Annotated in this window: 35 protein-coding genes; 9 read left to right on the top strand and 26 right to left on the bottom strand. The window is 73.3% G+C overall.

Translation table 11 applies throughout. The annotated features are described in order from the left end of the window. Nucleotides 1-122 precede the first annotated feature (122 nt). Together ACWD4P_RS26640 and ACWD4P_RS26635 are read right to left on the bottom strand one after the other, a co-directional pair. The gene (locus ACWD4P_RS26640; RefSeq protein WP_359828390.1) at nucleotides 123-608 is read right to left on the bottom strand and encodes a ribose-5-phosphate isomerase; all 486 of its coding nucleotides are present in this window, start codon (nucleotides 606-608) and stop codon (nucleotides 123-125) included. A gap of 73 nt (nucleotides 609-681) precedes the next feature. Then, entirely contained in the window at nucleotides 682-1,281 is a 600-nt protein-coding gene (locus ACWD4P_RS26635) for a biotin transporter BioY (protein ID WP_449781313.1), read from the bottom strand. 264 nt (nucleotides 1,282-1,545) lie between these two features. Between ACWD4P_RS26635 and ACWD4P_RS26630 the strand changes: the two genes are divergently transcribed. After that, nucleotides 1,546-2,973: an amino acid permease gene (locus ACWD4P_RS26630; protein ID WP_449781312.1), complete on the top strand. Its 1,428-nt coding sequence runs from the start codon at nucleotides 1,546-1,548 to the stop codon at nucleotides 2,971-2,973. A gap of 179 nt (nucleotides 2,974-3,152) precedes the next feature. Here the strand turns inward: ACWD4P_RS26630 and ACWD4P_RS26625 are convergent, their stop codons facing one another. After that, entirely contained in the window at nucleotides 3,153-3,785 is a 633-nt protein-coding gene (locus ACWD4P_RS26625; protein ID WP_359828393.1) for a mycothiol-dependent nitroreductase Rv2466c family protein, read from the bottom strand. Nucleotides 3,786-4,009: 224 nt separating this feature from the next. Here ACWD4P_RS26625 and pepN point away from each other — a divergent pair, with 224 nt between their 5' ends. Continuing rightward, entirely contained in the window at nucleotides 4,010-6,574 is a 2,565-nt protein-coding gene (pepN, locus tag ACWD4P_RS26620) for an aminopeptidase N (RefSeq protein ID WP_449781311.1), read from the top strand. A 193-nt stretch (nucleotides 6,575-6,767) separates the two neighbouring features. On the opposite strand, the gene ACWD4P_RS26615 is transcribed toward pepN, so the two are convergent. Both ACWD4P_RS26615 and acnA read right to left on the bottom strand, forming a co-directional pair. Then, a complete protein-coding gene (locus ACWD4P_RS26615) occupies nucleotides 6,768-8,075 on the bottom strand; it encodes a glycoside hydrolase family 18 protein (protein WP_449781310.1) in 1,308 nt (435 codons plus the stop codon). Between the two features lie 165 nt (nucleotides 8,076-8,240). Next, complete coding sequence (gene acnA, locus ACWD4P_RS26610; RefSeq protein ID WP_449781309.1) at nucleotides 8,241-10,886, bottom strand: aconitate hydratase AcnA; 2,646 nt, start codon at nucleotides 10,884-10,886, stop codon at nucleotides 8,241-8,243. A 555-nt stretch (nucleotides 10,887-11,441) separates the two neighbouring features. On the opposite strand from acnA, the gene ACWD4P_RS26605 reads away from it, so the two are divergent. Further along, nucleotides 11,442-11,975: a superoxide dismutase family protein gene (locus ACWD4P_RS26605; RefSeq protein WP_359824246.1), complete on the top strand. Its 534-nt coding sequence runs from the start codon at nucleotides 11,442-11,444 to the stop codon at nucleotides 11,973-11,975. 82 nt (nucleotides 11,976-12,057) lie between these two features. On the opposite strand, the gene argF is transcribed toward ACWD4P_RS26605, so the two are convergent. The 3 genes from argF to ACWD4P_RS26590 form a co-directional block, all read right to left on the bottom strand. After that, a complete protein-coding gene (argF, locus tag ACWD4P_RS26600) occupies nucleotides 12,058-13,059 on the bottom strand; it encodes an ornithine carbamoyltransferase (protein ID WP_449781308.1) in 1,002 nt (333 codons plus the stop codon). 233 nt (nucleotides 13,060-13,292) lie between these two features. Next, entirely contained in the window at nucleotides 13,293-16,031 is a 2,739-nt protein-coding gene (locus ACWD4P_RS26595) for a polynucleotide kinase-phosphatase (protein ID WP_449781307.1), read from the bottom strand. Continuing rightward, nucleotides 16,028-17,614 carry a 3' terminal RNA ribose 2'-O-methyltransferase Hen1 gene (locus tag ACWD4P_RS26590; protein WP_449781306.1) on the bottom strand — a complete coding sequence of 529 codons (1,587 nt, stop codon included), beginning with the start codon at nucleotides 17,612-17,614 and terminating at the stop codon, nucleotides 16,028-16,030. Before ACWD4P_RS26590 ends, ACWD4P_RS26595 begins: the two co-directional genes overlap by 4 nt. 141 nt (nucleotides 17,615-17,755) lie before the next feature. Between ACWD4P_RS26590 and dapD the strand changes: the two genes are divergently transcribed. Further along, the gene (dapD, locus tag ACWD4P_RS26585) at nucleotides 17,756-18,760 is read left to right on the top strand and encodes a 2,3,4,5-tetrahydropyridine-2,6-dicarboxylate N-succinyltransferase (RefSeq protein WP_359824255.1); all 1,005 of its coding nucleotides are present in this window, start codon (nucleotides 17,756-17,758) and stop codon (nucleotides 18,758-18,760) included. Nucleotides 18,761-18,952: 192 nt separating this feature from the next. On the opposite strand, the gene ACWD4P_RS26580 is transcribed toward dapD, so the two are convergent. Both ACWD4P_RS26580 and helR read right to left on the bottom strand, forming a co-directional pair. Then, nucleotides 18,953-19,252: a DUF6087 family protein gene (locus tag ACWD4P_RS26580; RefSeq protein ID WP_359824256.1), complete on the bottom strand. Its 300-nt coding sequence runs from the start codon at nucleotides 19,250-19,252 to the stop codon at nucleotides 18,953-18,955. Between the two features lie 116 nt (nucleotides 19,253-19,368). Next, nucleotides 19,369-21,525 carry an RNA polymerase recycling motor ATPase HelR gene (gene helR / locus ACWD4P_RS26575; protein WP_449781305.1) on the bottom strand — a complete coding sequence of 719 codons (2,157 nt, stop codon included), beginning with the start codon at nucleotides 21,523-21,525 and terminating at the stop codon, nucleotides 19,369-19,371. A 411-nt stretch (nucleotides 21,526-21,936) separates the two neighbouring features. Between helR and ACWD4P_RS26570 the strand changes: the two genes are divergently transcribed. Next, complete coding sequence (locus ACWD4P_RS26570) at nucleotides 21,937-22,173, top strand: hypothetical protein (RefSeq protein WP_359824261.1); 237 nt, start codon at nucleotides 21,937-21,939, stop codon at nucleotides 22,171-22,173. On the opposite strand, the gene ACWD4P_RS26565 is transcribed toward ACWD4P_RS26570, so the two are convergent. The 6 genes from ACWD4P_RS26565 to ACWD4P_RS26540 all read right to left on the bottom strand — a co-directional run bounded on the left by ACWD4P_RS26565 (nucleotide 22,119) and on the right by ACWD4P_RS26540 (nucleotide 27,955). After that, nucleotides 22,119-22,874: a DUF6099 family protein gene (locus tag ACWD4P_RS26565; protein ID WP_449781304.1), complete on the bottom strand. Its 756-nt coding sequence runs from the start codon at nucleotides 22,872-22,874 to the stop codon at nucleotides 22,119-22,121. The two genes, ACWD4P_RS26570 and ACWD4P_RS26565, sit on opposite strands and share 55 nt — an antisense overlap. Before the next feature lie 166 nt (nucleotides 22,875-23,040). Then, nucleotides 23,041-23,439 carry a nucleotide pyrophosphohydrolase gene (locus ACWD4P_RS26560; RefSeq protein WP_359824286.1) on the bottom strand — a complete coding sequence of 133 codons (399 nt, stop codon included), beginning with the start codon at nucleotides 23,437-23,439 and terminating at the stop codon, nucleotides 23,041-23,043. Nucleotides 23,440-23,447: 8 nt separating this feature from the next. Further along, entirely contained in the window at nucleotides 23,448-24,974 is a 1,527-nt protein-coding gene (locus tag ACWD4P_RS26555) for an AAA family ATPase (protein ID WP_449781303.1), read from the bottom strand. Nucleotides 24,975-25,178: 204 nt separating this feature from the next. After that, nucleotides 25,179-26,015, bottom strand: coding sequence for a putative RNA methyltransferase (locus ACWD4P_RS26550; RefSeq protein WP_449781302.1), 837 nt, complete (start codon nucleotides 26,013-26,015; stop codon nucleotides 25,179-25,181). 189 nt (nucleotides 26,016-26,204) lie between these two features. Beyond that, nucleotides 26,205-27,026: an ATP-grasp domain-containing protein gene (locus ACWD4P_RS26545; protein ID WP_449781301.1), complete on the bottom strand. Its 822-nt coding sequence runs from the start codon at nucleotides 27,024-27,026 to the stop codon at nucleotides 26,205-26,207. Beyond that, entirely contained in the window at nucleotides 27,023-27,955 is a 933-nt protein-coding gene (locus ACWD4P_RS26540) for an ATP-grasp domain-containing protein (RefSeq protein ID WP_449781300.1), read from the bottom strand. The genes ACWD4P_RS26545 and ACWD4P_RS26540 overlap by 4 nt, the downstream gene beginning before the upstream one ends. 202 nt (nucleotides 27,956-28,157) lie before the next feature. Between ACWD4P_RS26540 and ACWD4P_RS26535 the strand changes: the two genes are divergently transcribed. Next, on the top strand, nucleotides 28,158-29,024 hold the full coding sequence (locus tag ACWD4P_RS26535) for a GNAT family N-acetyltransferase (RefSeq protein ID WP_449781299.1): 867 nt from the start codon (nucleotides 28,158-28,160) through the stop codon (nucleotides 29,022-29,024). A gap of 119 nt (nucleotides 29,025-29,143) precedes the next feature. Here ACWD4P_RS26535 and ACWD4P_RS26530 read toward each other — a convergent pair whose 3' ends face one another. From ACWD4P_RS26530 to ACWD4P_RS26515, 4 genes are all read right to left on the bottom strand, one after another. Further along, nucleotides 29,144-29,539 carry a fic family toxin-antitoxin system, toxin component gene (locus ACWD4P_RS26530; RefSeq protein WP_449781315.1) on the bottom strand — a complete coding sequence of 132 codons (396 nt, stop codon included), beginning with the start codon at nucleotides 29,537-29,539 and terminating at the stop codon, nucleotides 29,144-29,146. Nucleotides 29,540-29,568: 29 nt separating this feature from the next. Beyond that, a complete protein-coding gene (locus ACWD4P_RS26525) occupies nucleotides 29,569-29,805 on the bottom strand; it encodes a toxin-antitoxin system HicB family antitoxin (protein WP_359824281.1) in 237 nt (78 codons plus the stop codon). 162 nt (nucleotides 29,806-29,967) lie between these two features. After that, the gene (locus ACWD4P_RS26520) at nucleotides 29,968-32,622 is read right to left on the bottom strand and encodes a collagenase (protein WP_449781298.1); all 2,655 of its coding nucleotides are present in this window, start codon (nucleotides 32,620-32,622) and stop codon (nucleotides 29,968-29,970) included. Between the two features lie 144 nt (nucleotides 32,623-32,766). After that, nucleotides 32,767-33,717: a LysR family transcriptional regulator gene (locus tag ACWD4P_RS26515; protein WP_359829053.1), complete on the bottom strand. Its 951-nt coding sequence runs from the start codon at nucleotides 33,715-33,717 to the stop codon at nucleotides 32,767-32,769. A 377-nt stretch (nucleotides 33,718-34,094) separates the two neighbouring features. Here ACWD4P_RS26515 and ACWD4P_RS26510 point away from each other — a divergent pair, with 377 nt between their 5' ends. Further along, nucleotides 34,095-34,289, top strand: coding sequence for a hypothetical protein (locus tag ACWD4P_RS26510; RefSeq protein WP_449781297.1), 195 nt, complete (start codon nucleotides 34,095-34,097; stop codon nucleotides 34,287-34,289). A gap of 90 nt (nucleotides 34,290-34,379) precedes the next feature. Here the strand turns inward: ACWD4P_RS26510 and ACWD4P_RS26505 are convergent, their stop codons facing one another. Next, a complete protein-coding gene (locus ACWD4P_RS26505) occupies nucleotides 34,380-35,729 on the bottom strand; it encodes a class I SAM-dependent RNA methyltransferase (protein WP_359829054.1) in 1,350 nt (449 codons plus the stop codon). 407 nt (nucleotides 35,730-36,136) lie between these two features. Beyond that, on the bottom strand, nucleotides 36,137-38,212 hold the full coding sequence (locus tag ACWD4P_RS26500) for an APC family permease (protein ID WP_449781314.1): 2,076 nt from the start codon (nucleotides 38,210-38,212) through the stop codon (nucleotides 36,137-36,139). 248 nt (nucleotides 38,213-38,460) lie between these two features. On the opposite strand from ACWD4P_RS26500, the gene ACWD4P_RS26495 reads away from it, so the two are divergent. Beyond that, on the top strand, nucleotides 38,461-39,129 hold the full coding sequence (locus ACWD4P_RS26495) for a potassium channel family protein (RefSeq protein ID WP_359829050.1): 669 nt from the start codon (nucleotides 38,461-38,463) through the stop codon (nucleotides 39,127-39,129). Next, nucleotides 39,129-39,800, top strand: a complete 672-nt coding sequence (locus ACWD4P_RS26490) for a potassium channel family protein (protein ID WP_359829049.1) — start codon at nucleotides 39,129-39,131, stop codon at nucleotides 39,798-39,800. The genes ACWD4P_RS26495 and ACWD4P_RS26490 overlap by 1 nt, the downstream gene beginning before the upstream one ends. Nucleotides 39,801-39,890: 90 nt before the next feature. On the opposite strand, the gene ACWD4P_RS26485 is transcribed toward ACWD4P_RS26490, so the two are convergent. The 4 genes from ACWD4P_RS26485 to ACWD4P_RS26470 form a co-directional block, all read right to left on the bottom strand. Continuing rightward, the gene (locus ACWD4P_RS26485) at nucleotides 39,891-40,616 is read right to left on the bottom strand and encodes a DUF3159 domain-containing protein (protein WP_449781296.1); all 726 of its coding nucleotides are present in this window, start codon (nucleotides 40,614-40,616) and stop codon (nucleotides 39,891-39,893) included. Between the two features lie 2 nt (nucleotides 40,617-40,618). Then, nucleotides 40,619-41,026: an OB-fold nucleic acid binding domain-containing protein gene (locus ACWD4P_RS26480; protein ID WP_359829047.1), complete on the bottom strand. Its 408-nt coding sequence runs from the start codon at nucleotides 41,024-41,026 to the stop codon at nucleotides 40,619-40,621. Between the two features lie 65 nt (nucleotides 41,027-41,091). Further along, the gene (locus tag ACWD4P_RS26475) at nucleotides 41,092-41,772 is read right to left on the bottom strand and encodes a response regulator (RefSeq protein ID WP_049657530.1); all 681 of its coding nucleotides are present in this window, start codon (nucleotides 41,770-41,772) and stop codon (nucleotides 41,092-41,094) included. 116 nt (nucleotides 41,773-41,888) lie between these two features. Further along, nucleotides 41,889-44,477, bottom strand: coding sequence for a sensor histidine kinase KdpD (locus ACWD4P_RS26470; protein ID WP_359829046.1), 2,589 nt, complete (start codon nucleotides 44,475-44,477; stop codon nucleotides 41,889-41,891). Nucleotides 44,478-44,784: the final 307 nt, after the last annotated feature.

Here is a 44,784-nt window from a genome sequence, read left to right as displayed (position 1 = left end):
CCAGGAAGTTGAACAGGGCCATGGTGATCTGGTGGGCGGCCACCTGGTCGTCGCCGAGCCGGGCGGCCACCGCGGTGGCGGTCATCAGCCCGGGCCGGCCGCCGGGGACGGTGGGTGGCGGATCAGCCCTGCGGGTGGTGGGCCGGGATCGGCGGGAGTTCGCCGGTGGTCTCGTACTCGCTCAGCATCTCGATCCGGCGGGTGTGCCGGGGCTCGCCGCTGTACGGGGTCTCCAGGAAGACCTTGACGAACTCGGTGGCCTCGTCCTGGGTGTGCATGCGGCCGCCGATGGAGATCACGTTGGCGTTGTTGTGCTGACGGCCGAGCTCGGCGGTCTGCACGCTCCAGGCCAGTGCGGCCCGGACGCCCTTGACCTTGTTGGCGGCGATCGCCTCGCCGTTGCCCGAGCCGCCGATCACGATGCCCAGGGCGTCCTCGTCGGCGGCGGTGCGCTCGGCGGCACGCAGGCAGAACGGCGGGTAGTCGTCCTCGGCGTCGTAGATGTGCGGCCCGCAGTCGACCGGCTCGTGGCCGGCCCCCTTGAGCCACTCCACGAGGTGGTTCTTCAGTTCGTATCCGGCATGGTCGGAGCCCAGGTACACGCGCATGCCCATGAGTGTGGCATGCGCGTGCGCCCGGGCCCGACAACGGGTGCGCCGACGGGGGGCGCCGACGGCGCGGTCAGCGCCGGCCGAGCAGCTTCCAGGCCAGCGGCAGGGCGCCGGCGGCGAGGGCGGCCTTGAGGGCGTCGCCGACCAGGTACGGGTAGAGGCCGAGTTCGGCGGCGCGGGCGAGCGACACGTGCAGCGACAGCGCCAGGTACGGGACGCCGACCGCGTAGATGGCGAGGCTGCCGAGGACCATGGTGACGGCGGTGTTGACCGGGGTGCGGTCGGCGCCGCGGCGGGCCAGCGCGCCGGTCAGGGCGGCGGCGACGACGAAGCCGAGCACGTAGCCGAAGGAGGCCGTCGCCCAGCCCGAGGTGCCCTCGGCGAACCAGGGCAGGCCCGCCATGCCGGCCAGCAGGTAGAGCACCAGCGAGGCGACGCCGCGGCGGGCGCCGAGCGCGGTGCCGACCAGCAGGGCGGCGAAGGTCTGGCCGGTGACCGGCACCGGCGAGCCGGGGATGTTGACCGACAGCTGGGCGGCCACGCCGGTCAGCGCGGCGCCGCCGGCCACCAGGGCCAGGTCGCGGGCCTGGGCGCCGAGGCGGGTGGAGGCGGCGGGCAGCAGGTCGGCGAGGACGGCGCGGCGCGGTATCGGGGTGGTGGCAGTGGCCATCGGGGCTCCTCGGTGAGGTCCAGGTGAGTGAACACCTGTGAACCTACGCGGTGATCCACGGTGCGAACGGCACGGTTTCGGACAAACCCCTGCCCTCGGGCGTTGTCGGAACCGCCTCGCGACAACTCCTGGTCATGGAATGATCACTTCCGGTTTCGGTGCGGTCCGCATGATGAGCCTGAGCCGGTCATCTTTGGCATGGACAGGGGTGTCGCGGATATTGGACAGCTCATGCCGCACACCGCACAGTCTGGAACCATCCCTATGGCCCCCACTTCCGCCCCTCCGGCGACCGGGACCCCCGAACGCACTCGGCGGGCCGCCGGCCCGGCGTCGGGTGGCCAGCAGCTCTCCCACGGGCTGAAGCAGCGCCACCTGTCGATGATCGCCCTCGGCGGCGTGATCGGCGCCGGCCTCTTCGTCGGCTCCGGCGCCGGCATCGCGGCCGCCGGCCCGGCGATCATCCTGGCGTTCGTGCTCTCCGGTCTCCTGGTCATGCTGATCATGCGGATGCTCGGCGAGATGTCCGCCGCCCGGCCCGCCTCCGGCTCGTTCTCGGTGCACGCCGAGAAGGAGATCGGCCCCTGGGCCGGGCTCACCGCCGGCTGGATGTACTGGGTGATGCTCTGCTGCGGCGTCGCCGCCGAGGCCACCGCCGCCGGGAAGATCGTCAACGGCTGGATCCCCGGCGTCTCCGTCTGGGTGTGGGTCGGCCTGTTCATGACCTTCTTCTGCGCCAGCAACCTCACCGCGGTGAAGAACTTCGGCGAGTTCGAGTTCTGGTTCGCCGCGATCAAGATCGCCGCGATCGTCACCTTCCTGGTCCTCGGCGGGCTCGGCATCGCCGGCGTGATCGGCCCCGGCGCCCCCGGCACCTCGAACCTCGCCGGCCAGGGCGGCTTCCTGCCCAACGGCATCGACGGAGTGATCGTCGGCCTGCTCGCCTCGGTCTTCGCGTACGGCGGTCTGGAGACCGTCACCATCGCCGCCGCCGAGTCCGACGACCCCAAGAAGAACGTCGCCAACGCCGTGCGCACCGCCGTGTGGCGGATCGGGATCTTCTACATCGGATCGATGGCCCTGGTCGTCACCCTGGTCTCCTGGAAGGACCCGAAGGTCGTCGCCGACGGCCCGTACGTCACCGTACTGAGCCACCTCGGGGTGCCCGCCGCGGGAACGATCATGCAGGTGGTGGTGCTGGTCGCGCTGCTGTCCGCGATGAACGCCAACATCTACGGCGCCTCCCGGATGGCGTACTCGCTGGTCGGCCGCGGCCAGGGCCCCCGGTCGCTGGCCAAGGTCAGCGGCGGCGTGCCGCGCAGGGCCGTACTGGCCTCCTGCCTGTTCGGCTTCGCCGCCGTGCTGGCCTCCAAGTTCTGGCCCGCCACGGTGTTCACCTGGCTGATGAACACCACCGGCGTGGCGATCCTGGTCGTCTGGCTGTTCATCTGCGTCGCCCAGCTGCGGATGCGCCGCCGGCTGGAGCGCGAGGCGCCCGAGCTGCTCACCGTGAAGATGTGGGGCTACCCGTACCTGACCTGGGTCGCGCTGGCCGGCGTGGCCGGCATCCTCGCCCTGATGACCACCACCGAGGGCAACCGCGACCAGCTGTACGCGGCGGGCGTGCTGGTCGCGCTGCTCAGCGGCGCCGGGCTGCTCAAGCAGCGCCGGGCCGCCGCAGCCCGGCACTGACCGGCGCGGACGCACCGCGGCGAGGGCCCGGTACCGGGATCGGTACCGGGCCCTCGCCGCAGGTCAGGGGCCTCGCCGCGGGTGCGTGCCCTCGCCGCACGTCAGGGCCCTCGCCGCAGGTCAGGGCCCTCGCCGCAGGTCAGGAGCCTCGCCGCGGGCCGGGGCAGGCTACGGGCGGCTCACTCGAAGGACGGGCCGGCCGTACGGGTGCGCTTGATCTCGTAGAAACCCGGGGTGGAGGCCACCAGCAGGGTGCCGTCCCACAGCCGGGCCGCGGCCTCGCCCTTCGGCGCGGGGGTGACCACCGGGCCGAAGAACGCCACCCGCTCGCCGTCCACGCCCTCGACCGCGATCACCGGGGTGCCGACGTCCTCGCCGACCAGGGTTATGCCCTCCTTGTGCGAGGCGCGCAGGGCCTCGTCGTGGGCGTCCGTGTCGGCCGCGGCGGCCAGCTCGGCGGGCAGGCCCGCGGCCACCAGGGCGGCCTCGACCGTCTCCCGGTCCTGCGGCAGGCCCTGGTTGTGGAAACGCAGGCCCAGCTCGGTGTAGAGCCGGCCCAGCACCTCCGGCCCGTGCTGCTCCGCGGCGGCGACGCAGACCCGCACCGCGCCCCAGGCCTTGTCCAGGAACTCCCGGTACTCCGCCGGGAGGTCGCGGTGCTCGTTGAGCACCGACAGGCTCATCACGTGCCAGCGCACGTCGACCGGGCGCAGCTGCTGGACCTCGATCAGCCAGCGGGAGGTCATCCACGCCCAGGGGCAGGCCGGGTCGAACCAGAAGTCGGCGGTCTTGCGCTCAGCGGCAGTCGTCACTGCGGGTGTCCTTCGTGAGGTGGTCCGGGGCCGGGAGGAGGTTCCGCCCACGGACGCCAACACCCGCCCGACACCGCTGATTCCGGTTCGGACGCCGCAGTCTGTGCAATGGTACCGGCGGCACGGGCCGTGAAAGGATGACCCCGCGCGCGGAGCACACCCCGCGCCGAGACCGCACCACCCACAGGCGCACCACCGTGCGAGCCGGACAAAGGAGTACCGCCGTGCCGGGCAAGAACCTCAGCCGCGACGAGGCGCAGCAGCGGGCCAGCATCCTGGCCGTGGACGGCTACCAGGTACGGCTGGACGTGACCTCGGCCCCCGACCGGGCGGCCGGCACCTTCCGCTCCACCACCACCGTCACCTTCCGCTGCTCCCAGCCCGGTGCGGACACCTTCCTCGACCTGCTCGCCCCCGCCGTCCGCTCGGTCACCCTCAACGGCCGCGCCCTCGACCCGGCCACCGCCTACGACGGCGCCCGGGTGCACGTCGACGGCCTGGCCGCCGAGAACGTGCTGACCGTCGAGGCCGACTGCGCCTACAGCCGCACCGGCGAGGGCCTGCACCGCTTCGTCGACCCGGTGGACGGCGAGACCTACCTCTACACCCACTACGAGCCGGCCGACGCCCGCCGGGTGTTCGCGAACTTCGAACAGCCCGACCTGAAGGCCCCGTTCACCTTCACCGTGACCGCCCCGGCCGCCTGGGACGTCTGGTCCAACGCCGCGCACGAGAGCGTCGGCGCCGAGGGCGAGGCGCGCACCTGGGAGTTCGCGCCGACCAAGCCGATCTCCACCTACCTCACCGCCGTCGTCGCCGGCCCGTACCACGTCGTCCGCGACCACTACCGCCGCGACCTGGCCGACGGCACCGCGCTGGAGATCCCGCTCTCCGCGATGTGCCGCAAGTCGCTGGCCCCGCACTTCGACGCGGAGGAGATCCTTGGCGTCACCAAGCTCGGGCTCGACTTCTTCCACGAGGAGTTCGACTACCCGTACCCCTTCGGCAAGTACGACCAGGCCTTCGTCCCCGAGTACAACATCGGCGCGATGGAGAACCCCGGCTGCGTCACCTTCCGCGAGGAGTTCGTCTTCCGCTCGAAGGTCACCGACGCCGCGTACGAGGGCCGGGCCAACGTCATCCTGCACGAGATGGCGCACATGTGGTTCGGCGACCTGGTCACCATGCGCTGGTGGGACGACCTGTGGCTGAAGGAGTCCTTCGCCGACTTCATGGGCTCCTACGGCCTGATCGGCGCCCGCACCCGCTACTCCTCGGCCTGGGTCACCTTCGCCAACCAGCGCAAGGCCTGGGCCTACCGGCAGGACCAGTTCCCCACCACCCACCCGATCACCGCGGACATCCGGGACCTCGAGGACGCCAAGCTCAACTTCGACGGCATCACCTACGCCAAGGGCGCGTCCGTCCTCAAGCAGCTGGTGGCGTACGTCGGTTCGGAGGCCTTCTTCGAGGGCGCCCGCCGCTACTTCAAGCGCCACGCCTTCGGCAACACCGAGCTGGGCGACCTGCTGGAGGTGCTGGAGGAGACCAGCGGCCGCGACCTCAAGTCCTGGGCCGCCGCCTGGCTCCAGACCTCCGGGGTCAACGCGCTCACCCCGCAGGTCACCACCGACGCCGAGGGCCGGATCACCGAGCTGGCCGTGCTCCAGGACGGCGAGGTGCTGCGCCCGCACCGGATCGCGGTCGGCCTGTACGACCGGGACGCCGACGGCGCCCTGGTGCGCACCGGGCGGATCGAGCTGGACGTCACCGGCTCCCGGACCGTCGTCACCGAGGCCGCCGGCCTGCCCCGTCCGGCGCTGGTGCTGCTCAACGACGAGGACCTGACCTACTGCAAGATCCGCTTCGACGAGGAGTCGCTGGAGACCCTGCGCGCCGGTCTGGGCGACATCCGCGAGGAGCTGTCCCGCGCGCTGACCTGGTCCGCGGTCTGGAACCTCACCCGGGACGGCCTGATGCCGGCCCGCGACTACGTCGCCCTGGTGCTGCGGTTCGCCGGCCAGGAGGGCAACATCGGCGTGCTCCAGTCGCTGCACGCCCAGGCCAAGACCGCCGTCGACCTCTACGCCGACCCGGCCTGGCGCGGCGAGGGCGGCCGGCTGCTCGCCGACGGCGCCCTGCGCGAGCTGCGCGAGGCCGTCCCCGGCAGCGACCACCAGCTGGCCTGGGCCCGCTTCCTCGCCCAGACCGCGGGCGGCGCCGAGCACCTCGGCCTGGTCCGCGGCCTGCTGTCCGGCAGCGCCCGGATCGATGGCCTGGAGGTCGACCAGGACCTGCGCTGGTCGCTGTGGCTGGCGCTGGCGGCGGCCGGCCAGGCCGGCGACGAGGAACTCGACGCCGAGCTGGCCGCCGACAACACCGCGAGCGGCAAGCGGCACCACACCCAGAGCCTGGCCGCCCGGCCCACCGCGGAGGCCAAGGCCGCCGCCTGGTCGGCCGTGATCGACTCGGACGAGCTGCCGAGCGCCCTGGTCGAGGCCAACACGGCGGGCTTCTCGATCCCCTCCCAGCGCGACCTGACCGCGCTCTACGCGGCGCCGTACTTCAAGCTGCTGGAGCGGGTCTGGGCCGACCGGACCATCGAGATCGCGATGCGGATCGTCGGCGGGTTCTTCCCGATCGCCCAGGCCGACGAGCAGACCCTGGCCGGGGCCGACGCCTGGCTGGCGGGGCACCCGCAGGCCGCGCCGGCGCTGCGCCGTCTGGTGCTGGAGCGCCGGGACGACCTGGCCCGCGCGCTGCGGGCGCAGGCCTGCGACCGGGCCTGACGGGCCGTAGGCGGAATCGGTCGGACACGTCGACGGACGTGCGCCGAAAGGACCGTGGGCCCCGGCCGCTCCTGGATTCCAGGGAGCGGCCGGGGCCCACGGCCGTTCGCGGCGCTCGCGGGGCCGGGCGCGCGGTGCGGGGTGCGGGGTTACGGAGTCACGGGGTTACGGAGTCACGGGGTCACGGGAGCCGTCAGCCGCGGCGCAGGCCGCGGTCCAGCGCGGCGATCGCGCTGCCCTGGGCGTCGTCGCCGTCCAGCGACCAGACCATCACGCCCGCCAGGTCGTTCCAGCGCGTGTACTGCGCCTTCTGGGTGAGCACCTCGGCGGTGTCGTAGCTGTAGAAGGTGGTGCCGTCGTACTTCCAGGACGCGCCGTGGTCGCGGTCCAGGTAGACCTTGCCCGGCAGCGCGTTGATCTCCTGGTACGAGTGGTCGGGCGCGGACGCGGTGGCGCTCTGGAAGAGGCCGCCGCGTTTGCCGGGGGCGACGCCGGTCCAGCCGTGGCCGTACAGCGGGGCGCCGAGGACGAGCTGCTCGGAGGGCATCCCGCGCTCCTGGTAGTGGGTGACGGCCGTGTCGGCGCTGCGCCGGCGCGGGTCCGGGTCGGTCGGGTCGGAGTACAGGTTGGCCTGGTGGTTGGCCGGGCCCTTGCCCTCCCACGGGCCGTGCAGGTCGTAGGTCATCACGTTCAGCCAGTCCATCGACTCGCTCAGCTGCGGCAGTTCGAGCCGGTCGGCGACGGTCTCGTTGGCGGCGACGGCGGCGGTCAGCAGGTAGTGCTTGCCCTTCCTGCCGCTCAGCGCGTCCAGCTGGTCGCGGAACTCCTGCATCAGCAGGGTGAAGTTGCGGCCGTCCTCGGGGCGGACCACGTTGCCGGCGTCCCCGCCGCCGCCCGGGTACTCCCAGTCGATGTCGATGCCGTCGAAGACGCCCGCGGCCGCGCCCCGGCCGCCCTCCGGGGAGTCCGCCAGGACCGGCACGTCGCCCTTGATGTAGAGGTCGATGCAGGAGGAGACGAACTTCTTGCGGGCCTCGTCGGTGGCGGCCGCGTCGGAGAAGTACTTGGACCAGGTCCAGCCGCCCAGCGAGATGACCGTGCGCAGCTGGGGGTTCTTCGCCTTGAGCTTGCGCAACTGGTTGAAGTGGCCCTTCAGCGGCTGGCCCGGCGCGTCGGCCACGCCGTCCACCGACTCGGCGGCGGAGAAGGGGCGCTGGTAGTCGTTGCGGGCGTCGCCCTGGCCCGCCTCGTTGCTCTCGAAGCAGGTGCCCTCGGCGGAGACGTTGCCGAAGGCGTAGTTGATGACGGTGAGCTTGGCCGCCTGGCCGGACTCCTGGACCCGCTTGGCGGAGCTGTCGGCGCCCCACTGGGTGAAGTAGCCGACCCGTTGGCCCTTCAGCTTCGGGCCGTGCCGTCCGTCGGCGGCGTTGGCGGTGGCGGGGGCGGCGAGCAGCGCGGCGACGGTGGCGGCGGCGAGCAGGGCTGAGGCGCGAGTGGGCATACCGGACCTGTTCTCTGAAGCGGCATCAATGGTCTGGACCAGATGGCACAGAGGTTTAGTCCATCCACCGTTCACCGCACAAGGGGGCGACCGCAACCGGCGCAGCATGCAAAAGGGGCCGGACCGCGTGGTGCGGTCCGGCCCCTCTCAGGCCTGTGCCGGGACTCAGCCGATCAGCGAGCGCAGCACGTACTGCAGGATGCCGCCGTTGCGGTAGTAGTCCGCCTCACCGGGGGTGTCGATGCGGACGACCGCGTCGAACTCCTTGTCGCCCGCCTTGACCTTGACGGTCTTCGGGGTGCGGCCCTCGTTGAGCTCGGTCACGCCGGTGATGGAGAAGGTCTCCTCGCCGGTCAGGCCCAGGGACTCGGCGTTCTCGCCCTCCGGGAACTGCAGCGGCAGGACGCCCATGCCGATCAGGTTCGAGCGGTGGATGCGCTCGTACGACTCGGCGATGACGGCCTTGACGCCCAGCAGCGCGGTGCCCTTGGCGGCCCAGTCGCGGGACGAGCCGGAGCCGTACTCCTTGCCGGCCAGGACGACCAGCGGGATGCCGGCGGCCTGGTAGTTCTGCGAGGCGTCGTAGATGAACGACACCGGCGCGTCGGCCTGGGTGAAGTCGCGGGTGTAGCCGCCCTCGGTGCCCGGCGCGATCTGGTTGCGCAGGCGGATGTTGGCGAAGGTGCCTCGGATCATCACCTCGTGGTTGCCACGACGGGAACCGTAGGAGTTGAAGTCGCGCTTCTCGACACCGTTGGCGGTCAGGTACTGAGCCGCCGGGGTGCCCGGCTTGATGTTGCCGGCCGGGGAGATGTGGTCGGTGGTGACCGAGTCGCCCAGCTTGGCCAGGACGCGGGCGCCGGCGATGTCGGTCACCGGGCTCGGGGTCTTGGCCATGCCCTCGAAGTACGGGGGCTTGCGGACGTAGGTGGACTCGGTGTCCCACTCGAAGGTGTTGCCGGTCGGGACCGGGAGCGACTGCCAGCGGTGGTCACCGGCGAAGACGTCCTGGTAGCCCTTGTCGAACATGGCCTCGTCGATGGAGCCGGCCACGGTGTCCGCGACCTCCTGCTCCGACGGCCAGATGTCGGCGAGGAAGACGTCGTTGCCGTCGGCGTCCTGGCCCAGGGCGTCCTTGGTGATGTCGACGTTCATGTTGCCGGCGAGGGCGTAGGCGACCACCAGCGGCGGGGAGGCCAGGTAGTTCATCTTGACGTCGGGGTTGATCCGGCCCTCGAAGTTGCGGTTGCCGGAGAGCACCGAGACGACCGCGAGGTCGGACTCGTTGACGGCGGCCGAGACCTCCTCGGGCAGCGGGCCCGAGTTGCCGATGCAGGTGACGCAGCCGTAGCCGACCAGGTTGAAGCCCAGCTTCTCCATGTACGGGAGCAGGCCGGCCTTCTCGTAGTAGTCCATGACGACCTTGGAGCCCGGCGCCAGGGTGGTCTTGACCCAGGGCTTGACGTGCAGGCCCTTCTCCACGGCCTTCTTCGCCAGCAGGGCGGCGCCCAGCATGACGGAGGGGTTGGAGGTGTTGGTGCAGGAGGTGATCGAGGCGATCACGACCGCGCCGTTGTCGATCTCGTAGGACGAGCCGTCGGGGGCGGTGACGGCGGTCGGCTTCGAGGCCTCGGAGGAGTAGGTCGGCAGCGCCTCGGCGAACCTGTCGGCGGCCTCGGCCAGGACCACGCGGTCCTGCGGGCGCTTCGGGCCGGAGATCGACGGGACGACGGTGGAGACGTCCAGCTCCAGGTACTCGGAGTAGACCGGCTCGTGCGACGGGTTGTGCCAGAGACCCTGCTCCTTGGCGTACGCCTCGACCAGGGCGAGCTGCTGCGCGTCACGGCCGGTGAGCTTCAGGTAGTTGATCGTCTCGGCGTCGATCGGGAAGATCGCGCAGGTCGAGCCGAACTCCGGCGACATGTTGCCGATGGTGGCGCGGTTGGCCAGCGGGATGGAGCCGATGCCGTCGCCGTAGAACTCGACGAACTTGCCGACCACACCGTGCTTGCGCAGCATCTCGGTGATGGTGAGCACCAGGTCGGTGGCGGTGGTGCCGGCCGGCAGCTCGCCGGTCAGCTTGAAGCCGACGACGCGCGGGATCAGCATGGAGACCGGCTGGCCGAGCATCGCGGCCTCGGCCTCGATGCCGCCGACGCCCCAGCCCAGCACGCCCAGGCCGTTGACCATGGTGGTGTGCGAGTCGGTGCCGACGCAGGTGTCCGGGTAGGCCTGGCCGCCGCGGACCATGACGGTGCGGGCCAGGTGCTCGATGTTCACCTGGTGGACGATGCCGGTGCCCGGCGGGACGACCTTGAACTCGTCGAAGGCGGTCTGGCCCCAGCGCAGGAACTGGTAGCGCTCCTTGTTGCGGCCGTACTCGATCTCGACGTTCTGGGTGAACGCGTCCTTGGTGCCGAACTTGTCGGCGATGACCGAGTGGTCGATGACCAGCTCGGCCGGGGCCAGCGGGTTGATCTTCGCCGGGTCGCCGCCCAGCTCCTTGACGGCCTCACGCATGGTGGCGAGGTCGACGACGCACGGCACACCGGTGAAGTCCTGCATGATCACGCGGGCCGGGGTGAACTGGATCTCCTGGCTCGGCTGGGCGTTCTCGTCCCAGTTGCCGAGGGCGCGGATGTGGTCGGCGGTGATGTTCGCGCCGTCCTCCGTGCGGAGCAGGTTCTCCAGCAGCACCTTGAGGCTGTACGGCAGCCGCTCGGAACCCTCGACGGCGGAGAGCTTGAAGATCTCGTACGACTCGTCGCCCACCTGCAGCGAGCTGCGGGCGTCGAAGCTGTTCGCGGACACGACTGACTCCTTCTGGGTGCTTCGTGCGATATCCGGCCGTCACGCGGTGGTAAGGTCAGCCTTACTTAGGCTTACCTTCCCCGCATCGCCGGCGAGCGCCTCTCGGCAAGTATCTTGATGTCGAGATATATCGTAAGGGGCAGTTATCTCGATGTCGAGATAAACCATAGTGCATGCCATGGCCCGCCGGTCGTCCGGGCCGCACCGCTCGCGTTCCGGCCCGACCGGACGGACCGCACCGGCCACCACGGCGGCCGCCGACAGCGGCGCCACCACCACAAGCTCACCACCGGAAGCGCCGGTCGGCGAGGGGGCGGTCCCCACCAGCGGGGCCCCCCGCACTGCTCCCCCACCGTTTCCCCCGCCGTTCGCCCCCGGTTCACCCCGGGCCCGCGCCCCGTACGGCCCGGGCGCCCGAACGCGTGCGCGCTCCCCCACCCACGCCCGCACCGCGACCCCCACGGGATCCGGCCCGACACGGACCGAGGGTGTCCTCGGGGCCCCGGGCCGCGTTAGCAGGGCGACCGACGCCCCGCCCCGGAAGGCTCCGCCCCGATGACCGCTCCGCTCGCCGCCGCCCTGCTGCCGCTGGCCCTGCTGGCCCCCGCCGCCTCGCCGGTCTCCGTCGTCGAGGCCGACTTCGACCCGGCCACCGCGTTCGTCCCGCCGGCCGCGATCAGCTACGCGAGCGACCTCGTGCCGTACGGCTCGCACGCCCGGATCGTCACCGACCGCTCACTGCCCGGACGGACGGTGCTCACCCTGACGGCCACCGGGCTCGCCCCCGACCACGAGTTCCCGGTGCACCTGCACACCGGCGGCTGCGGAGCCGACCCGGCCTCCTCCGGACCCCACTACCAGGACCAGGTCGACCCGGTGCAGCCGTCCACCGACCCGGCGTACGCCAACGAGCGCAACGAGCTGCGGCTGACGCTGCGCACCGACGGACAGGGCCGGGGCAGCGCCACCACCGCGGTGGCCTGGCAGCCGCGGCCGGGCGAGGCGCGCTCGCTGGTGCTGCACGCGGGCACCCCGGCCGCCCCGCACGCGGCGGGCGACCGGGTGGCCTGCGTCAAGCTGGACGACTGAGGCCCCGGACACGGGGCTGCCGGGGCGCCGGGCTCGGGGCTTCCCGGCGGGAGGCCTCCCGGAAAGGGCCTCTCGGCGCGGGTCAGGAGCCGAGGGTGGCGACCAGCACCGCCTTGATGGTGTGCAGCCGGTTCTCGGCCTGGTCGAACACGATGGAGTGCGCCGACTCGAACAGCTCGTCGGTGCATTCCAGCTCGGCCATGCCGGTCGCCTCGTACATCTGCCGCCCGAGCACCGTGCCGAGGTCGTGGAAGGCCGGCAGGCAGTGCAGGAACTTCACGTCGGGGTTGCCGGTGGCCCGGACGGTGTCCATGGAGACCTGGTACGGCTTGAGCAGCTCGATCCGCTCGGCCCAGACCTCCTTGGGCTCGCCCATCGAGACCCAGACGTCGGTGTAGAGGAAGTCGGCTCCGGCCACGCCCTCGGCCACGTCCTCGGTCAGGGTGATCCGGGCACCGGTGGTCCCGGCCAGCGCCCGCGCCGACTCCTGCACCTCCTCGGCGGGCCAGAGCGCGCGCGGCGCGACGATCCGGATGTCCATGCCGAGCAGCGCGCCGGTGACCAGCAGCGAGTTGCCCATGTTGGAGCGGGCGTCACCGAGGTAGGCGAGGGCGACCTCGGGGAGCGGCTTGGCGGTGTGCTCGGTGACGGTGAGCACGTCGGCCAGCATCTGGGTGGGGTGCCACTCGTCGGTCAGCCCGTTCCAGACCGGGACGCCGGCGTACTCGGCCAGCTCCTCGACGATCTCCTGGCCGTGCCCCCGGTACTCGATGCCGTCGAACATCCGGCCGAGCACCCGGGCGGTGTCCTTGATGGACTCCTTGTGGCCGATCTGCGAGCCCGAAGGGTCCAGGTAGGTGGTGGTGGCACCCTGGTCGTGGGCGGCCACCTCGAAGGCACAGCGGGTGCGGGTGGAGGTCTTCTCGAAGATCAGCGCGATGTTCTTCCCGCGCAGCCGGGGCTGCTCGGTGCCCGCGTACTTCGCCGCCTTGAGCGTGGCGGCGAGGTCCACCAGGAAGCGGAACTCCTGGGGCGTGAAGTCGAGCTCCTTGAGGAAGTGCCTGTTCCGGAGGTTGAAGGCCATGCCGGGCTCCTGGGGTTACGGGACTGCGGGGAAAGCGAAAGCATATACGATGCTCCGAATTTCTATACAGCGGCGGGGCGGGTGAGGGGAGACCGCGGGGGCTCCCCTCACCCGGCACCGGCCTCACGGACGCCGGTCGGCGCGGTGAGGATCGCCGGTCGGCACCGTCAGGATCGCCGGTCGGCACCTGCCGAAACGCCGGCCGCCACCTGCCGGAACGCGGGTCGGCGCCGTCACAGGCGCGGGTCGACCGGCTCCGACTCCAGCGCGAGCACCGCGAAGACGGGCTCGTGCACCCGCCACAGCGGCTCCCCCGCCGCCAGCCGGTCCAGCGCCTCCAGGCCCAGCGCGTACTCCCGCAGCGCCAGCGAACGCTTGTGGCCCAACGCGCGCAGGCGCAACCGGTCGAGGTGCTCGGTGTAGTCCGGGCCGTAGATGATCCGCAGGTACTCCCGGCCGCGCACCTTCACCCCGGGCTGCACCAGACCGCCCGGCCTGCCCTCGCCCCGCGCCGTACGGGCCATCGAGGCCAGCGGCTTGACCACCATGCCCTCGCCGCCCGCCCCGGTCAGCTCCTCCCACCAGGCGGTGGCGGCGGCCATCGAGGCCTCGTCCTCGGTGTCCACCAGGATTCGGCGGGTGCCGTGCAGCACCGGCTCCTTCCGCTCGGCGCCGCCGGCGAGGCCGTCAGGGCCGTTCGAACCCTCCGGGCCCGCCGGGGCCGCGTCGGCGGCCACCAGGCGGTCGATCCGGGCCAGGTGCTCGTCGTGCGGGCGCACCGCGAGATTCGCCCCCTCGGCCGCGAGCAGTTGGAACGGCGCGAGCCGGATGCCCGACAGGCCCTCGGTCGGCCAGCAGTAGCGCCGGTACGCCTCGGTGAACGCCTGCGCGTCGGCCGCGCGCTGCCGCTGGCGGGCGGTCAGCCCGGCCAGGTCCAGACCGCGCCCGGCCGCCCGCTCCAGCGCGGACAGCACCTCCGGCAGGGCGGCGCCCGCCGCCGCGCCGACCGCCGCGTACTGACGGCGCAGCAGTTCCACCGCCTTCAGCGACCAGGGCATCAGCTCCGCGTCCAGCAGCAGCCAGTCGGTGGCCAGCTCCTCGAAGAGCCCGGCACGCTCGGCGGCCGCCCGGACCCTGTCGAGCACGGCGCCGGTCAGCTCCTCGTCGGCGAGGAAGGCCCGGCCGGTCCGGGTCCAGATCGCTCCGGGGCCGCCCACACCGAAGCGGCGCTCCAGCGCGGCCCCGTCGCGGGCGACCAGCAGCACGGCGCGCGAGCCCATGTGCTTCTCCTCGCAGACCAGGTGCCGCACACCGTCCGCCCGGTAGCCGAGGAAGGCCTCCTCCGGGTGCTCCAGGTAGCCGTCCCGGCGGGAGGTGGCGCTCGGCGCCATGGTCGGCGGCAGGTAGGCGAGCAGCCGCGGGTCCAGCGCGAAGCGGCTCATCACCTCCAGCGCCGCGGCCGCGTTCTCCTCCCGGACCGCCACCCGCCCGTGCAGCCCGGTCTCGACGACCCGGCGTCCGGCCACGTCGGCGAGGTCCAGCGGACGGCCCTCGCGAGCGCCCGGCGCATCGGTGGTCAGCGGGCGCACCGGGGCGTACCACTCGCGCTCGGCCTCGACGGCCACCAGCTCGCGCTCCGGGTAGCGCAGCGCGGTCAGACTGCCGCCGAAGACGCAGCCGGTGTCCAGGCAGATGGTGTTGTTGACGAAGCTCGCGGTCGGCACCGGGGTGTGGCCGTAGACCACCAGTGCCCGGCCGCGGTACTCCTCCGCCCACGGGTAGCGCACCGGGAGGCCGTACTCGTCGGTCTCGCCCGTGGACTCCCCGTACAGCGCGTGCGAGCGGACCCGGCCGGAGTTGCGGCCGTGGTACTTCTCCGGCAGACCGGCGTGGCAGACCACCAGGGCGCCGCCGTCCAGCAGGTAGTGGCTGACCAGGCCGCGCATGAACGCGCGGACCTCGGCCCGGAACTCCTCGCTCTCCCCCGCCAACTGGTCCAGCGACTCCTGGAGGCCGTAGGCGACGGTGACCTTCTTGCCGTCCATCGCCCGGCCGAGCTTGTTCTCGTGGTTGCCCGGCACGCAGAGCGCGTGGCCGGCCGCCACCATGCCCATCACCAGGCGCAGCACGCCGGGTGTGTCGGGGCCGCGGTCGACCAGGTCGCCGACGAAGACGGCGGTACGGCCCTCGGGGTGGGCGGCGTCCACCGGGCGGCCCTCCGCGTCCCGGGTCAGGGTGTAGCCGAGCCGGGCCAGCAGGGTCTCCAGCTCGGAGCGGCAGCCGTGGATGTCGCCGACGATGTCGAACGGGCCGGTGAGGTGGCGCAGGTCGTTGTAGCGCTTCTCCAGCTCGATCCCGGCGGCCGTCACCTCGGCCTCGCCGCGCAGGACGTGCACCTTGCGGAAGCCCTCGCGTTCCAGGCCCCGCAGGGACCGGCGCAGCTCCCGGTGCTGGCGGGGGATCACATGGGCCGGCAGCTGACGATCCGGACGGGAGCGGTTGCGCTCGGCGCACACCCCCGGCGGGACGTCCAGGACGATCGCGATCGGCAGGACGTCGTGCTCGCGGGCGATCTCGACCAGCCGGCGGCGGGCCTCGGGCTGGACGTTCGTGGCGTCCACGACGGTCAGCCGGCCGGCCGCCAGACGCTTGCCGACGATGTAGTAGAGGACGTCGAAGGCCTCCGCGGAGGCGGACTGGTCGTTCTCGTCGTCGGCGACCAGGCCTCGGCAGAAGTCGGAGGAGACCACCTGGGTGGGCGAGAAGTGGCGGCGGGCGAAGGTGGACTTGCCCGCGCCGCTGGTGCCGATCAGGACGACCAGGGAGACGTCGGTGACGGGGAGGCGGCGAGGGGTGGCGGTCTCCGCGTGGTCCTGGTCGTGGTTCCGGTCCGGGTCCTGGTCCGGGTTCTGGTCCGGGTTCTGGTTCCGGTCCTCGCCGTCGCCGGGGGTGTCGGTCGTGTCGTCGGTCATCGGGGCTCGCCTCCTTCGGGCGTCGTGGTCGTGGCGGGCGCGGCGGGTGTGTCGGGTATGACGGGTGGGGCGGGCGAGGTCGTGACGGGTGTGCTCGTGGCGGGTGTCGCGGCCGCGGTGAACAGGGCCAACTGGGTCGGGGCGCCGACCTCCTCGTCCTCCGGGCCGACCGGGCGCAGCTCCACGGTGTAGCCGTACGCGGCGGCGACCTTCCCCGCCCAGGCGCGGAACTCGGCCCGGGACCACTCGAAGCGGTGGTCGGCGTGCCGGACGGTGCCCGCCGGCAGGCTCTCCCAGCGGACGTTGTACTCGGCGTTCGGCGTGGTGACCACGACCGTCCCCGGCCGGGCGGCACCGAACACCGCATACTCCAGGGCGGGCAGCCGCGGCAGGTCCAGGTGCTCGATCACCTCGCACAGCACGGCCGCGTCGAAGCCCTTGAGCCGGGTGTCCGTGTAGGTGAGCGCTCCCTGCACCAGCGTCACCCGGGCCGCCTGACGCTCCGACAACCGCTCCAGGCCCAGCTTACGACTCGCCGCCCGCAGTGCCCTGGTGGAAACGTCCACGCCGAGGATTCCGGTGAACCGGGCGTCCTTGAGCAGCTCGCCGAGCAACTCGCCCTGGCCGCAACCGAGATCGGCGACACGAGCAGCACCGGCCGCACGCAGGGCGGCGAGGATCGCGGCGCGGCGCTGCTCGGCGAGCGAGGGCCGCCCGGGCTCCGCCCGTTCCCGCTCCTCCTCGGGCCGGTCGTCGACCGCGTTGTCGATCTCCTCGACCTCGCGGTCGTCGGCCTCCGCCAGCCGGGCCAGCTCCAGGCGCTCCAGCGCGGCCCGGGTCAGCGACCAGCGCCGGGCCAGGTAGCGGCGGGTGATCAGGGCGCGCTCCGGGTGGGCGGCCAACCAGCCCTGGCCGGCCGCGAGCAGCTTGTCCACCTCGTCCGGGGCGACCCAGTAGTGCTTGGCACCGTCCAGCGCCGGCAACAGCACGTACAGCTGCTGGAGCGCGTCGGCCAGCCGCACCGTCCCGGAGGAGATCGCCATCCGCACGTAGCGGGACTCGCCCCACTCGGGGAACGACTCGTCCAGCGGGATCGCCGTCGCCTCGACCTGCCAGCCCAAGGGCTCGAACAGCCGGACCACCAGGGCCGGGCCACCGCCCTCGCCCGCACCGTTCGCGGGCACGGCGGGCAGCTCGATCCGCAGCGGGCGGGCGCGGCCGGGCAGTTCGGGGCGGGCCGGGCAGACACCCTTCATCGCGGACCGGAACACCGTCCGCAGCGCCACCGCGAGCAGCGAGGACGCGGCGTACGGGCGGTCGTTGACGTACTGGGCGAGCGCGAAGTCGGGCGAGCCGCCGCGCCCCCTGCCGTCGCCCCGGCCCTTGCGGACCAGCGCGATCGGGTCGATGTCCAGCAGCAGTGCCGCCGTGCAGACCTCGTCCCCCGCCTCGGGGTAGAAGACGTGGGCCTCACCGTGCGACGTCGCGAACCGCTGGACCTTGCCGGGGTGCTTGTGCAGCAGGAACCCGAGGTCCGTGGCCGGGTCCTCGGCGCTGCCGGTGGTGGAGATCGACATGAACACCCGCTGAAGTATTGTCGAGCGCCCGGGCGCCGGGCACCGGGTTTTCCCGCCGCCCGGGCCGCCGACCAGCGCCGCCGTCGGGCGCGTCCGCCGGGTGGGCGTGTTCGGCACCGGGGCCCCGCATTGGTTAACGTGCACGGTGTGACTGCTGAATCCACCTCGCTCGAATCCACCTCCGCGGCGAACGGCGCCGTGGCCGCCGGTCTGGCCACCATCGCCGCCGACGGCACCGTCCTCGACACCTGGTTCCCCGCCCCCGCGCTGGCCGCCGAGCCCGGCCCGGCCGGCACCGTCCGCCTGACCGCCGAGCAGGCCGAGGCCGAGCTCGGCGCCGGCGCCGCCGAGGCGCTGCGCGCCGACGCCCGCCGTGGCGTCGAGGTGGTCGCCGTGCGCACCACCATCGCCTCGCTGGACGAGAAGCCGCTCGACACCCACGACGTGTACCTGCGCCTGCACCTGCTCAGCCACCGCCTGGTCAAGCCGCACGGCCAGAACCTGGACGGGATCTTCGGCCTGCTGGCCAACGTCGCGTGGACCAGCATCGGCCCGGTCCCGGTGGACAAGGTCGAGCAGGCCCGTCTCGCCGTGCGCGCCCAGGGCGGCCAGCTGGCCGTCTACGGGATCGACAAGTTCCCGCGGATGACCGACTACGTCGCCCCCGCCGGTGTGCGCATCGCCCACGCCGACCGCGTCCGGCTCGGCGCGCACCTGGCCGCCGGCACCACCGTGATGCACGAGGGCTTCGTCAACTTCAACGCCGGCACGCTGGGCACCTCCATGGTCGAGGGCCGGATCAGCGCGGGCGTCGTGGTCGGCGACCACAGCGACATCGGCGGCGGCGCCTCGATCATGGGCACCCTGTCCGGCGGCGGCAAGCAGGTCGTCTCGGTCGGCGAGCGCTGCCTGCTCGGCGCCAACGCGGGCATCGGCATCTCGCTCGGCAGCGACTGCGTGGTCGAGGCCGGCCTGTACGTGACCGCCGGCACCCGGGTCACCACCCCGGACGGCACGGTGGCCAAGGCCGTCGAGCTGTCCGGCCAGGACAACCTGCTGTTCCGCCGCAACTCGCAGAGCGGCGCGGTCGAGGTCATCGCCCGCTCCGGCTCCTGGGGCGGCCTGAACGCCGACCTGCACGCCCACAACTGACCTGCGGGCAGTGACGACCGGGGTCCGGTGCCGGGTGGCGTCGGGCCCCGGCCGTTTCCCGGGGCCCGACGCCGTGGCCCGGGATTCCGCACGGCTCGGGGTTCCGATCCGCTCGGGGTTCCGAGCCGCTCGGGATTCCACCTCGGCCCTGGCCCGGCCCGGGGTTCCACGCGGTTCGGGTCCGCTCGGACCTCAGGGCTTGCGGTGGCGCCCCGGCGCCTTCCTCGGCCGCCGGTTCGGGCGCCCGGGCCGCGGCGCGCCCGCGCCCTCGGTCCCGTGCAGGATCCGCTGGGCGGTGGCGTAGTCCGCCGCCACCGTCTCCGGCAGCCACTGATAGCCGTCCCAGCGCACGATCAACCTCGGTTCGCCCGGCGCCACATGGGCGCCGCCCGGCCGTCCGCCGGTGAGCCGCACGGCCCTCAACTGCCCGACGGGCCTCAGCCGTTGCTCCCGCCTGGCCGCCCACGACGCCAGCGGTTCCTCCTCGTCCATCGCCCCAGTCTGGCCTCCTCACGCCGTCCGCCGACACCTGCGTCACCCGCCCGGGCGACGCGCGTTCCAGCCCCTCCACGCCCTCCTTCCGTTCCCCCGCTCCCTTCGCCGACTCCTCACGAGCTCCTGAGGACCACCAGCCGCTGGGTCGCCCTGGTCATCGCGACGTAGCGGTCGACCGCCCCCTCGACGCCCCCGCCGAACGCCTCCGGGTCGACCAGGACGACCAGGTCGAATTCGAGCCCCTTGGACAGCTCCGGGGTCAGCGCCCGCACCCGGGGCCGCGCCGCGAAGCCGGGGGCCCCGATCACACAGGCGATCCCCTCGGGGTGCTCGGCGAGCCAGCCGTCCAGGACGGAGTCCAGCTCCGTCACCGGCCCGTGCACGACGGGGATGCCGCTGCTGCGGACGGAGGTCGGCACGTTGGCGTCCGGCAGCGCGGCCCGGATCGCCGGCTCGGCCTCGGCCATGACCTCCTCCGGCGTCCGGTAGTTGATGCTCAGCGAGGCCACCGTGCTCCGGTCGAGCCCGATCCGCTCCAAGCGTTCCTCCCAGGACTCCGTGAACCCGTGTCTGGCCTGCGCCCGGTCCCCGACGATGGTGAAGCTCCGGGACGGGCAGCGCAGCAGCAGCATCTGCCACTGCGCGTCGGTCAGCTCCTGGGCCTCGTCCACCACGATGTGGGCGAACGGCCCGGCGAGCGGCTCCGGGTCGCCGACGGGCAGGGCCGTCTCGTCGACCAGGGTGTCCTGGAGGTCGCGCCCGCGCAGCATCGTCACCGCGCCCTCGCCGTCGTCGTCGGCCTGCAGCAGGTCCCCGATGACGTCGGCCATCCGGGCGCGCTCGGCGGCGACCGCGGCCTCCCGCCGGCGGCGGCGCCGGTCCGCCTCCGGATCGCCGAGCCGCTGCCGGGCCGCGTCCAGCAACGGAAGGTCGGACACCGTCCAGGCCCGGGGCGCGTCCTTGCGCTGGAGCCTGCGGACCTCCTCGGGCGCGAGCCAGGGCGCACACATCCGCAGGTAGGCGGGCACCGACCAGAGGTCGCCGACCAGATCCGCCGCGTCGAGCAGCGGCCAGGCCCGGTCGAGCGTGTCGACCAGCTCGGCGTCCTGCCGCAGCGACCGGCGGAACGGCTCGGGCGGGACCCCTTCGGCGTCGTCCAGCTTGTCCATCAGGATCGTGGCCAGCTCCTCCCAGATCTGCTCGCGGGCCTCGTTGTGCGGGGTGCCCGGGTCCGGCGCGCCGAACGCGTCGGCCCAGTCCTCTGCGCTCAGCCAGAGGTCGGCCCAGGGGGTGGTGACCTCCATCCCCTCCGAGGGCGGCTCCTCGTAGAACCGGACGGCTCGTTCGATCGCCCCCACCATGCCGACCGAGGACTTCAGGCGGGCCGCCTCCTGGTCGTGCTCGACCCCGGCCTTCGCCCCCTCGGCGACGAGGTCCCGCACGGTGCAGGTGCGCACCCCCTCCTCACCGAGGCTGGGCAGGACGTCGGCGACGTACGCCAGGTAGGGCTGGTGCGGGCCGACGAACAGCACGCCGCCGCGCCGGTGGCCGAGCCGGGGGTCGGAGTAGAGCAGGTACGCGGAGCGGTGCAGCGCGACGACCGTCTTCCCGGTGCCCGGACCGCCGTCCACCACCAGGGCGCCCCTGGACCCGGCCCGGATGACGGCGTCCTGATCGGCCTGGATGGTGGCCAGTACGTCCCGCATCCGGGCCGACCGGTTGCCGCCCAGGCTTGCGATGAACGCGGACTGGTCGTCCAGGGCGGCGTGCCCGTCCAGGGCGTCGGCGGTGAACACCTCGTCCCAGTAGTCGCCGATCCGGCCGCCGGTCCAGCGGTACCGGCGCCGGCTCACCAGGCCCATCGGGTCGGCGTGGGTGGCGGCGAAGAACGGCTCGGCCGCGGGCGAGCGCCAGTCGACCAGCAGCCGGCGCCCCTCGCTGTCGGTGAGGCCGAGCCGCCCGATGTACACCGGCTCCGGGCCGTCCGCGAGGACGACCCGCCCAAGGCACAGGTCCAGGCCGAAGCGGCGCAGGGCGCGTAGCCGGCCGGTCAGCCTGTGCACCTCGATGTCCCGGTCCATCGCCTCCCGGCCGAGGCCGCCCGGCGCGCGGCGCAGCGCGTCGAGGCGGTCGGACAGCTCGGCGATCGACTGTTCCAGGCTCTCCGCGACGGCCGCGAAGTGCCGTTCGTCCTCGCCGGTCAGCGCCGGGTCGGCCTTGGCGACGAGGCGGGCGGGAAGGTCGAAAGCGCTGGTGGTGCGGCTGTTCATGGCATCAGCTCCGATCTGAGGCCTGCGATTGTGCGCCACCACGGGGGCCTTGCCGCAAGACCCCCCATGCGCTATACGTTGAGAGTGGCAAGGGGTGGGTTCTCCCCCTGTTCGTCCTCCTTCTCCTCTCCGGGCGCGCTCGACCGCGCCCGGTTCCGGCTCACCGATCACGCTCCGCCCGCGCCTAGCCGAGACGGCGTCACGACGGCAACCCCGGCTCACCCGGGAGGCTTACCGCACAGCGGAGTTGGACCGCATCGGGTGGTGCTCGGGTGACGGCCTCCGGAGCGGTTCGTTGGGTGCTACGGCGGGGGTGGGTGCCCCGGTGGCGGGCAACTGCCACCTCCCGCCGTGCGGCCGAGCCACCGTCGGCCGCTTCACGCCGCGCCACCGATCCGAAGAGGTCCCGTCATGTCCGAACCATCTGCCACGCCGCAGTTCCCGAGCAGCCCGACGGGCTCGGCCGACGGCACCTCGGCCGGACCCGCCACTCCCAAGAGCCTGCTGGAGCAGATGCAGGAACTGCTCGCCTCCGTCACCGCGGACCTCGCCGAACTCCAGGGATCCGTCCCCGGGGGCACCGGCTCCACCGCCTATCCGACCGGCACGGACACCTCCGAGGCCTCGGACGCGCCGGGCACGCGGTAACCCGCCGCCCGTTCCTCCTCGGCCGGCCCGCCCGCACCGGGCGGGCCGCCGAGGTCCGGCGGGCAGCCGCCGGAGGGCACGCCGCCCGGAGGCGCGCCGCCTCCCGGAGGCGCACCGTCGGCGCCCGCCGCACTGCCGACACCGCCCGGCGGACCGACGTCGCCCGGCGGACCGAGCCGGACCACCAGTAACGGCGCCCCGTCGGCCGCCGGCGCCCGCTCCGCCCCACCGAGCGCCGCGGGCTCGGTCTCCCCGGCCCTGACCGCCGCCTCACGCAGCCGTACGGTCAGGTCCTTGCACTCCGACACCGCGTCCACGCCGTCGACGCACGTCCAGTAGAGGCTCTCGGTGTCCGCCCCGCAGGCCAGCACCACCAACGTCTCGCCGACCTCCTGGAGCAGCCCGTCCAGCGCGCCCAGGGCCGGTGCAACGTCCCCCAGGTCGGTGAGCCGCGCGGCCCGGCCGCCGCTCACCAGGGCGGCCCGGACGACGGAGCGGTCCAGGCAGACCGCCGCGTGTGCCCCTGCCTCGGACAGCTGCTGCCCCAGCCCGGTGAGCTCCTCGTCCTCCGACTCCGCCAGCCTGGCGCCCACCGCCTCGGTGAGCAGCGCGGCCTGCCGCGCCTCGGCCAGCACGTCCGGTACGTGCCTGGCCTCGGCCAGGGCGTGCCGGGCCGTCTTGATCAGTCGCAGCGCCTCCATGGCCACCGCTCCTCCCGCTCGCTGTCGCCGCTCCCCCGGGCCGCCGGGAGGGGCGGTCCGAGTGGTGACGGCTGGTCACGGCGACAGCGTGCGAGGAAGAGCGCGAGCGCGCACCCACGTTCTCAAAGGCTGTGGAAAAGTCGGGGCTGTGGATAACTTTCGTCCCTCACAAGGGTTGGTCGTCCACGTCCGAGTTGACGCCGGTCGTATCGTCGCCGGCACCGGGCCCGTCCACCGGCACCGGGAAGCGGAGCTCGTTCCGCTCGATCTTGGCCGCCAGGGCCTCCAACGGGTCCACCCCGACCACCGTGCAGAACTGCAGCAGGTACGCCAGCACGTCCGCGACCTCGTCGTGCACCCGGTGCGCCCGTTCGGGGTCGGACATCACCGCGGCCGCCTGCTCGGGCGTCAGCCACTGGAAGATCTCCAGCAGCTCCCCCGCCTCCACGCTCAGCGCCGCCGCCAGGTTCTTCGGGGTGTGGAAGGGCTCCCACCGCCGGGCCGCCGCGAAGTCCACCAACCGCTGCCGCAGGGCCGCCACGGTGGGCTCCGCCGGCCCCGTCACTCGTTCGCTCACCCCTCCAGGTCTACCGCATCCCGGGCCGCCGCCCCACCGCCGGTCCGAGCCTCCCCTCCGCCCCCCGGGGATCCGGCCGCCCCCTCCCGCTCTGCCGACAGCGCCGCCGACCCCTCCGCCGCCCCCGCGGCCACCTCGTCCGCCGACCGCTCCCCGCCCGCCGCCGCGCCCACTTCCGGCACCTCCCGGGCCGAACCGGCCGCACCCCCGGCCGCCGCCCCGCGCCCGCCCTGGACCGGCACCCGCGCCGTCTCCGGCCGCAGCACCGTGAACCCCGAGTCCGGATCCCGCCGGCACTCGACCAGCACCACCCCTCCCCCGGCACTGCCGCCCAGCACCTCCCGCCCCGCCGCCGGCTCCTGCAGGGCCGCGACCACCCGCAGCTGGCTGCGCTCAGCCATGTCCCGGGCCAGCCGCAGCAGCATGACGGTCTGCTCGGCCGAGAGCCCCGCCCCCAGGTCCTCGGCCAGCACGGTGAGCTGCCGGTGCGCCCACGGCACCTCGGCGGCCACGTCGAGGTCGAGCACACCGGCCCCGGTCAGCAGCACCGCGGCGAAGGCGAGGTGGCGCAGCATGCCGTCGGAGGCCTGGTCGGCCCCGGTGCGCCCGAGGACGCCCTCGTCGAACACGGCGAGGACCCGCCGCACGCCCGCGCTCTCGCGCTCGGCGAGGGCGAGCCCCAGCAGCGGGTGCGGTGCGGCGGCCTGCACGGCCCGCAGCAGTTGCCCGTACCGGCGCTGGCACTCGTTGCTCAGCCGGGCGACGACGGCGGAGATGTTGGCGGCGTTGCTGCGCAGCCGGGCCTGCGGGTCGGCCCGGGCCCAGCCGCGCATCAGCGCGGGGACGGGGTTCAGCGGGAAGACCTCGCGCAGCGCGGTGAGCAGGTCCTCGGTGGCGGCGAGGACGAGGCACTCGCCGGCCGACGAGCCCGCGACCCGCAGCGGCAGCTGCGCGGTGATCATCGTGCCGCTGGGGAACGGCGCCCTGATGTCACCCTGGCGGGTGTCGTTGTGCCAGCAGACGTTGACCCGCCGGTTGCGGACGTCCTGCTCGCCGGTGTCCATCAGGGTGCGGCCGTCGAGGGTGAGCGACTCCCGGGCGATCCGGACCGGGCCGTCGGTGCGGATCACCACGTCGAGCCTGATCAGGCCGTGCGGCGAGCGGACGGTGCAGCCGAGGATGATCGCGTCCCGGCCGTGCGGGACGCACCCGTCCAGACCGCCGCGGACGGGCCCGGCGAGCTGGCCGGTGCGCCCGGGCAGCCCGTCCAGCGAGTCGGCGATCTCCTCACCGAGGGCGAGCCGGGACAGCACGGCCAGCGCGTCGAGGGCGTTGGACTTGCCGACCCCGGCGGGCCCGTGCAGCACGGTGAGGGGCGCGAGCGGCAGCACCGCGCGCCGGTAGGACTTGAACGAGGTGAGCCGGAGCTCCTCGAGGGTGGGGCGCGGCACGGGCGGCCGGTCGGGCGGGGCGCCCGGTCGGAGCGGGGACGGCCCTGCGGGCCTGGTGGCGTCGCGGTTCACCCGTCGGACGTTAGCCGCAGGTCGACCGGCAGAAACGTGCCTGCGCGGCAGATTCATCCCAACGTGGCGCTGGGGGCCGGTCCGCGGACGGCCCCGCACCCGGCGCCGGTACCCGGCCCGCACCGGCGCGGACGGCGAAGCACGAACGGCGAAAACGCGGACGGCGAAAGCATGGACGGCGAAAGCATGGACGGCGGGGCGCGCTCAGCGCCGGTACGCGGCCACCGTCACCGAGGCCGTCACCCCGACCGGTTCCGGCAGCTCCGCGAGCGCGGCGCCGAGCCGCTCCGGGTCGGTGTGCCAGGCACTCGGCCCCATGCCCACCACGGTGCGCACGTCCTGCGGACCGAGCCGCAGGGTGAACTCGACCTCCCGCCGCCCGGCGGGCTCCAGGTACGGCCCGAGCTTCTCGTCGATCCGCCGCTGCTTCTCCTCGTCCACGGACAACAGCCCCAGCGCGTCGACGAGTTCCCGCAGATGGCGGGAGGTCGGCGAGACCAGCAGCAGGGTGCCGCCGGGGCGCAGCACCCGGCGGATCTCCGGCCCGTTGCGCGGGGCGAAGACGTTGAGCATCAGCTCGGTCGAGGCGTCCCGCAGCGGAAGCGGACGCCAGGCGTCGCACACCACGGCGCCGATCCGGGGGTGCGCCTTGGCGGCACGGCGCAGCGCGAACTTGGAGATGTCCAGGGCCGCGCCGACGGTGCCGGGCAGGGCGTCCAGGACGTGCGCCAGGTAGTGGCCGGTGCCGGCGCCGAGGTCGGCGACCAGGCCGTCGGGCCCGCCGGCGACGCCGGAGGCGGCCTCCGCCAGCGCCTCGGCGATCGGCCGGTAGTGCCCGGCGGCGAGGAAGTCCGCGCGGGCCGCGACCATCTCGGCGGTGTCCCCGGTGCCGGTGTGGGCGTCGCCGGCGAGGAGGCTGACGTAGCCCTGCTTGGCGAGGTCGAAGCTGTGCCCGGCCGGGCAGCGCAGGCTGCGGTCGTGCCGGGTGAGGGCCTGCGCGCAGTGCGGGCAGGCCAGGTAGCGCTCGATGTCCTGGAGCAAGGTTCCGTCTTCTCTCGCCGTACGCCCCGGCCGGTCGGGGCGCCAGCCAGCCTAACGACCTCGGCGGGCCGGACGCCCCGGGCCGCCCGGCCACGCCGGCCTCGCCTCCTGGCCCCGCCGTCGCCGTCGCCACCGCCCCGCCCCCGTCTCCGCCCCCGCCTCTCGGCCGCGCCGACGGACCGGACGGCGCTACCCCGCGCCCCTCCCGGGTCCGCTCCCGATCCCCGCGAGCACCGACCCCCGCTCCGCCCCGACCCGCAGCGCCAGCGCCGCCAGCGCCTCCGGGGCGCCGGCCCGGCCGCGGACCCCGGGGAAGGCGTTGACGTCCACGATGACCGGCTCGGCCGGCCCGTCGAGCAGGTCGACCCCGTACACGTCGAGCCCGAACACCTCGCCCACCCGCAGCGCGAGCGCGGCCCGCCCGGCGGACGGCTCCCAGTCCTCCGCCCGCCCCGACTTCCCCGTGCCGGTGGCGAGTTCGGACTGCCGGCGGGCCGCGAACACCTGCCCGCCGACCACCCAGAGCTTCTGGTCCCAGCCGGTCCCCGGAACGAACGGCTGCGTGACGACCGCTTCCTCGGGCCAGCGCTCGGCGAGTTCGCGCAACCGCTCCGGCCCGTCCACCCGGGCGACCAGGTCGTGCCGCCTGCTGTGCCGGCTCTTGACCACGAACGGGTAGGACGGATCGGCGAGTTGACCCAGCCGTCCGGCCGCCTCGGTGGCCGCGAAGGGCAGCCCGGCGGCGCGGGCGAGGTCCGCCATCCGCACCCGGTCCTGGCACAGCTCGGTGGCCGCCGCCGAGTTGACCACCGGCGCGCCCCGCCGTTCCAGCTCCCTTGCCAGCGCGAGCGCCTGCGGCGTTCTGGCCTTGAGCAGGTAGACGTCCGCGAGCCCGGTCACGGGCCCCGCGGGCGGAACGGCCGCCACCTCGTGCCCGCCGCGCACCAGCAGTGCGGCGACCGCCGCCAGCACGGGGTGCCCGGGGTCGCCGGTGATCAGCCCGACCTTCACCGCAACTCCCCCTCACCGAGAGCGAATTGCCCGTACGGGTCGTACAGGTCGTACGGGCCGTACGCGTCGCCGCCCGCGGGCACCAGCCCGGCGGGCCCGCCGGGCACCGACACGGCCGTGCCGCTGCGCGCGAGCCGCAGCACCGCCCGGGCGACCCGGGCCACCGCGTCCGGTACCTGCCGGAAGCTCGGGAAGTCGTTGACGTCCACCACCACCGGTCCGTCCGGCCCCAGCAGCACGTCGACCCCGTACAGGTCCAGCCCGAACACCTCGCCGACCTGGGCCACGATCCGCGCGACGCTCCCCGGCAGCGGCACCTGCCGTTCCCGCACGCCCTGCCCGGGGTGCAGCGGGGAGGAACGTTCCGTCGCGAAGAACTCGCCGTCGACGCAGTACACCTTGAGGTCGGTCCCGGAGTTGGGCACGTACGGCTGCGCGATCAGCAGCCCCTCCCCGGCCAGCTCCGGCCCGATCTCCAGCAGCCGGTCGGGGCTGCGCACCAGCCGGACGGCGCGCCCGGAGCTGCCGTCGGCGGGCTTGACCACCAGCGGGTACTCGGCGGCCGGGATCTCCGCCAGCCGCTCCCAGCGCGCGGCCGCGTACGTCACCGGGACGGGCAGGCCCCGGGTGCGGCCGATGACCGCCGCGAGCGCCTTGTCCCGGACCCCGCGGATCGAGCGCACGTCGTTCACCGTGGTGAGGCCGACGGCGGCGGCCGACTCCAGCAGGGTCAGCCCCGGCCCTCCGGACACGGTCTTGAGCACCCAGGCGTCGTGACTGCCGGCCCGGACCTCCTCGGAGATCGCCAGCAGCGAGTCCCCGGGGCGCAGCACGTCCACCCGGTGCCCCCACGCCGTGAGTTGGCGCGCCACGTCGAGCGGCATGCCGTCGTGCCGGTAGTGTTCCTCCACCAGAAAGCAGAGCCTCATCGGCCTGTCTTCCCCCTTGCCTCGCCTAGTGCAGACGTCCGCCGTCCCCCTCGGCAGAGCTGTAAAGGCTTCAGCATGCACGCTGTGCCCGCACAAGATCGCTGCGAGCGGGTAAGCGTTCGGCAACAATCGCCCCCTGAGCGACGACGCCGAGCGCCAAATCCGGTGGCACCGCACTCCCGCGCCTGCTTGGATGCACGCCGTGACCTCTGCCGATCATGATCCCGACCGCCCCCTGCTCGACGAGATCGAGCGCTACTACGACGCCGTGCCGCGCGGCGCCGCCCGCACCGAGGACTTCGGACCGCTGACCCTGTTCGTCCGGGAGGGCGCCGGCTGGCCGTACTACGCCCGTCCGACCCTCGGCCACACCGGCCCGGCCGTCACCGCCGAGGACGTCCGCCGGGTGCTGGAGCGGCAGCGGGAGCTGGGCGCGCCGGAGGCCTTCGAGTGGGTCGCCGAGCAGAACCCGGAGCTGCGCGCGGCCGTCGAGGCGGCCGGCCTGACGGTGCACGAGCACCCGCTGCTGGTGCTGGACCCGCAGGACGAGGCGGCCCCGGAGCCCGGGCTGTCGGAGCCGGTGGAGGTCCGGGTGCTGGCAGCGGACGCGCCGGAGCTCGCGGCCGCGATCGCCGCCCCGGATCTGGCCTTCGCGGATCCGGGCACCGCCGTCGGCCCGGCCGGTGCGGCCGAACTCGCCCGGACCGCGGCGAAGTTCACGGCCGACGGCACGGCGGAGCGGATCGCCGGGCGGATCGCCTCCGGCACCACGGTGCTGGCCGCGGCCGTCGAGGACGGTACGGTCCTTTGCGCGGGCCAGCACAATCCGGTGGGCCCGGTCACCGAGGTCGTCGGAGTGGGCACGCTCCCGTCCGCGCGCCGGCGCGGGCTGGGGCTGGCGGTCACCGCGGCCCTGGTCGCACACGCCCGGGCGCACGGGGTCCGGACGGTGTTCCTCTCCGCCGCCGACGAGGACGTCGCCCGGATCTACCGCCGGGCCGGCTTCCGCCCCTTCGCGACGGCCCTGATCGCGGAGCCCGCCCCGCGGCAGGAGCCCACCGCCCAGTAGCAGCCCGCCCCACAGGCGGAGCCGGTCCCGCAGGCGGAGCCGGTCCCGCAGGAGGGGCCGGTCCGGTAGCAGCGCCCCGCCGCACAGCGGCCGGGCGCCCCCGGCGGGGACGGCGCCGTTCAGTCGTCGTCCTCGTCCTCCTCGTCCGACCCGGTGACGCCTTCCCCCTCCGCCTCGTCCACCACCCAGGCCGCCAGCCGCTCGGCGACGCCCGACACCCCGAGCCGCCCCTCGCGGATGGCCCGGGAGAGGCTGCGCACCTCGCGGGCGGTGGTGGCGACGGTGCAGCCGCTGGCGACCAGGTAGGCGTAGGCGACGGCGGTCGCGAAGAGTTCGTTGGTCTTCTCCAGCGCGGGCACCCGGATCAGCTGGTGCATCAGGGCGGCGGCGCGGTCGTGCGGTTCGGGGTAGACCGAGATGTCGAATATCTCGGCCTGGTGGCGGGTGACGGCCGCGAGCAGCGAGCCGTAGTCGGTGACCTGCGGGTCACCGGGCGTGTACTGCTCGGCGGTCATGAGCAACCACGAGAGGTCGACCTCCAGCTTCAACGGCGCACGTCCTGGAGGTCGGCCGGCTCCCCGAACTCGGCGAGGAACGCCGACTCGTACTCCTTCATGAACTGCGCGGCCGCGTCCACGAAGGCCCGTCCGGACTCGCCCATGTCCTGTTGGACCAGGCGCTCGATGTACTGGTTCATGGAGATCCCCTGCTGCTCCGCCCGTTCCCGGGCCATCTCGGCGGTCGTGGCGTCGACCCGCACGTTCAGCTGCTTCTTACCCATGTCGTTCAAGCTAGCGCTCAAGTGCTAGCACAACAAGGGCGCACGCACACCGCCCGCACACCTGCCGCACGCCCCCGCGCAACCTCGCCGTCACCGGAACGACGACCGGCCGGGCCCGCGGCTGCTGCCACGGACCCGGCCCTCGCCCGGAAAGGGGGCGGATCAGAACTGGGTGCTGACGGTCACCCCGCTGAAGTCGCTCTTCGCGTAGAGGCTCACGTACCGGTACCCGGCGGTCGGGTTGGTCACCGTGATGCTCTGGGTGGTGCCCGCCCCGGTGGACGAGGCCGTGTAGGCGCTCGGCGAGGCCCAGGTGGCGTCGTTGTAGTACAGGTAGGCGGTGCCGGTGCCCCCGGAGGTGGTGATCTTCAGGGTGCTGGTACCGGCCGGCAGGTAGACGTACAGGTAGTCCAGGTTGCCGGCGGTGGCCGACAGGCCGGCCCGCGAGCAGTTCTTGCCGAGCGCGTCGGCGCGCGGGTCGGTGCAGGCCGGCGGGGTGGTGGGGCCGCCGCCCCCGCCCGTGGTCACGGTGGCGGAGGCCGGCGTGCTGGCGGTCCTGCCGGTGTCGTCGGTGACGGTCAGCGCGACGGTGTAGGTGCCGGCGGCCGCGTAGGTGTGGGTCGGGTTCTGCTGGTCGGACGAGCTGCCGTCGCCGAAGGTCCAGTGCCAGGCGGTGATCCGGCCGGGGCCGGTCTGCACGGACTTGTCGGTCAGCGTCACGGTGGCGCCGGAGACGGACTGGCCGAACAGCGCGGTCGGGCCGGCCGCGTAGCAGGCGCCGCCGGCGCAGGTGTCGAGCCAGGCGTCGAAGTCGGCGTCGTAGCCGGTGCCGATGCCGTTGTAGACCGCGTAGCCGCCCTGGTAGTCGCCGGTGCGGAAGTGCGCGAGCATGGCGTCGATGTCGGCCGGGTGCTTCTCGAACATGTACCGGACGGCCAGGTAGCCCCACGGGTAGGTGCGCACGGTGTCCGAGTTGCCGTACGTGTTCTGGAAGACGGTGCTCAGCTTGTACGTGTGCTTGGCGGCCTCGGCCATCGCCTGGGTGTCGGTGGTGCCGCGGTACGCGTAGGACTCGTACTCGGCGACGCCCTCGATCCACCAGATGTCCGGGACGGAGATCTCGGTGGAGAAGTTGCCCTTGAGGTCGTAGATGTTGTCCAGGTAGTGCGTGTACTCGTGGTTGAGGTTCCACACGTTGGCGGTGAAGCCGTCGTTCCAGGACTTCTGGTACATCACGCACACGGCCCGGTTGTTCGGGTCGGTCGGGTCCATGACGGTCTGTCCGCCGTTGTCGGTGGAGTTGTTGAAGATCGCCCAGGAGTAGGTGAGGTAGTCCGCCTGGTTGGCGAAGACCGCGAGGGTGAGCTCCTTGTCGTACTGGCCGGGGATCGGGCCGTTGTCCTTCACCAGCTTGTGGAAGAAGGCGTCCTCGCCGCGCAGGCTGGCGCAGACGGCCGACAGGTCGGCGGGCGACAGCGCCTCGGTCTGGATGGTGCGGTTGTCGCAGACCAGTTGGTTCGGCAGCACCGCGGCGGTCAGCTTCGCCGGCAGGTCGCAGATGCCGTAGTACGAGCACTGGCCGTGGTCGAAGCTGTTGGCCTGGTAGGCGGTGTGGACGTACAGCGGGCCGGTGGCGCCGGTGACCGCCACGCCGTCGAGGACCGCCTTGACCTTGTCCTTGACCGCGGCCTCGACCGCCGGGCCGTCGCCCGCCATCCGGCCGAGGTCGTTGCCCGCGTTGACGTCGAGGTAGGCGTTGGCCGTGCCGAGCAGGTCCTTGTGGTTGAGCGCGAAGTCGCCCAGGGTGGCGCCGATGCTCGGGTCGGCGCTGACCGCGCTGACGAAGTCGGGGTTCCAGTTGCCCCGCCAGAGCGGCGCGGACAGCACCGCGTTGACCGCCTTGAGCATCTTCGGGTAGGCGTTGTACGAGTTGTCGTACGCCGTCAGCACCTGCTTGTAGACGCCCAGGTAGCTGCCCTGGAGGTTGGCGCTGTCGGTGAGCACCAGCACCTCGTTGAGCACGGCGCCGTTGTTGTCGTTGACGTCGGTGCGGTGCGGGCTGGCGAAGAACGCGTCGAGGGCGGCCTTGGAGGCGCCGGTCAGGGCCGCGCCGTACGGGCCGACCGCGTCCGCGTTGTTCGACTGCACGTACCAGCCGGCCCGCTGGAAGAGCACGAGCTGGAGGATGGCGGTCGAGTTGTCGCCGGCGTAGCCGCCCGCCATCGACCGGAACGCGTCGGCGACGGCGAGCATCTTCGATTCCTTGAAGATGTTGCCCGCGTCGGTGCCGGTGACGTTGAACAGCGTGTTGACGCAGGCGGTGGTCGAGCCCTCGACGAAGGAGACCAGGTCGGCTCCGCTGCGGCTGCCGAAGTCGGCCGGGGTGCAGCTCTGCGCGGTGGCGGTCGCACCGGCGGCGCCCCGGGCGGCGAGGGGCGGCGCGGCCGGCGCGACGGCCTTCGGCTCGGCCGGGCGCGGAGCGGACGGACGCGGCGCGGTCTGCACGGCGGTGCCGGCCGGCTGGCCCATCACGAGCTGGCCGAGCAGGGCCGGGGGCAGCGGCGCGGCGACGGGGGCGAGGTCCTCGGCCGCCCGGGTCTGGGCGGCCGGGTCGACCGTGAGGAAGGCGCCGAGCGGCTTCGGCACGGCGGCGCCCGGGTCGGCCGTCGGGGCGCCGCCCGCGGGCCGGGCGGCCTGGGCGGAGGCGGCGGAACCGGCCGGGAGGGCGGATGCGGTGGCCGGCAGCAGCGTGGCGCCGGCGCAACAGCCGGCGACGAGGCCGGCCAGCAGGGTGGGGAGGGATATCCGTGGGCGCACTGGTGGGTCCTTCTCCTGTGGGGGAGGCGCTGGGAGGACTGCCGAGACGTCGGGGGAACGCGTCATGATCCTGCCAGCGACGGAGGGTCAGAACAATGTCACAGGTCATATGACATGCCCGGGCCCGGCCATAACACGGGCCCGCTACGGCCGGTAGGTCCGCGCGGCCCACGCCTGGAAGCCCGGCGCCGCCGCGACCAGGTCCCGGTACGCCGCGGCGGCCGCCCCCAGCAGCGTCTCCACCACCTCGCCGCCCACCCCGGCCGGCCGCCAGAGCAGCAACTGCCGGACCCAGATCGGCGTGCCCGCGAGCGGCTTGACCACCACGTCGGCGAGCGGCCTGGTGGTGGCGTGGACGACGGAGACGCCGAGCCCGGCGGCGATCAGCTCCTGGAGCTCCAGCCGGCCGCCGGGGAGCTCGTGGACGGCCACCGGGGTGAACCCGGCCGCGGCGCAGGCCCCGTGGAACACCCCGCGCCAGCCGGCCCCGTCGTCGGGGGTCAGGAACCACTCCTCCTCCGCGAGGTCCGCCAGGGCCACCTCGGCGCGGTGCCGCAACCGGTGGCCGGCCGGCAGCGCGACGAAGAGGGGCTCGGTGACGATGCCGCGGTGCGCGACGGCCGGGGAATGGCGCAGCTCCCGGCCGGGGTGGTCCACCGCCACGGCGGCGTCCGCCTCACCCCGCTCCAACAGCTCGACGACGTCGCGGGAGCGACGGACCGGCGTCAGGGCGAAGCGCTGACCGGGCCGCTGGTGCCGGGCCCTGACGACCAGTCCGGGCAGCAGCGGCGAGCCGGTCGCCGCCAGCCGAAGCTCGCGCGGGACGGGACCGGCCTGGGGCCCCGGGCCGCGGCCCAGGCGGTCGGCACGGGTGAGCAGCTCCCGGGCGGCGGCCACCACCTCCGCCCCGAAGCAGGTCGGCGCGACACCGGCGGCGGTGCGTTCGAACAGCGGGGCGCCCAGGTGGCGTTCGATCCGGCGCAGCTGGGTACTGGTCGCCGGCTGCGAGGCGCCGAGCAGGACGGCGGCCCGGCCGACGCTCCCGGTGTCGGCGATGGCGCACAGCACGCGGAGGTGCCGCAGTTCCAGCTCCATGACGCTCCCCCTCGCGCACCCGGCCGGCCCCGGCCGACGGCGTGGGGCGGGCTGCCGCCACCTGCGGTGCAACAGCACACATCACATGTCAGCGGCTTACCTTCGCCCTGGCGAATTGCCCCGTCAAGCCCTCCCCCGGGCCGGGTGGCACTCCGCGCACCATCTTTTGCCGAGGCATTGCCGACACCTGACCTTCCGCCCCGGTCCGGGCCGCCCCCGCGGCCGCCCCGACGCACCCGGCGCCGCCCCGCCCGGCCCCACCCCGGCCCGCGCGGACCCACCGGGAGGTGCGGGACTTGAAGACCGCCGCACCGTCCGCGACGCTGAAGACCCCTTGCGTTCCCCGAGCGGGCACCGACCGGTGCGGAGGCCTACCGATGACAGCCATGTTCGACCAGGAGCTGCGCGAGCAGCTCACCCAGGCCCGCCGAGATCTCGCGGCGGCCCGGGCCGAAGGGGACGCCGACGGCGTCCAGGCGTACGAGGGCCGGGTCGCCTCGCTCCTGCGGCTCGCCGCCCAGCACGGCATCGACCTCCCGCACAGCGTCGACGAGGAGGAGCACAACGAGTAGCTCCCCGGAACCGGGCGGCTCCCCGAACGCCGCGGAGGCGGCCACCCCGAACGGGTGACCGCCTCCTGCCGTGACCTCCGGCGCCCGGGATCACTCCCCGGCCGGCTCCAGGATCGCCACGCACTCGAAGTGGTGGGTCATCGGGAACAGGTCGAAGGCCCGCAGCGAGACCGGCCGGTAGCCGCCCTCGCGGAAGAACTTCAGGTCCCGGGCGAGCGCCGCCGGGTCGCAGGCCACGTACGCGATCCGGCGCGCCTCCAGGCCGACCAGGTGGGCGACGGTCTCGCGGCCGGCGCCCGCGCGCGGCGGGTCCAGCACGATCAGGTCGGTGGCGGTGATGCCGGTGCGCGGCAGCAGCGTCTCGACCCGGTCGCACTCGATCCGCACGTTCTCCAGCGCGGCCAGGTTGTGCCGGGCGTCGACGACGGCCTGCTTGGCGGACTCGATGCCGAGCACCGCGCCGTCCTCGCCGACCCGGTCGGCCAGCGCGCCGGCGAACAGGCCGACACCGCAGTACAGGTCGAGCGCGTTCTCGCCCCACTGCGGGTCCAGGCCGTCCAGGACGGCGTCGACCAGGGTGTCCGGCGCCTCCGGGTGGATCTGCCAGAAGCCGCCGTTGCTGACCCGCCAGGTCCGTCCGGCGGCCCGCTCGCGCACGAAGCTCCGGCCGTGCACCTTGTGCAGCTCGCCCTGCTCGCCGACCCGGGCGATCGACACCGGCTTGTCCAGCTCGACCAGCGGCAGCTGGGCGCCCGGACGCGGGGTGAGCACCACCTGGCGGTCCGAGGAGCCGCTCGCGGCGATCGCCTCGACGCTCGCCACCCCGGGCCAGTCACGGGACTCGATGCCCAGCTCGGTGACGCCCTCGGAGGCGATCAGGCAGCGGTCCACCGGCTGCACGTCGTGCGAGCGGTGCTTGCGCAGACCGACCTTCCCGGTCTCCGCGTCCACCGCGTACTGCACCCGGGTGCGCCAGGCCGGCACCTGCCCGGCCGGCAGCTTGCCGCCGACCGGCTCGACGCTGCCGTCCCAGCCGGCCTCGGCCGGGGTGAGCCCGGCCAGCTTGGCCAGCTGCTCGGTCAGCACCGCCGCCTTGAGCTTGCGCTGCCCGCCCGGGGTGACGTGCTGCCAGTCGCAGCCGCCGCACTTGCCCGGGCCGGAGAAGGGGCAGGGCGCCTCGATCCGGTCCTTGGAGGGCTCCAGCACCTCCACGGCGTCGGCCCGCAGGAACCGCGAGGTGGTGGTCCCGTCGGTCACCAGCGCGACGACCTTCTCACCGGGCAGCGCGTGCCGCACGAACAGCACCCGCCCCTCGTGCCGGGCCACGCAGTGCCCGCCGCCGTGCGCGACCGGGCCGACCTCGACCTCGTAGCGCTGCCCGGCCAGCGGCTCCCCGGACGGCGTCTCGGGCCGCGAGGGCCGCGCGGCGGCGGTGCGCAGTGCCTTGGGCGGCCGCACCGCCTGCTTGCGCGGTGCCTTCCCGCCCGCCGCGGCGGCACCCTTCGGCTCGCCCTGACCGGCGCCCCTCGAAGCACCCTTCGAAGCGCCCTTGCCCGCGGAGCCCTTGGCACCGGCGCCCCTCGAAGCGCCCTTGCCCGCAGCGCTCTTGTCCGCGGAGCCCTTCGGCGTGCCCTTCCCGGCCCCCGGCCCGGCGGGCCCGCGGTCCGCCGGCTCCCCCGGGACGATCGGCGCGGTGCGCGCGGTGAGGCCGTCGCGGTCGGTGGCCTCCGGACGGGCCGGCCGGCCCCAGCGCGGCCGGGAGACCTGACCGGGCTGGGAGCCGCCCCGGCGGGCGCCCTTGCCGGAGGCGCCGGAGGAGCCCGAGGAGCGGGGCGGAGTGTTGCGGGTCACTGGGAGGAGTCCTTGCTGCGGTCGGGGGTGTCACCGGCGTTCGCACCGGTGGAGACGGAATCCTTCGACTTTACGGCCTTCGGCGCCCGAGGCTCGCCACGTCGGACGGCGCCCGGCGCCGACCAGGCCTTCTGCGGCTTGCGCCGCTCCGAGGACTCCAGCTGCCACGGCACCGAGGTGACCATCACCCCGGGCTTGAACAGCAGCCGTCCCTTGAGCCGAAGCGCGCTCTGGTTGTGCAGCAGGTGCTCGTACCAGTGGCCGACCACGTACTCCGGGATGTAGACCGAGACCACCTCCCGCGGGCTGCTGCGCCGCAGGTTCTTCACGTAGTCCAGGACCGGGCCGGTGATCTCGCGGTACGGCGAGTCCAGCACCTTGAGCGGCACCTCGATGCCGCGCTCGTCCCACTCGCGCCGCAGTGCCGCGGTGTCCGCCGGGTCGACGTTGACCGTGACGGCCTCCAGCGTGTGGGCCCGGGCCAGCCGGGCGTACGCCAGGGCGCGCAGCGCCGGCTTGTGCAGCTTGGAGACCAGCACGATGGCGTGCACCCGTGTGGGCAGCACCACGTCGTCCGGCTCCTCGGCGGCGATGAGCTCGTCTGAGACCCGGTCGTAGTGGCGCCGGATGCCCTTCATCATCACGAACAGCACGGCCATCGCGGCGATCGCGATCCAGGCGTGGCTGATCTTGGTGACCAGGACGACGATCAGCACCGCCATGGTCATCACCAGGCCGAAGGCGTTGATCGCCCGGCTGCGCTGCATGTGGCGGCGCTTGGCAGGGTCGGTCTCGGTGCGCAGCAGCCGGGTCCAGTGCCGGATCATGCCGGACTGGCTCATGTTGAAGGCGACGAAGACGCCGACGATGTAGAGCTGGATCAGCCGGTTGGGGTCGGCGTCGAAGGCCAGGATCAGCAGGACCGCGGCGATCGCCAGCAGGATGATGCCGTTGGAGAAGGCCAGCCGGTCGCCGCGGGTGTGCAGCTGGCGCGGCAGGTAGCGGTCCTGGGCGAGGATCGAGCCGAGCACCGGGAAGCCGTTGAAGGCGGTGTTGGCGGCGAGCACCAGGATCAGGCCGGTCACGGCGGCGACGAAGTAGAAGCCGGGCGTGAAGTTGTTGAACACGGCCTCGCTGATCTGCGCCAGCGCGGTCTTCTGGTGGTAGCCCGGCGAGGCGCCGACGAGTTGCTCGGTCGGGTTCTCGGCCATCTGGACACCGGTCAGCCGGGCCAGCCAGATGATGCCCATGAACATCACGACGGCGATGGACGCCATCATCAGCAGCGTGGTGGCGGCGTTCTTGCTCTTCGGCTTGCGGAAGGCCGGCACGCCGTTGGAGATCGCCTCCACACCGGTCAGCGCGGCACAGCCGGAGGAGAAGGCCTTCAGCAGCAGGAACACCATCGCGAAGCCCGCGAGCGAGTCGTTGCCGGGGGTGGAGGCGAGGTGGAACCCGGAGCTCTCGGCGGGCATGTCCTGGCCCAGCGCGAAGTGCCGGAACACCCCGTAGCCGACCATCCCGATCACGCCGATCATGAAGGCGTACGTGGGGACGGCGAAGGCGCTGCCGGATTCGCGCACACCGCGCAGGTTCATGCCCATCAGCACCACGACCACGACCACCGACAGGACCGGTTCGTGGCCGCGCAGCGCGGGCACCGCGGAGACGACGTTGGCGACGCCCGAGGTGGTCGACACGGCCACGGTGAGCACGTAGTCGACCATCAGCGCGCTGGCGACCACCAGACCGGCGGCCGGCCCGTGGTTGACGGTCGCGACCTCGTAGTCACCGCCGCCGCTGGGGTAGGCGTGGACGTTCTGCCGGTACGAGGCGACCACGGCGAGCATCACGATCGCCACCACGACGCCGATCTGCCAGGAGAAGTGGATCGCCGAGGCGCCCGCGATGGAGAGGGTGAGCAGGATCTCCTCGGGGGCGTACGCGACCGAGGAGAGCGCGTCCGAGGCGAACACGGGCAGCGCGATCCGCTTGGGCAGAAGTGTCTCGCCCAGCTTGTCGCTGCGCAGGGCGCGCCCGATCAGGATGCGTTTCGGAAGGTCAGTCGGCATAGGCACGTTAAGGAATCGTAGGGGCTCCCCGGTCAACGCTCCGCCGTTTGTCCCCCCCTTCGTCGCGACTGTGTTCGGTGGACCGGCTAGCGTGTCGGATACGAGTCGGCGGGCAACACTCTGGTTGTCGAGCGTTGCCGGGTCGGCGCCCCCACGATGAACCTCGTCCCGGACGACCGGGCGGGAAACGGAGCTGAACGGTGTTTGCGCAGGTCAAGGCCCCTTCGGGACGGGTGAGGTAAGCGCCGGTGCACATCGTGATCATGGGCTGCGGCCGCGTGGGCTCCGCCCTCGCCAGAGCCCTGGAGAAACAGGGCCACTCGGTGGCCGTGGTCGACCAGGACCCGACCGCTTTCCGTCGGCTGGGCGCCGGTTTCAACGGCCGCCGGGTGACCGGGGTCGGCTTCGACCAGGACACCCTGCGCGAGGCGGGCATCGAGGAGGCCGGCGCCTTCGCCGCGGTCTCCAGCGGTGACAACTCCAACATCATCGCCGCGCGGGTGGCCCGGGAGAACTTCGGCGTCGAGAACGTCGCCGCCCGGATCTACGACCCCCGCCGCGCCGAGGTGTACCAGCGCCTGGGCATCCCCACCGTGGCGACGGTCCGCTGGACCGCCGACCAGATGCTGCGCCGACTGCTGCCGAGCGGCGCCGAGCCGCTGTGGCAGGACCCGAGCGGCGGCGTGCAGCTCGCCGAGGTCGCGTACGACCCGCGCTGGATCGGCCACCGGATCGGCAAGCTGGAGGAAGCCTCCGGCGCCCGGGTGGCCTTCGTCACCCGGCTCGGCGAGGGAGTGCTCCCCTCGCCGCAGATGGTGGTGCAGGAGGGCGACCTGGTGCACGTGATGCTGCGCCGGGCCGACCTGACGGCCGTCGAGGCCGCGTTCGCGCAGGGACCGAAGGAGGAGGGTCACTGATGCGGGTCGCCATTGCCGGTGCCGGTGCCGTGGGCCGCTCGATCGCGGGCGAGCTGCTGGAGAACGGCCACGAGGTCCTGCTGATCGACAAGAACCCCAACTCCATCTCGGTGGAGCGGGTCCCGATGGCGGAGTGGCTGCTCGCCGACGCCTGTGAGATCACCTCGCTGGACGAGGCAGCGCTGCAGCGCTGCCACGTGGTGATCGCCGCGACCGGTGACGACAAGGTCAACCTGGTCGTCTCGCTGCTCGCCAAGACCGAGTACGCGGTGCCCCGGGTGGTCGCCCGGGTGAACAACCCCAAGAACGAGTGGCTCTTCAACGAGTCCTGGGGCGTGGACGTGGCCGTCTCCACCCCGCGTCTGATGTCCGCGCTGGTCGAGGAGGCGGTCAGCGTCGGCGACCTGGTCCGCCTGATGCGCTTCAGCCAGGGCAACGCCAACCTGGTCGAGCTGACGCTCGCCTCGGACACCGAGCTGGTCGGCACCCGGGTCGGCGACGTCGCCTGGCCGCAGGACACCGCCCTGGTGACCATCATCCGCGAGGGCCGGGTGCTGGTGCCGGGCAAGGACGACACCCTGGAGGGCGGCGACGAGCTGCTCTTCGTCGCCGCGCAGGAGCGTGAGGAGGAGCTGGAGCAGCTGCTCTCGGCCACCTCGGGCGCCCAGTAGCCCCCGGCGCACAGCGGAAGGGCCCGCACCCCTCGCTGGGTGCGGGCCCTTCGCCGTTGTCCGGACCGGCCGGGACGGAACGGGGGGCGGCTACGTCGCCGGCTCCTCCTCGTCGTCCAGCTGCGCCTTGATCGGCGGCGGCGCCTTCAGCAGGATCTGCCAGGTCACGTACATCGCCAGCAGCAGCGGCGGGATGCCGAGGGCGACCTTCAGCCAGCCCAGCAGGTTGACGTTGTGGGTGAAGTACAGCGGGAAGAGGATCACCGGCTTGAGGCCCATGATCAGCACCCACGCCCAGGTCGCCCTGGTGTAGGCGGCCAGGCGGCCCGGGTTCTCCTTGCGCCAGGTGAACATCTCACCGGTGATCGGGCCGAGCATGACCCCGATCATCGGCCAGCGCACCAGGGCGGAGGTCGCCAGGGCGACACAGTAGCCGACGTTCCAGAGCAGGCCGGGCAGGTAGAAGTCCTCGGCCTTGCCGCTCTTCATCGAGATCCAGGCCCCGAGGGCGACGCCGAACACCCCGCTGAAGGCGTGCTGGATGGTCTGCCGCTTCGCCAGCCGGGCCACCACGAACAGGGCGCTCAGGCCCAGCGCGGCCCAGGCCGAGGTACTGACCTGGTGGGTCACGTTGTAGGTGACGATGAAGACCAGGCCGGGCAGCGTCATGTCGATCATGCCGCGTACGCCGCCGAAGGCCTGGAGCACGGTGTCGGCGGCCTCCTTGGAGGCGGCCTTGCGGGCGGCCTCCGCGGCCGCCGGGTCGAGGGCCAGGTCGAGCTGGGCGGCGGCCTCGCCGCCGGGCTGGTTGCTCACGCTCATTCGCTCCCGTGTCCGACCGGACGCAGCTCATAGCGGGGGTTGAACAGCACGCGGCGCCCGCGTGCGTGACTGATCCGGCCGCTGGCGACCAGCCGGCGGCCGGGCTCTATCCCGGCGATCGAGCGGCGGCCGAGCCAGACCACGTCCAGCGCCTCGGTGCCGTCGAAGAGTTCGGCCTCCAGCGCGGGCACCCCCGCCCTGGGGCGGAGCGTCACCGTGCGCAGCGTGCCCGCGACGGTGACCAGCTGACGGTCCCCGCAGCCGGCGATCGGGGTGCAGCCGGACTCCGCGGCGCTCTCCTGACGCAGTTCCTCGGCGTCCAGCTCCTCGGCCGAGGAGGTCAGCCGGCTGAGCATGCGGCGGAGCCGCCCCTGCGGCTGGCCGCTGCTGTTGTCACCACTCATGTCGGAAGGGTACCGGGTTCCGGGCCCCCGGCGGCAGGTCGTTCGCCCGCCGGGGGCGGTCCGGGTCAGCTCTCGAACCGGTATCCCATGCCCGGTTCGGTGATGAAGTGGCGCGGGTGCGAGGGGTCGCGCTCCAGCTTGCGGCGCAGCTGGGCGAGGTAGACCCGCAGGTAGTTGGTCTCGGTGCGGTAGGCCGGGCCCCACACCTCCTGGAGCAGCTGGGTCTGGCTGACCAGCCTCCCGGCGTTGCGGACCAGGACCTCCAGCAGGTGCCACTCGGTCGGGGTGAGGCGGACGTCGGCGCCGTCCCGGTTGACCTTCTTGGCCGCGAGGTCGACGGTGAAGGACTCGGTGACGACCAGCGAGTCGGCCTCCCCGGCCACCGGCTCGGCCCGCCGCACGGCGGCCCGCATCCGGGCGAGCAGCTCGTCCATGCCGAACGGCTTGGTGACGTAGTCGTCGGCGCCGGCGTCCAGTGCCTCGACCTTCTCGTCCGAGGCGTGCCGCGCCGACAGCACGATGATCGGCACCCGGGTCCAGCCGCGCAGGCCCCGGATCACCTCGACCCCGTCCATGTCGGGCAGTCCCAGGTCGAGGACGACCACGTCCGGATGGCGGGCCGCGGCCAGCTCCAGGGCGCTCGCGCCGTCATGGGCCGCGTCCACCTCGTACTTGCGGGCCTTGAGGTTGATCACCAGCGCGCGGACGATCTGCGGTTCGTCGTCCACGACGAGGACCCGGGTCATTTACGGGCTCCGCCTTTCAGGGCTGTCTGACTTACGGACTGGGACTGGCTCTACGACGTGCGTCCGGCGGGCGGCCCCGGGCGGGGCGACGGGCCCGGCCGGCGCGCCGCCGGTTCTCAGGTGATCAGCTCCTGGAGCGGATCTCCACCCTCACCACCCGGCTCCCCCGTTCCGGGCGGCCGTTCGACCACCGGCAGGCTGACCACCATGGTGAGGCCGCCGCCCGGGGTGTCCTCGGCGGTGACGGTACCGTCCATCGCCTCGACGAAGCCCCGCGCCACCGCGAGTCCGAGGCCCACCCCGGCGCCGCGCGGCGCGTCGCCGTACCGCTGGAACGGCGCGAAGATCTTCTCCTTGGCGTCCTCGGGCACGCCCGGGCCGCGGTCCACGATCCGCAGCTCGACCCGGGCCGGCTCCCCCGGCCGGCGCAGCTCGTCGGCCTTGACCAGCACCCTGACGCCGTCCGGGCTGTACTTGACGGCGTTCTCGACCAGGTTGGCCAGCGAACGCTCCAGCAGCCCGCCGTCGGCCCGGACCATCGGCAGCGTCTCCGGCACCTCCAGCCGGACGGACTCCAGCGGCACCCCGCCGAGCGCGAACGGCACCACCTCGTCCAGGTCGGTCTCCTGGATCAGCGGGGTGACCGTCCCGGTCTGCAGGCGGCTCATGTCGAGCAGGTTGTTGATCAGGTGGTCCAGCCGGTCGGCCCCGGCCTCGATGCCGGCCAGCAACTCGGCCTCGTCCTCCGGGTCCCAGTCGACGTCGGCCGAGCGCAGCGAGCTCACCGAGGCCTTGATGCCCGCCAGCGGCGTGCGCAGGTCGTGCGAGACGGCGGCCAGCAGGGCGGTCCTGATCCGGTTGCCCTCGGCCTCCCGGCGGGCCTCGGCGGCCTCCCTGGCCAGCCGGCGGCGCTCCAGCACCACGGCGGCCTGCGCGGCGAACGCCCCGAGCAGGCGCCGGTCCGCCCCGGGGAGCACCCGGCCGCGCAGCACCAGCGCCAGGCTGTCGCCGACCGGGACGTCCACGTCGGCCTCCTCGGGCCGCTCCGGCGGGCGCGGGCCCGCGGTGGCCACCGGCGCCCAGGCGGCGAGCGGGTCGGGCCGTTCCAGCAGCGCGGCGCTCTCCTGCCCGAAGGTCTCCCGGACCTGTTCCATCAGCGCGGTCAGCACCCCGTCACCGTTCGGCGCGCCGCGCAGCACCGTGCCGGCCAGCGCGCTGAGCGTCTGCGCCTCGGTCTGGCTGCGGGCGGCCTGCTGGGTGCGCCGGGCGGCGAGGTCCACGACCGAGGCCACCGATATGCCGACGATGGTGAATATCGCCACCGCCATGATGTTCTGCGGCTCGTTGATGGTGAAGGTGTGCAGCGGCGGGGTGAAGTAGTAGTTCAGCACCGAGGAGGCCACCAGCGCCGAGCCGATCGCCGGAAGCAGCCCGCCGACCAGCGCCGCGCACACCGTCAGCGACAGGAACAGCAGCATGTCGGTGGAGAGCCCCAGGCCGCCGATCGCGGTCAGCACGACCGCCAGCAGCGGCGGGCCGACCAGCCCGATCAGCCAGCCGCCGACCGTCCGGGTACGGCCCAGGTCGGTGATCCGGCGGACGGGGATCTTGCCGCGCCCGTGCCCGGCGTGCTCGTGGGTGACCATGTGGACGTCGATGTCCCCGGCCTCCCGGGTCACCGTGGTGCCGACGCCCGGCCCGTACAGGTACTGCCAGGCGGGCCGCCGGCTCGTCCCCAGCACGATCTGGGTGGCGTTCACGCCCCGCGCGAAGTCCAGCAGGCCGGCGGCCGGGTCGTCGCCCAGCACCGCGTGGAAGGAGCCGCCGAGGCTCTCCACCAGCGAGCGCTGCTCGATCAGCGTCTGCGGCGATCCGGTGCCCACCAGCCCGTCGGAGCGGGAGATGTGCACGGCGAGCAGCTCGCCGCCGGAGACCCTCGCGGCGATCCGGGCCGCCCGGCGGATCAGCGTCGCCCCCTCGGGCCCGCCGGTCAGGCCGACCACGATGCGCTCCCGGGCCTGCCAGGTGCCCTCGATGCCCTGCTCGGCCCGGTACTTCTGCAGGTACTCGTCCACCCGGTCCGCGGTCCACAGCAGCGCCAGCTCGCGCAGCGCGGTCAGGTTGCCCGGACGGAAGTAGTTGGCGAGGGCCGCGTCGATCTTCTCCGGCGCGTACACGTTGCCGTGCGCCAGCCGTCGCCGCAGCGCCTGCGGGGACATGTCCACCAGCTCGATCTGGTCCGCCCGGCGGACCACCTCGTCCGGGACGGTCTCGCGCTGGCGCACCCCGGTGATGCCCTCGACGGCGTCGCCGAGCGACTCCAGGTGCTGCACGTTGACGGTGGAGATCACGTCGATCCCGGCCGCCAGCAGCTCCTCGACGTCCTGCCAGCGCTTCTCGTTGCGGCAGCCGGGGACGTTGGTGTGGGCCAGCTCGTCCACCAAGGCCACCTGCGGGCGGCGGGCGAGGACGGCGTCCAGGTCCATCTCGGAGAACCGGGCGCCGCGGTGCAGCACCTGCTGCCGCAGCACGACCTCCAGCCCGGCGACCATGTCCGCGGTCCGCCGGCGGCCGTGGTCCTCGACGAACGCGACCACGACGTCCGTGCCACGTTCGTGCCGCCGGTGCGCCTCGGCGAGCATGGCGTACGTCTTGCCGACCCCGGGGGCTGCCCCGAGGTAGATGCGCAGCCTGCCTCGTCCCATGAGCACCATTCTTGATCCGACCCTGCCCGGACGACACCCCCGGACACGTGTTCCCCTCGCCTTCGAGACTACGGCGTGCGACGCGATTTTCCGCTGATCAGTGCGCTGATCAGGCGGTTTTAGCGGCATATTGACGGTGCCCAGCCACTCGGCGGGGGTCGTTCGGGAGGGACGACGGCAGAGACGGAAACACCCGGCCGGGACGGCCCGGCCCGGAAACGCGAAGAACCCCCATCCGGGACCCGGATGGGGGTTCTTCAGAAGAATTGTTCGGCGGCGTCCTACTCTCCCACAGGGTCCCCCCTGC

This window comes from Kitasatospora sp. NPDC002543, assembly GCF_053594915.1.
Note: the sequence above shows the minus strand (reverse complement) of the source record. Positions and strands in the feature narration are given on the sequence as shown.

What these genes read in the sequence shown, in the direction of transcription:
- ACWD4P_RS26640 (WP_359828390.1), bottom strand. Translation starts at nt 608, where the DNA reads ATGCGCGTGTACCTGGGCTCCGACCATGCCGGATACGAACTGAAGAAC.
- ACWD4P_RS26635 (WP_449781313.1), bottom strand. Translation starts at nt 1,281, where the DNA reads ATGGCCACTGCCACCACCCCGATACCGCGCCGCGCCGTCCTCGCCGAC.
- ACWD4P_RS26630 (WP_449781312.1), top strand. Translation starts at nt 1,546, where the DNA reads ATGGCCCCCACTTCCGCCCCTCCGGCGACCGGGACCCCCGAACGCACT.
- ACWD4P_RS26615 (WP_449781310.1), bottom strand. Translation starts at nt 8,075, where the DNA reads ATGCCCACTCGCGCCTCAGCCCTGCTCGCCGCCGCCACCGTCGCCGCG.
- ACWD4P_RS26605 (WP_359824246.1), top strand. Translation starts at nt 11,442, where the DNA reads ATGACCGCTCCGCTCGCCGCCGCCCTGCTGCCGCTGGCCCTGCTGGCC.
- argF (WP_449781308.1), bottom strand. Translation starts at nt 13,059, where the DNA reads ATGGCCTTCAACCTCCGGAACAGGCACTTCCTCAAGGAGCTCGACTTC.
- ACWD4P_RS26595 (WP_449781307.1), bottom strand. Translation starts at nt 16,031, where the DNA reads ATGACCGACGACACGACCGACACCCCCGGCGACGGCGAGGACCGGAAC.
- ACWD4P_RS26580 (WP_359824256.1), bottom strand. Translation starts at nt 19,252, where the DNA reads ATGGACGAGGAGGAACCGCTGGCGTCGTGGGCGGCCAGGCGGGAGCAA.
- helR (WP_449781305.1), bottom strand. Translation starts at nt 21,525, where the DNA reads ATGAACAGCCGCACCACCAGCGCTTTCGACCTTCCCGCCCGCCTCGTC.
- ACWD4P_RS26570 (WP_359824261.1), top strand. Translation starts at nt 21,937, where the DNA reads ATGTCCGAACCATCTGCCACGCCGCAGTTCCCGAGCAGCCCGACGGGC.
- ACWD4P_RS26565 (WP_449781304.1), bottom strand. Translation starts at nt 22,874, where the DNA reads ATGGAGGCGCTGCGACTGATCAAGACGGCCCGGCACGCCCTGGCCGAG.
- ACWD4P_RS26540 (WP_449781300.1), bottom strand. Translation starts at nt 27,955, where the DNA reads ATGAGGCTCTGCTTTCTGGTGGAGGAACACTACCGGCACGACGGCATG.
- ACWD4P_RS26530 (WP_449781315.1), bottom strand. Translation starts at nt 29,539, where the DNA reads ATGACCGCCGAGCAGTACACGCCCGGTGACCCGCAGGTCACCGACTAC.
- ACWD4P_RS26525 (WP_359824281.1), bottom strand. Translation starts at nt 29,805, where the DNA reads ATGGGTAAGAAGCAGCTGAACGTGCGGGTCGACGCCACGACCGCCGAG.
- ACWD4P_RS26515 (WP_359829053.1), bottom strand. Translation starts at nt 33,717, where the DNA reads ATGGAGCTGGAACTGCGGCACCTCCGCGTGCTGTGCGCCATCGCCGAC.
- ACWD4P_RS26510 (WP_449781297.1), top strand. Translation starts at nt 34,095, where the DNA reads ATGACAGCCATGTTCGACCAGGAGCTGCGCGAGCAGCTCACCCAGGCC.
- ACWD4P_RS26500 (WP_449781314.1), bottom strand. Translation starts at nt 38,212, where the DNA reads ATGCCGACTGACCTTCCGAAACGCATCCTGATCGGGCGCGCCCTGCGC.
- ACWD4P_RS26490 (WP_359829049.1), top strand. Translation starts at nt 39,129, where the DNA reads ATGCGGGTCGCCATTGCCGGTGCCGGTGCCGTGGGCCGCTCGATCGCG.
- ACWD4P_RS26480 (WP_359829047.1), bottom strand. Translation starts at nt 41,026, where the DNA reads ATGAGTGGTGACAACAGCAGCGGCCAGCCGCAGGGGCGGCTCCGCCGC.
- ACWD4P_RS26475 (WP_049657530.1), bottom strand. Translation starts at nt 41,772, where the DNA reads ATGACCCGGGTCCTCGTCGTGGACGACGAACCGCAGATCGTCCGCGCG.
- ACWD4P_RS26470 (WP_359829046.1), bottom strand. Translation starts at nt 44,477, where the DNA reads ATGGGACGAGGCAGGCTGCGCATCTACCTCGGGGCAGCCCCCGGGGTC.